Annotated in this window: 50 protein-coding genes and 2 pseudogenes (1 of these 52 cut by a window edge); 32 read left to right on the plus strand and 20 right to left on the minus strand. The window is 58.2% G+C overall.

What is annotated here, in order from left to right; genetic code table 11:
* From L9059_RS06010 to L9059_RS06025, 4 genes are all read right to left on the minus strand, one after another.
* Window positions 1–273, minus strand: the 5' portion of a protein-coding gene (locus L9059_RS06010; protein ID WP_247289228.1) for a hypothetical protein. Its footprint begins 201 nt before the window's first position; the window shows 273 of its 474 coding nt (coding positions 1–273); its start codon is at window positions 271–273; its stop codon lies off the left edge, out of view.
* Window position 274: 1 nt separating this feature from the next.
* Window positions 275–505, minus strand: coding sequence for a hypothetical protein (locus L9059_RS06015; RefSeq protein WP_247289230.1), 231 nt, complete (start codon window positions 503–505; stop codon window positions 275–277).
* A 145-nt stretch (window positions 506–650) separates the two neighbouring features.
* Window positions 651–2,024 carry a hypothetical protein gene (locus tag L9059_RS06020; protein ID WP_247289232.1) on the minus strand — a complete coding sequence of 458 codons (1,374 nt, stop codon included), beginning with the start codon at window positions 2,022–2,024 and terminating at the stop codon, window positions 651–653.
* 972 nt (window positions 2,025–2,996) lie between these two features.
* Window positions 2,997–4,514: a tyrosine-type recombinase/integrase gene (locus L9059_RS06025; RefSeq protein WP_247289234.1), complete on the minus strand. Its 1,518-nt coding sequence runs from the start codon at window positions 4,512–4,514 to the stop codon at window positions 2,997–2,999.
* Between the two features lie 364 nt (window positions 4,515–4,878).
* On the opposite strand from L9059_RS06025, the gene L9059_RS06030 reads away from it, so the two are divergent.
* The 3 genes from L9059_RS06030 to gltS are packed head-to-tail and all read left to right on the plus strand — an operon-like array spanning window position 4,879 to window position 7,829.
* Window positions 4,879–5,604: an IclR family transcriptional regulator gene (locus L9059_RS06030; RefSeq protein WP_247289236.1), complete on the plus strand. Its 726-nt coding sequence runs from the start codon at window positions 4,879–4,881 to the stop codon at window positions 5,602–5,604.
* A 20-nt stretch (window positions 5,605–5,624) separates the two neighbouring features.
* The gene (gene hutG, locus L9059_RS06035) at window positions 5,625–6,563 is read left to right on the plus strand and encodes a formimidoylglutamase (RefSeq protein WP_247289237.1); all 939 of its coding nucleotides are present in this window, start codon (window positions 5,625–5,627) and stop codon (window positions 6,561–6,563) included.
* 57 nt (window positions 6,564–6,620) lie between these two features.
* Window positions 6,621–7,829, plus strand: coding sequence for a sodium/glutamate symporter (gene gltS / locus L9059_RS06040; protein WP_247289238.1), 1,209 nt, complete (start codon window positions 6,621–6,623; stop codon window positions 7,827–7,829).
* Window positions 7,830–8,607: 778 nt separating this feature from the next.
* Here the strand turns inward: gltS and L9059_RS06045 are convergent.
* From L9059_RS06045 to L9059_RS06065, 5 genes are all read right to left on the minus strand, one after another.
* Entirely contained in the window at window positions 8,608–8,967 is a 360-nt protein-coding gene (locus tag L9059_RS06045) for a hypothetical protein (RefSeq protein ID WP_247289240.1), read from the minus strand.
* Window positions 8,964–9,938, minus strand: a complete 975-nt coding sequence (locus tag L9059_RS06050) for a hypothetical protein (RefSeq protein ID WP_247289242.1) — start codon at window positions 9,936–9,938, stop codon at window positions 8,964–8,966. Before L9059_RS06050 ends, L9059_RS06045 begins: the two co-directional genes overlap by 4 nt.
* 11 nt (window positions 9,939–9,949) lie before the next feature.
* Window positions 9,950–10,438 (minus strand): Hcp family type VI secretion system effector, encoded by a 489-nt coding sequence (locus tag L9059_RS06055; protein ID WP_247289244.1) that lies wholly within the window; start codon window positions 10,436–10,438, stop codon window positions 9,950–9,952.
* Window positions 10,439–10,640: 202 nt separating this feature from the next.
* Window positions 10,641–11,228, minus strand: a complete 588-nt coding sequence (locus tag L9059_RS06060) for a cupin domain-containing protein (protein ID WP_247289246.1) — start codon at window positions 11,226–11,228, stop codon at window positions 10,641–10,643.
* Window positions 11,229–11,277: 49 nt separating this feature from the next.
* A complete protein-coding gene (locus L9059_RS06065; RefSeq protein WP_247289249.1) occupies window positions 11,278–13,239 on the minus strand; it encodes an oxidoreductase in 1,962 nt (653 codons plus the stop codon).
* A 223-nt stretch (window positions 13,240–13,462) separates the two neighbouring features.
* Between L9059_RS06065 and L9059_RS06070 the strand changes: the two genes are divergently transcribed.
* The 16 genes and pseudogenes from L9059_RS06070 to L9059_RS31195 all read left to right on the plus strand — a co-directional run bounded on the left by L9059_RS06070 (window position 13,463) and on the right by L9059_RS31195 (window position 33,916).
* Window positions 13,463–14,110: a TetR family transcriptional regulator C-terminal domain-containing protein gene (locus tag L9059_RS06070; RefSeq protein ID WP_247289251.1), complete on the plus strand. Its 648-nt coding sequence runs from the start codon at window positions 13,463–13,465 to the stop codon at window positions 14,108–14,110.
* Between the two features lie 92 nt (window positions 14,111–14,202).
* Complete coding sequence (locus tag L9059_RS06075; RefSeq protein ID WP_247289253.1) at window positions 14,203–14,919, plus strand: response regulator; 717 nt, start codon at window positions 14,203–14,205, stop codon at window positions 14,917–14,919.
* Window positions 14,920–14,951: 32 nt separating this feature from the next.
* Window positions 14,952–15,698, plus strand: coding sequence for a substrate-binding periplasmic protein (locus L9059_RS06080; protein WP_247289256.1), 747 nt, complete (start codon window positions 14,952–14,954; stop codon window positions 15,696–15,698).
* The gene (locus tag L9059_RS06085) at window positions 15,695–17,953 is read left to right on the plus strand and encodes an ATP-binding protein (RefSeq protein ID WP_247289258.1); all 2,259 of its coding nucleotides are present in this window, start codon (window positions 15,695–15,697) and stop codon (window positions 17,951–17,953) included. The genes L9059_RS06080 and L9059_RS06085 overlap by 4 nt, the downstream gene beginning before the upstream one ends.
* A gap of 208 nt (window positions 17,954–18,161) precedes the next feature.
* A complete protein-coding gene (locus tag L9059_RS06090; RefSeq protein ID WP_247289260.1) occupies window positions 18,162–19,574 on the plus strand; it encodes an amino acid permease in 1,413 nt (470 codons plus the stop codon).
* Between the two features lie 280 nt (window positions 19,575–19,854).
* The gene (locus tag L9059_RS06095) at window positions 19,855–20,646 is read left to right on the plus strand and encodes an enoyl-CoA hydratase/isomerase family protein (RefSeq protein ID WP_247289262.1); all 792 of its coding nucleotides are present in this window, start codon (window positions 19,855–19,857) and stop codon (window positions 20,644–20,646) included.
* 44 nt (window positions 20,647–20,690) lie between these two features.
* Complete coding sequence (locus L9059_RS06100; protein ID WP_247289264.1) at window positions 20,691–21,851, plus strand: acyl-CoA dehydrogenase family protein; 1,161 nt, start codon at window positions 20,691–20,693, stop codon at window positions 21,849–21,851.
* Between the two features lie 18 nt (window positions 21,852–21,869).
* On the plus strand, window positions 21,870–23,969 hold the full coding sequence (locus L9059_RS06105; RefSeq protein ID WP_247289266.1) for an acetate--CoA ligase family protein: 2,100 nt from the start codon (window positions 21,870–21,872) through the stop codon (window positions 23,967–23,969).
* A 10-nt stretch (window positions 23,970–23,979) separates the two neighbouring features.
* Window positions 23,980–25,587, plus strand: a complete 1,608-nt coding sequence (locus tag L9059_RS06110) for a 5-guanidino-2-oxopentanoate decarboxylase (protein ID WP_247289268.1) — start codon at window positions 23,980–23,982, stop codon at window positions 25,585–25,587.
* A 36-nt stretch (window positions 25,588–25,623) separates the two neighbouring features.
* Window positions 25,624–26,814 carry a pyridoxal phosphate-dependent aminotransferase gene (locus L9059_RS06115; RefSeq protein WP_247289270.1) on the plus strand — a complete coding sequence of 397 codons (1,191 nt, stop codon included), beginning with the start codon at window positions 25,624–25,626 and terminating at the stop codon, window positions 26,812–26,814.
* Window positions 26,807–28,222: an aldehyde dehydrogenase family protein gene (locus L9059_RS06120; RefSeq protein WP_247289272.1), complete on the plus strand. Its 1,416-nt coding sequence runs from the start codon at window positions 26,807–26,809 to the stop codon at window positions 28,220–28,222. Before L9059_RS06115 ends, L9059_RS06120 begins: the two co-directional genes overlap by 8 nt.
* Before the next feature lie 33 nt (window positions 28,223–28,255).
* Entirely contained in the window at window positions 28,256–28,960 is a 705-nt protein-coding gene (locus L9059_RS06125) for an NAD(P)H-dependent oxidoreductase (RefSeq protein ID WP_247289274.1), read from the plus strand.
* Window positions 28,961–29,053: 93 nt separating this feature from the next.
* Complete coding sequence (locus L9059_RS06130; RefSeq protein WP_247289276.1) at window positions 29,054–29,980, plus strand: LysR substrate-binding domain-containing protein; 927 nt, start codon at window positions 29,054–29,056, stop codon at window positions 29,978–29,980.
* Between the two features lie 57 nt (window positions 29,981–30,037).
* Window positions 30,038–30,403 carry a 5-carboxymethyl-2-hydroxymuconate Delta-isomerase gene (locus L9059_RS06135; RefSeq protein ID WP_247289278.1) on the plus strand — a complete coding sequence of 122 codons (366 nt, stop codon included), beginning with the start codon at window positions 30,038–30,040 and terminating at the stop codon, window positions 30,401–30,403.
* Window positions 30,404–30,925: 522 nt separating this feature from the next.
* A pseudogene (locus L9059_RS06140) lies at window positions 30,926–32,883 on the plus strand (phospholipase D-like domain-containing protein).
* A gap of 2 nt (window positions 32,884–32,885) precedes the next feature.
* Window positions 32,886–33,916 (plus strand): annotated as a pseudogene (locus L9059_RS31195) (SEL1-like repeat protein).
* Between the two features lie 143 nt (window positions 33,917–34,059).
* Here the strand turns inward: L9059_RS31195 and L9059_RS06150 are convergent.
* Both L9059_RS06150 and L9059_RS06155 read right to left on the minus strand, forming a co-directional pair.
* Window positions 34,060–35,016 carry a LysR family transcriptional regulator gene (locus L9059_RS06150; RefSeq protein ID WP_247289280.1) on the minus strand — a complete coding sequence of 319 codons (957 nt, stop codon included), beginning with the start codon at window positions 35,014–35,016 and terminating at the stop codon, window positions 34,060–34,062.
* Between the two features lie 89 nt (window positions 35,017–35,105).
* A complete protein-coding gene (locus L9059_RS06155) occupies window positions 35,106–36,290 on the minus strand; it encodes a cyanate transporter (RefSeq protein WP_247289282.1) in 1,185 nt (394 codons plus the stop codon).
* A 382-nt stretch (window positions 36,291–36,672) separates the two neighbouring features.
* Here L9059_RS06155 and L9059_RS06160 point away from each other — a divergent pair, with 382 nt between their 5' ends.
* The 5 genes from L9059_RS06160 to L9059_RS06180 all read left to right on the plus strand — a co-directional run bounded on the left by L9059_RS06160 (window position 36,673) and on the right by L9059_RS06180 (window position 42,506).
* Entirely contained in the window at window positions 36,673–38,055 is a 1,383-nt protein-coding gene (locus L9059_RS06160; protein WP_247289284.1) for a glutamine synthetase family protein, read from the plus strand.
* Between the two features lie 178 nt (window positions 38,056–38,233).
* Complete coding sequence (locus L9059_RS06165; RefSeq protein ID WP_247289286.1) at window positions 38,234–39,883, plus strand: phosphoethanolamine transferase; 1,650 nt, start codon at window positions 38,234–38,236, stop codon at window positions 39,881–39,883.
* Window positions 39,884–40,035: 152 nt separating this feature from the next.
* Window positions 40,036–41,169: a ribonuclease D gene (rnd, locus tag L9059_RS06170; protein ID WP_247289288.1), complete on the plus strand. Its 1,134-nt coding sequence runs from the start codon at window positions 40,036–40,038 to the stop codon at window positions 41,167–41,169.
* Window positions 41,166–41,459 carry a YcgL domain-containing protein gene (locus L9059_RS06175; protein ID WP_247289290.1) on the plus strand — a complete coding sequence of 98 codons (294 nt, stop codon included), beginning with the start codon at window positions 41,166–41,168 and terminating at the stop codon, window positions 41,457–41,459. The genes rnd and L9059_RS06175 overlap by 4 nt, the downstream gene beginning before the upstream one ends.
* 114 nt (window positions 41,460–41,573) lie before the next feature.
* The gene (locus L9059_RS06180; RefSeq protein WP_247289292.1) at window positions 41,574–42,506 is read left to right on the plus strand and encodes a D-2-hydroxyacid dehydrogenase; all 933 of its coding nucleotides are present in this window, start codon (window positions 41,574–41,576) and stop codon (window positions 42,504–42,506) included.
* 87 nt (window positions 42,507–42,593) lie between these two features.
* Here L9059_RS06180 and L9059_RS06185 read toward each other — a convergent pair whose 3' ends face one another.
* A complete protein-coding gene (locus L9059_RS06185; RefSeq protein WP_247289294.1) occupies window positions 42,594–43,187 on the minus strand; it encodes a nitroreductase family protein in 594 nt (197 codons plus the stop codon).
* A gap of 162 nt (window positions 43,188–43,349) precedes the next feature.
* Here L9059_RS06185 and L9059_RS06190 point away from each other — a divergent pair, with 162 nt between their 5' ends.
* Window positions 43,350–43,799 (plus strand): YcgN family cysteine cluster protein, encoded by a 450-nt coding sequence (locus L9059_RS06190; protein ID WP_247289296.1) that lies wholly within the window; start codon window positions 43,350–43,352, stop codon window positions 43,797–43,799.
* A 26-nt stretch (window positions 43,800–43,825) separates the two neighbouring features.
* Entirely contained in the window at window positions 43,826–45,055 is a 1,230-nt protein-coding gene (locus tag L9059_RS06195; RefSeq protein ID WP_247289298.1) for a hypothetical protein, read from the plus strand.
* Between the two features lie 104 nt (window positions 45,056–45,159).
* On the opposite strand, the gene L9059_RS06200 is transcribed toward L9059_RS06195, so the two are convergent.
* The 4 genes from L9059_RS06200 to L9059_RS06215 form a co-directional block, all read right to left on the minus strand.
* Entirely contained in the window at window positions 45,160–45,537 is a 378-nt protein-coding gene (locus L9059_RS06200) for a YgaP family membrane protein (RefSeq protein ID WP_247289300.1), read from the minus strand.
* Window positions 45,538–45,629: 92 nt separating this feature from the next.
* A complete protein-coding gene (locus L9059_RS06205) occupies window positions 45,630–46,100 on the minus strand; it encodes an RNA methyltransferase (RefSeq protein ID WP_045058733.1) in 471 nt (156 codons plus the stop codon).
* A gap of 205 nt (window positions 46,101–46,305) precedes the next feature.
* On the minus strand, window positions 46,306–46,680 hold the full coding sequence (locus L9059_RS06210) for a YajD family HNH nuclease (protein ID WP_045058732.1): 375 nt from the start codon (window positions 46,678–46,680) through the stop codon (window positions 46,306–46,308).
* 50 nt (window positions 46,681–46,730) lie between these two features.
* Window positions 46,731–47,417 carry a spermidine synthase gene (locus L9059_RS06215; protein ID WP_247289302.1) on the minus strand — a complete coding sequence of 229 codons (687 nt, stop codon included), beginning with the start codon at window positions 47,415–47,417 and terminating at the stop codon, window positions 46,731–46,733.
* 106 nt (window positions 47,418–47,523) lie between these two features.
* On the opposite strand from L9059_RS06215, the gene L9059_RS06220 reads away from it, so the two are divergent.
* Window positions 47,524–47,814, plus strand: coding sequence for a hypothetical protein (locus L9059_RS06220; protein ID WP_247289303.1), 291 nt, complete (start codon window positions 47,524–47,526; stop codon window positions 47,812–47,814).
* 13 nt (window positions 47,815–47,827) lie between these two features.
* On the opposite strand, the gene L9059_RS06225 is transcribed toward L9059_RS06220, so the two are convergent.
* Window positions 47,828–49,882, minus strand: coding sequence for a S9 family peptidase (locus L9059_RS06225; RefSeq protein ID WP_247289305.1), 2,055 nt, complete (start codon window positions 49,880–49,882; stop codon window positions 47,828–47,830).
* A gap of 223 nt (window positions 49,883–50,105) precedes the next feature.
* On the opposite strand from L9059_RS06225, the gene L9059_RS06230 reads away from it, so the two are divergent.
* Genes L9059_RS06230 through L9059_RS06240 form a run of 3 tightly spaced genes read left to right on the plus strand, consistent with a single transcriptional unit; the run spans window position 50,106 to window position 51,966 of the window.
* The gene (locus L9059_RS06230; protein ID WP_247289308.1) at window positions 50,106–50,603 is read left to right on the plus strand and encodes an MFS transporter; all 498 of its coding nucleotides are present in this window, start codon (window positions 50,106–50,108) and stop codon (window positions 50,601–50,603) included.
* A gap of 32 nt (window positions 50,604–50,635) precedes the next feature.
* Entirely contained in the window at window positions 50,636–51,412 is a 777-nt protein-coding gene (locus tag L9059_RS06235; RefSeq protein WP_247289309.1) for a class II glutamine amidotransferase, read from the plus strand.
* A gap of 11 nt (window positions 51,413–51,423) precedes the next feature.
* Window positions 51,424–51,966, plus strand: coding sequence for a DUF2937 family protein (locus L9059_RS06240; protein WP_247289312.1), 543 nt, complete (start codon window positions 51,424–51,426; stop codon window positions 51,964–51,966).
* 124 nt (window positions 51,967–52,090) lie between these two features.
* Here the strand turns inward: L9059_RS06240 and L9059_RS06245 are convergent, their stop codons facing one another.
* The 3 genes from L9059_RS06245 to L9059_RS06255 form a co-directional block, all read right to left on the minus strand.
* Entirely contained in the window at window positions 52,091–53,269 is a 1,179-nt protein-coding gene (locus L9059_RS06245; RefSeq protein ID WP_247289314.1) for a vWA domain-containing protein, read from the minus strand.
* 32 nt (window positions 53,270–53,301) lie between these two features.
* Window positions 53,302–54,147: an AAA family ATPase gene (locus L9059_RS06250; protein WP_247289316.1), complete on the minus strand. Its 846-nt coding sequence runs from the start codon at window positions 54,145–54,147 to the stop codon at window positions 53,302–53,304.
* A gap of 147 nt (window positions 54,148–54,294) precedes the next feature.
* Window positions 54,295–55,371, minus strand: a complete 1,077-nt coding sequence (locus tag L9059_RS06255) for a DUF748 domain-containing protein (protein WP_247289318.1) — start codon at window positions 55,369–55,371, stop codon at window positions 54,295–54,297.
* Between the two features lie 127 nt (window positions 55,372–55,498).
* Between L9059_RS06255 and cysK the strand changes: the two genes are divergently transcribed.
* Window positions 55,499–56,473, plus strand: coding sequence for a cysteine synthase A (cysK, locus tag L9059_RS06260; protein WP_247289320.1), 975 nt, complete (start codon window positions 55,499–55,501; stop codon window positions 56,471–56,473).
* Between the two features lie 249 nt (window positions 56,474–56,722).
* The gene (locus tag L9059_RS06265; RefSeq protein WP_247289322.1) at window positions 56,723–57,661 is read left to right on the plus strand and encodes an aspartyl/asparaginyl beta-hydroxylase domain-containing protein; all 939 of its coding nucleotides are present in this window, start codon (window positions 56,723–56,725) and stop codon (window positions 57,659–57,661) included.
* The last annotated feature ends 10 nt before the right edge of the window (window positions 57,662–57,671 follow it).

A 57,671-nucleotide genomic window follows, 5' to 3' on the forward strand; every position in this document is an offset into this window, starting at 1 on the left:
TTGCGCCAGTTCAATATCCTGAATATGTTGTGGCTTGGTCATGTACGCCGAGTAATTAAGACTCTCCATCCGGATCGGTAATTTCTCGTCGAGTACATATCCGTCTCCACTCATTTTGATTACAGTCTGAAGGAAACGGAATGGAAGTTCGCCCCGCGCTATTTCTTTACATTCACGAGTGTTAAGGTACCAATGCTTATATGCTTGCTGGCGGCGCTCCAACTCATTTTGATCAAACGTTGGAATTGTACCTTTGATTTTGATGGTGGTCATTTTATATTACTCCTTTATGCTTGTTGATGTGAACAATGGCTCTCGCAATTATTGAAGCGCGATATTGTTCTTCACTTAGCTTGAAAGTGTTGAACTTGGATTTACTGGTGACTTGGTTATCACCATCTTTTTCTAATTGCACCTCACGCTCTAAGCGCTGTGTTGTTTTATTTATTTTAGAACGCGCTACCGCTCGTTCAAAGCTAGTGCGAAAGTGATCTATATTAGTCATTTACTTTATCCTCTTGTTTAATATTGAATTCTGTCTGCTGACAGAAGAATGTATTTGATGGAAATGTCTGTAAGCCACGTATAATCACGCTTACAGCTATATGCATGTATCATGTGTAGATACTACCTGCGGCGGTGTTGATGAGTTAGAAGTCGCAGAATATCTCTTCTGGAGTGATGCGCAGATATTGATTTGGTACGTAGTCGTCTTCTACTTGATAGTAGATGCTGGAATAGTCCAACAAACCTTCACACTGTTGCGATGGGAAACGGGCGAACATTTCTTCTTCATATGTGGCTTGTTCCGCTTTTACAATCTCTTCTGCCAACATTACTTTGTCAGGCAAGCCTAGACTGATGATCGCATTCTTAATAACAGGTACTTGCTGTAAAAACCGTGAGTAGTCATCAGCAAAGTGATCCTGAATGCTGCTGGTGGAGCCGCTGTAGTCCGGTGCGAGCGACGTTACCTCCAGATACTTGCTCAGGGTGCTGCGGATCATTTTGCGGTCTACAGGCTGTCCCTGAAGCGTGTGGAACGTCCGAAAACCAATGAAGTCACGCAGAGTTGAAGCATCCATACCTTCCCGTAGTTCTAGCGGGTTCCATGTCACACCGTATGGATTTTCAAGAATACTCGATAGTCCCTGTTGATCCGGTTGGCGACTAAGCCAAGCAATCGCCACATGAAGTACAGGAACCATGAATGTAATATCAGACTTATGTTGACCAGTTGGGAGTTGTTCCGACAGTCGCTGACATTCTTCCAGCATTACTATGAATGATCGTTTGGTTGCATAGTCAATTGTGAAGGCTGGTTTGTCTTCTATCTTTGTCCTGATTGCACGAAGATCATGCAGTGACATACGTTCGAGTTTGCTCAGTGGCAATGTATTGTCTGGATCATTCTGGAATACCCATTTTGCTGCACAGTATCGATTGCTCTTTGTCACTGGGTGTTCTTTCGCATAGTCGATTAGCACTTGGCCCAGGTAGTCAGTCACCAAATCCAAGACAACGCGATCATGGGTTGTGCTGGTTACTTTCCATTTTGCTTTCAGTTTGCTTCTTGGAATGCACAGTCCTCGGTCTTGGTAACTTTTGTTACCGTGCGTTTGGTTATGGAATGAACCACCAATAAACAGGTTGAGGTGATGCAATAGTCCGACAGTGCCGATACCTTTTGCTGGCTGGACGTGGCACAGGTGGAATTTAGAAGTTTTAGTTTCAGAGTTCCATCCAAAGGTTTTGAATCTGGCTTTATAAACTTCAAATAGAGCGACTAGATCCACACCTTGTAAGATTTCAACTGTGCCGGCTCGTTTGCATTCGCTTGCAATCCATAGCCATTCATCAGACTGTGAGAGTCGTAAGATTCGTTTCTCTTCTGTTGTCTGTCGTTTTTCTTTTTGATTCTTCTGTCTTGCCTTTGGTCGGCATGGCGGACAGTGCTTAGCCTTGATTTGGCTAGTGGTGAACGCGGTGTTACATATGGCGCAGGTTCTGGTTCTCTTGATCATGTTTATGTTTATCCTCGTATAGGGACTGATGGGAAAGCGACTTATGCATCATGGTGATCATCTGTTGAAGGGCGTGGGTTGGATTGGTTTCACCCAACATGCTCATAACTTTTTCTAACTGTAAGATGGAACGAGGGTTCAATCGGATTCGCATATCTGAGCTTCCTTAAGTTGCTGTAGGCCACGCAATACGTGGGTTATAGGTGTATGTGTGTATCAACTGTAGATACTACATGCTGCACTCTGCGTTGCCTTTGCAACCACAAGTGCATTGATCATCATGTCGAGGTCATTAGCTTCAGTTTTAAGCTGAATGTATTGGAGCTTACTCAACACCACTTTCAGCGAAACAGGGCCGGCATTTGAAAATCTCCACAATCTTGTACGGCATGAATTGCTACAGGTTTTAGTTTGTGGGCGGCGATTGTCGATTGATTTACTACACACGGCGCATTTCTTTATTTTTGACATGCATTTTCCCTCCAAAGGGTAATTGGTGATAAAACGTAATATTCTTGTGTCGGTTTCAGGCAATAAAAAGGCCACTGTCTAGGTGGCCTTCTTTATATGAGAGCGCAAGAGAACAGATGCTAATGAAGACCTAGAGGGAGGCTCAAAAGCGCGAAGTCACCGAAATGACCAAAAATGGCGACTATTACTCTTTCGGACTTTCTGTAAGAACTGCAATAATTACAGAAGTCTGAAGATTGTTCTCTTGCTAATAGACGAATTATAATACACGAAACCTTGCTTTGTCAATAGATGTCAACATTTAAATGACACTTCCGTCAATTATTTTATATTGTTGAAATATCGCCGGGTAGTTAAGCATGCGCTTATTGAGCACATCAAACCAAAACGATTGTTACTGCAAGAAAACACCACTCAAAAACACGTTCTCCTATCAGGGTATGCAGACGTACCGGGTAGAGAGTAGCGTTGTTTTTAGTGGTATTTTATCGATCAAACTAATTAATCTGTAGAAAAGTGGTAAGTAAGATGGTTGATCGCTTCTTGTTTCTGTTCAAAAGAACATCCGGCACTGTAAACGCTCAATGTAAATGACTTGTGTTCGTGTCCCACGATGTACGGTAGCACCTCCAGACCCACACCTGCTCTATGAAGCTCGGTCGTGGTTGTTTTTCGGATGCTGTGGAATACGTGAAGTTTGGAGAATTCGGCTTTCGTTTTAAAATGTCCAAACTGCTTGCTCAACCAGTCAAGCCGGTTTCCATATTTGTTGTTTCCACCTTTGAACAAATACCCATCGTTTGCTGAAGCTTGCGAACATAGATTTTTGTACAACGTTACAAGAGAAGGATGCAAGGGCATGTCTCGTACGCCAGCATCTGTCTTTGATTCGTTGATCTTGAAACCTATTGGTTCACCAGCGTGGTCGAAAATTGTATGTTCCGGTTTGATGCGCCCAATCTCTTCAAGTCTCGCACCGGTGAAAGCACCAAAGACTATCAGGTTGGCTAAATCATCTTTGCCACCTTCTTTTGCTTTCTTGTGAAGCTGTTCAACTTCTATACGAGTAAATGGAATGTACGATTTACCGACTGAATCCCCTGTCTTTGGTAGGTCATGACCATCGAATGGGCACGGTTGTCCGGTGAATTGCTCACGAAACTGAGGGTCGTACCTAGATGCCCATTTCCAAAAGTTTCGCCCCGACCAAACATAGTTAGCAAGTGTCTGACTGGCACCACCTTGTTTGTTTAAGAATTTGTGGATTGTGTCAAAGTTGAGTGGTGCGCCTTCGGTTGTCAGAAACTTGGATATTTTCTCAACACGAGCTTTGCAACTGTTGCGGGTTTTCTCTGATTTGATTTGAGTGGCGAGGTGTTTTGCCCAAGCCTCAATCATGGAAGGGCTGATTGGTGATCGTGGTTTGTAGATTGTCGGGTTTCGCGCAATCGATTGAGCTTCCGAATGTTCTTCGTCAGACAGATTGTATTCTTCTGCGGTGCACGCAGCTTCTAGATCTCCAATGATCATCAGAAATTCATGTTGAAGGTTTATGCCTTCACCAGCGTTGACACCATTCTCAAGTACGTCAACGTGTTTTCTTGCGAGGCTGGTCAAGCGGTCGGCAATTTCGTTCTGTCCTTCGTCCCGAAGCTCTCTCACCATTTCGGGAAGCATTTCGAACCATGAGATATCAGCCGGGGCGGCATCTGGATTCCGCGGGGTGTAGATCTTTGTGACGGCATTAGTTTGTCTCTGCTGCAAATCTAGCCCAACCGTGTGCTGGGCTAGCCGCCATTCATCCCCGGCACCGGCTTTGGCATGTCGTGCTGCTGCAATGTCGGCTTCCCACTGAGCCAGCCAGTACAAGCGCCGCTTCATCGCTTCAGACCGAAGACCCGTCTTCAAAGACTTCGTGAACGTGCTTCGATTCCCAAGCGCTCTACGCACATCCTTCGGTATCTGCTTTATGACGTACCACGTTTGCTCGTTTTTCTTCTGAATGAGGTTGTCAGGCATGCGAGCACCGAAGCGTGAGTGGTAGAGTGATTTCTACTACTATCTTCTACTACTCATAGTGGTAATGGTCAACAAACGCGGGGTTTGTTGGGGTTGAAGGTGGTAATCGGAGACTCCCTATCTCTCCGCCATTACATAGAAAAAGCCCTGTAGCTGAGAAGTTACGGGGCTTTTTCGTTTCTGATGGTTTTTGTTCTCCTGTCCCCTCCCGCTATGTTTTTCGCTCCCACGTTTTTATGGCTGCAAGATTGCGAATGAGCGGCCGCTGATCGTTATATGGCCGATTGTTCCCACTGAGTGGGAAACCTGTTTCAGTTAATGAGAAACATCGTGCCACCATGCAGGCAATAGCATGGGGCCAACAATGAGCTACAACACGCCAACCGATCGCTTGCTGCAAATCCTCGTAACCCTGGGGCAATCCGGCGAGGCGATCTCCGCCAAAGAACTGTCCGAGCAGCTGGCACAGCCGCTCAGCAGCATCTATCGCCATCTAAAAACCCTGCTGCGCTGGGGCCTGGCCGAAGAAAACGGTCACGGTCGTTATTTGCCGGGGCCTGCCTGTTTGCAACTGGCCAAGAAGTTCGACCGCGAAGCGGTGTTGGTGACGTTGGCCAAGCCCGAGCTCAAGCGCCTGGCCGAGCAAACCCAGGAAAGTGTGGCGTTGATGGTGCCCAGTAACGGTCAGGCCATTTGCATTGAGCTGATCGACAGCCCACAGCCGCTGCGCTGCTGCTACCAAAAGGGGTTGGCGCAACCGTTGCTGGTAGGCGCTTCGGCGCGGGTGTTGCTGGCGCACATGGATGAGGCGCAAAGCCTGTCGGCGCTGCTGGCCCAAGGCGTCGACAGCGGCGACGTTGCGATCTATCAGCGCAGTTTTGCCGAGATCCGGGCTGCCGGTTACGCCGTGAGTCAGAGTGAAATCGACGACGGCATCTGGGGGGTCAGTGCGCCTTTGATCGACAGCCGCGACCGCCTGCAAGGCGCTATCAGCCTCATGGCCCCTGCCTTCCGGGCTCAACAGCGCACTGAACGCCTGATCCGCTGGACCCGGGATGTGGCGCTGCGTCTGAGCGCCCGGCTCGACTGAATTTGACTGGAGTTTCAAACATGACCGTTGTTCCTGACATGGCATTGTGGACGGGGCGCATTGACGACGCCGAAGGGCAAGGCGCGCTGCGCTGGCACCAATGGATCAAACCCTTTGCGCAAAACCAGCCTGCGGGTGTCGCACTGGTTGGTTTAGCCTGTGATGAAGGGGTCAAACGCAACCAGGGCCGCACCGGTGCACGCCAAGGCCCGACAGCACTGCGCAAGGCTTTGGCCAACCTGGCGTGGCACGGCCACCGGCCGCTGTATGACGCGGGCGATGTGGGTTGTATCGACAGCAACCTCGAAGGCGCACAGCAGAGCTACGCCCACCACGTCAGCGAGTTGCTCGATCAGGGGCATTTACCGCTGGGGCTGGGTGGTGGCCATGAAATCGCTTTTGCAAGTTTTAGCGGTCTGGCCGATCACTTGCGCAAACGCACGACGACGCCCCGTATCGGTGTACTTAATTTCGACGCGCATTTTGACTTGCGCCATGCCGAACAAAGCAGTTCAGGCACCCCTTTTCGCCAGATCGCCGAGTATTGCCAGCGCGCTGAAATGCCCTTCACTTATGGCTGCCTGGGTGTTAGTCAGCTCAACAATACTCAGGCACTGTTCGAGCAGGCGCAGCGGCTGAATGTGCGTTTTCGCCTCGACCGTGAAATGCACAGCTGGGACGTCAGCGCTTGCGAAACATTCATCGATGATTTTTTGCAAGACGTCGATTACCTCTACATGACCATTTGCCTCGATGTGCTGCCCGCTAGCCAGGCGCCCGGCGTCAGTGCGCCGTCTGCCCATGGCGTGGACATGCAAATCGTTGAGCATCTGGCGCGCTATGCCAAGGCCAGCGGTAAATTGCGCATGGCCGACATCGCCGAACTCAACCCCGGCCTTGATATCGAAAACCGAACCGCCCGCATTGGCGCGCGTCTGCTCGCTAGCCTGATTGATTAAGTTTTCCGAAAATCCCTGAAACCGCTTGTTGAATCATAAGAAAAAGAGAAATTCGCCATGCTGACATTCGAACTGGATGCGCTGAGTACCCTCGCTCTCGCATTACTCCTGCTGGGCCTGGGAGCTCAACTGAAAAAACGCAGTTACTGGCTGCGCCAACTGTGTGTTCCCGCACCGGTGATTGGCGGCTTTGGTTTTGCCCTGCTGATCTGGCTGCTACGCAGCCAACAGTGGCTGAATCTGACCCTCGACACCAGCTTGCAAACCCCGTTGATGGTGGCGTTCTTTACCACTGTCGGTTTGGGCGGCAGCCTGGGCTTGCTGCGTAAAGGCGGCAAGTTGCTGTTTATCTACCTGGGGGCGTGCTGGGGCTTGGCGCTGGTGCAGAACGTAGTCGGTGTCAGCGTTGCCAAACTGTTGGGTATTGATCCGTTACTGGGGATCATGGCCGGTGCGGTGTCACTGGAAGGCGGTTTTGGTGCGGCGGCGGCTTTCGGCCCGATTGCTGAAAACCTCGGTGCCGTCGGCGCGACTACTGCGGCGCTGGCGGCCGCGACCTTTGGCATGGTGGCGGGCGGTTTATTGGGTAGCCCACTGGCGCGCTGGTTGATTGAGCGCAACAACCTCACGGTTAAAGCGGAAGCGGTGGGCAGCCTCAAGGCGTTTGAAGAGGTGGTCCACACCCCGCCTGCCGCGCTGGATGCACCGACCCTGTTGCGCTTGTTGACCTGCATCGTGGTGATCATGGTGCTGGGTTTCTGGCTGGGCGCCAGCTTGCAACAGCACTTGGGCATCGTGTTGCCGAGCTATGTGGGCGCGATGTTTGTGGCGATTATCTTGCGCAACCTCAATGACCGCAGCCAGGCGATCGAGATGCCGGACCATGCTGTCAGCACCATTGGGGACGTGTGTTTGGGCATGTTTCTGACCATGGCAATGATGAGCCTTAAGTTCTGGGAGCTGGAAAAGCTGGGATTGCCGCTGCTGGTGATCCTGGTGGTGCAAGTGCTGATCATGATTTTGCTGTGCGTGTTCGTTATGTTCCGCCTGTTTGGCCGTAACTACGACGCTGCCGTCCTGTGCGCCGGCTTCATGGGGCACGGGCTGGGCGCTACACCCAACGCTGTGGCCAACATGGGTGCCATCTGTGACCACTACAAAGTGTTCTCGTACAAAGCCTTCATCATCGTGCCGTTATGCGGCGCCGTGCTGATCGACATTGTGGCCATCCCGATGATCACTTGGTTTATCAACGCGTTCAGCTAGGGGGCGGTCTCATTTGGACCCTTGATATCCGTCACTTCGTCGAAGCGTTACTCTGGCTTGCTCGTACGGTCTCGCCATGGCTTGGTTTCCCGTAAACCTACGGTCAAGGCATAGAGTCCAAGTGCACTAAAGTTGCTGGGCCGGCAATGGCATTTGGGTGCAGATGATGTAAGCACTCGCTGCCGATGCAGATCTGGAGCACTTGATGGTGGATGGGAGCATCGTGCAGATTAATCAGCACGGTGCGACCAAAAACAGCCGAGGACATTTAAGTCACGGGCAAGTCCCGGAGGGTGACTGAGCACCAATCGACGGTCGATGAGGGTATTTCCACTTGGCCTATGCCGAATAACCTGAGCACTACATGGTGCATTGGGCGCGCCACTCGTAGCGGTGCTGAGGGTAAAGAAACATGATCGCTACAAAGCTTGATGAAGTGGAGTTACATCCGCACATGCAATCGCTCCTGCGCCTCCCGTGAGGATGCCGAAGACGGCAGTGTAACCAATTACTGCTGCAGTTCCGACTGCCGTTCTCCTCTTGGCTCCACCAGCCAAGCCGCCAACAATTTACTTCTCTCGACGCACTCCAATTTTTTACACAGGGCTTCGCATCCAGTGTCTGTGGATATGACGGAAAGTTGTGTAGGTCAGTTTGCGGTCTTCAATAATGTGTTGATTGTCATAATTAGTCATGCGATGTTTTCGGTTTCATACTTGCATTGGGTTCTAGGTGTCGAGAAATATGTTGGGGAAGGTGGTGTGCTTTACGCAAATGTTTACCAATAAGGGAACGAAAAAAAAGCGAAGGAAAATATCGTGCTGACGATCCACGGCATCATAAGCTTGGTTCTCAAGCCGGTCGGCATCATCGACAGCTCATGTGCATCTATCATTCCGCGTCTCTCAAAGAAATCAGGTGCTAGAAACATCAGAACAATCGAACCGTTTCTAGGGATTTTGCCAAATACTCCAAAGCTTCCAAGAGCTTTTAGATTGTTCTCTACAAATGTGCTTTTCTTTAAGTGACTTTCTGCAAGTTCAGTTAGTCTGTGGGCGGAGACGATGAGCCAGATTACTGACGATATTTGTACAACCATTATAAATATCGCAGCGATAACCAACGTTAAGCTGCTCATGGGGAGTACTCATATATAACATCACCGATAGACTCCCCAGCCCGGGAACCGTATTCGCCTCCTGCCCATCCTCCTAAACCTCCTCCGACCAACGTGCAGGCGAAAACGCTACCCCCAGCCGTGACTGGACTAAAAGCAACCGCGCATGCAGTAATAGCAACTGTAGCTCCGATTGAGCCACCAAATATTCCGCCAGCTATGCCGACCGCCAATTTACCACCCTCCGTGTATTTGGCCTTTCGGCACTCTTGTTCCCGACCGCTGGAGCACGCTGTGTAGATGGAGGTCCCAGCCGCTGCGACGTTTAACCCAACCCCCAAGTAGGTGCCTCTTCTTATCAGGCTCGAAGCCTTAGCCACACCGTTGATGGTGTCTGCGTAACCAGTGATGATCCCCTTATGTAAAAAACTCTTGGTCGAGATCCCAAGCACGTTCTTGATTGGACCTTGATTGCGCATGCCTGAACCATGGCCAGCAAAGCTTTTCAATTGGCTTTCAAGCTTGTTGAACAGCATTTTGCGCTTTGAGTAAAAGGCATCTCTGCTCTGGCTAGTGCCACTCCTCAAGTGTTCGTTATGCGCTGCTTCAATATCGAGCAGAGTGCTCTTGATGCCCTCAAGGTGTTTGCTCCAGGCATCACCCACTGAACCTATGCCGAGTGCGGTATAGCCGAGCATTTTTGTTAAAAACTCATGATTCTCGACCAGAAAGCCATCGCTTTGCATTCCGTTCGTCATCAACGCGATATGGACGTCAGAAGCTTTACGCATATAAAAGGCTTCTTCAGCCGTACAAGAGGGGGTCGAGTTATCCCCGACAATCACAAGCTCACCCGGCAATACCACGGTGTTAACGATGTGCGCGTTCAAAATGTCGAACTTTACGCGTGTATTTTTACCAAGCTGTAGATTCGATTTCAAATACGAATAGGGCTGTACTCTTGGATTAATGAAGCTGTATACCTCAGACATAAATATAAGCCTCAGGAATATTTTTTGTTGTTGATTCGGTCCCAGCCACCCGCGACGTTACCTCCGCCGGCGCCATCGGCCCGTTTTTGCTGAGTATAAGTTGTTTTGATACGCCCATAGTTCAAGCTGATCGTTTCGGTTGGCACGCCATCATTCGCAACTTGCGAGTAATTTGAAATAATCACTTCTTCTAGTGTGATCTCAAAATATTTTAATTTGTCTCCGCCCGCCCTGTGTAAGGACAAAACTACTTCTTTCAGGTGCTCGCCTGCACAGCTGGCTTCAATCAGCTTGCAGCTGGATTTGTCCAGAAGCTTGGTAATGGTTAAATCGGTGACAGTCGTTCGACCTGAGGAAGCTCCTCCTGCAGAGCTTGCGGTGGCCGAAGTGCTCTGATGGGTGCCAAAGCTGTAACCTGTCGTTTCTATCCAGTCCTTGTGCTGCTCATCCAGAGCTTCACCGGGAATCCCCTCTATCTTGAGGTACGCGTCGAATGCCATTTACTTTCGTCCTTGTTGTTATAGTTATTTCAAATTGAATCATTAAGATCTCGTAGGGTTCTCGCAGATCTTAAGCGTTAAATTACCGTCCGCCAGTAGCTCGAAAAAATCAGGAAGTGACTGTAGGAAAAATTCCCCGGCCTCCATTAAAAAAGCCCCAAAGCTAATCAAACTCCGAGGCCTCTTCATCTCAAACATCCCATCAAAACGTAGGCGGCGTAATCACCCAAATCACCACCGCATCCACCTCCCCAGGATTGCCATACCGATGTGGCTCCTGACTCGAAAAACTGAAACTATCCCCCTCACTCAGCTGGAAATACCGCTCCCCAACCCACAGCTCAAAACTCCCCGACAGCAAATACCCGGCTTCTTCCCCCTCATGGCTATAACTCTGCTGGCTATAAGTACCAGGCGGAAACCGTGAGTGCAGCATCTCCAATTGCCGATTCGGCTGCGGGGTCAGCAGTTGGTCGACGATTCCATCTTCGTAATGCACGCTCATCCGCGTGTTTTTGCGCACCACCACACCCTGGTCTTCCGGGGCGGTGTTGGCCTCGCTGGCGAAGAACCACTGGATGGTCACGCCCAGGCTGCGGGCGATGTTGAAGAGGGCGGGGATGGAAGGGTAGGCGAGGTTGCGTTCGAGCTGGCTGATGTAGCCGGCGGTGAGCTCGCTCATGCTTGCCAGTTCGGCCAGGGTCATGCCTCGGCGTTTGCGCAGGCCGCGGATTCGGGTGCCGAGGAAGTGCGGCTCTGCTGCGGCGCTGTCTTTACTGCCGTTGCTCATGCGTGCTCCAGGCCGGGGTTTGGGTGAAAACCCCGGAGTATAAACAGGCTCAAAGCGCCCAGGCGACTTTCAAGCCTTCGTAGATGGCCTCTTCGGCAGTGCGCGGCGCGAGGCAGTCGCCGATCCGGCGAAACTCCACCAGGCCTTGCAGTTCTGCGCCCAGGGTGTCGACCGGTTGATGGCCCTGGCACAGCACCAGCGTGTCGATATTTTCCAGCAGCATCGGTTCACCGCTGGCGGTGTGTTGCAGGTAGACGGTGTTGTCATCGCAGCCGTAGAGGCGGGCGTAGGGGGTGATGGGGATGCCCAGTTTGTGCAGTTCGCCGGCCAGTTGGTCGCGCACGTACAGCGGCAGGGTTTCCCCGCAATGGGTGCCGTTGACTGCCAGGTGCACCTGATGCCCGGCGCGCACCAGGCGCTCGGCAATGCCGGGGCCGATCCAGTCGCAGCGCCAGTCGACCACGACCACCGAACGACCGATCTGCACTTCCTCGCGCAGCACTTGCCAGGCATCCACCACCTGCAGTTCGCCGCCGCGCTCGAAGGTTGGCCAATAGGGTTCTGCCCCTGTGGCGACGATCACCAGGTCGGGGCGCTCGCGCTCCACCAGGGCGCGATCGACCCGGGTGTTGCGCACCACCCGCACACCCGCCAGTTCCATTTCCCGTTGCAGGTTGGTGCTGGCCCCACCGAATTCGCTGCGTCGCGGTAACAACTGCGCCAGCAGCACCTGGCCGCCGAGTTGCGCGGCGGCTTCATAGAGGGTGACCTCGTGCCCGCGCTGGGCGGCTACCGCAGCGGCTTTCATGCCGGCTGGGCCGCCGCCGGCGATCATGATGCGCTTGCGTTGGCCGGCGGGTTGGCGATGACTGAAGATCAGCTCGCGTCCGGTTTCCGGGTGCTGGATGCAAGAGATCGGCAAGCCTTTGTGGAAGTGGCCGATGCACGCCTGGTTGCAGGCGATGCAGGCGCGCACGTCTTCGACGTGGCCGGTGTCGGTCTTGTTGGGCATTTGCGGATCGCAGATCAGCGCGCGGGTCATGCCGCAGACATCGGCTTGACCACGTGCCAGTATCAGCTCGGCTTCCTGGGGCTGGTTGATACGCCCGGTGACGAACAGCGGGATCGACAGCCCGGCCTTGAAGGTTCCAGCTTCCTTGGCCAGGTAGGCCGCTTCGATCGCCATGGGCGGCACGATGTGCACGGCACCGCCCAGGGATGCAGAAGTACCGGCCACGATGTGCACGTAATCCAGGCTGGCTTGCAATGCCTGCACGGCGAGCAGCGATTCGCCCTCGGTGAGTCCTTGCGGGTCGCGCTCGTCAGCGGAAATGCGCAGGCCGATGATGAAGTTGTCATCGGTGCTCGCCCGCACGGCCGCGATGATTTCCCGCAGGAAACGCAGGCGCTCCTCGAGCTCGCCGTTATAGCCATCAGTTCGGCGGTTGACTCGCGGATTGATGAACTGCGCGGGCAGATAACCGTGACTGGCGACCACCTCCACGCCATCGATCCCGGCTTGAAACAGGCGCTGGGCCGCTGCCGCGTAACCGGCGACAATCTCGTCGATCATGCCTTGATCCAGCGCCCGAGGCATCACCCGAAACCGCTCGTTGGGCACCGCCGAAGCTGAATAGGCGACCGCCAACAGCCCGTCGCTGGACTCCATGATTTCCCGCCCCGGATGGAAAATCTGCGACAGCACCACCGTGCCGTGTGCATGGCAGGTTTGTGCGAGCTTGCGATAGCCCTCGATGCAGGCGTCGTCGGTGGCCATCAATACGTGAGAGGTGTAACGCGCACTGTCGTGCACGCCCGCTACCTGCAACACGATTAACCCGGCACCACCTGCCGCACGCGCCTGGTGATAGGCGATCAATTGATCGTTGACCAGATTGTCGGTGGGCATCGAGGTGTCGTGGCCGCTGGACATGATACGGTTTTTCAGGCGTTTGCCGCGTAGCTGCAAGGGTTCGAACAGGTGCGCGAAAGCGTGGTGCGAGGTGCTCATGGTGGGGCTACTCCAAGCAGGCTGAAGCCGTTTTTGGCTTTATTATTTATCCATAAGAATTTACCATCAGTAAAAAATCAACACATTTATTTACTTGCCCCTGACTATGGCGCCGGTAGAAGCCGCGCGACATCTGGAGTCGGCGAGGGTAGTTGCTGTACAGTCGTTCAGCTCTTTAATCGCTCGTACAGGGCTTAACCCTCGCCTCCAGGAAGGTCGTGCAATGACTCAGGAAGTCCGATTCTCCAGAATGGCGCCGGAACTGCGCAAAACCAATCTCATCGAGGCCACGCTCGTGTGCCTGCAGCGCCATGGCTTCCAGGGTGCCTCGATCCGCAAGATTTCCGCTGAGGCCGGTGTGTCGGTCGGGCTGATCAGCCACCACTACTCCGGCAAGGACGAGTTGGTCGCCGAAGCCTATCTGGCGGTGACTGGCCGCGTCATGTCGCTGTTGCGTGCAGCCATGGAACAGGCGGCGCCTAATGCACGTGAACGCTTGTCGGCTTTTTTTCGCGGCTCGTTTTCCGCCGAGTTGCTCGATCCGCAACTGCTCGATGCCTGGCTGGCGTTCTGGGGCGCGGTCAAGACGGCAGAGGCGATCAACCTCGCCCACGAACAGTCCTACGGCGAGTACCGCGCCATCCTGCGCAAGGTGCTCAACGAGTTGGCGGAGGAAGAGGGCTGGCAACATTTCGACTCCGACCTGGCCGCTATCAGCCTCAGCGCCTTGCTCGATGGCTTGTGGCTGGAATCGGGCCTCAACCCGGGTACCTTCACCCCGGAGCAGGGTATGCAGATCTGCGAAGCCTGGGTCGACGGTTTGCAGGCCGGCGGTCGGCAGCGCTTCACTGTGCAGACGACGGGCTGTTGATCGATCGTTCAGTAGTGGCTACTCTCTGCCGTCAGTGGTCAACAAAACTCTAATAAGAAACACGCCTTCGGGCATACGCGGGACACCTAGCGATGACTCCTCGGGTATTGATCGTCGATGACGATCCGCTGATTCGCGAACTGCTGCAGGCCTACCTGTCCCAGGACGGTTACGAAGTGCATTGCGCCGCCACGGCAGAGCTGGCCGAAACCTTCCTGGCGACCCAGAGCGTCGACCTGGTGATGCTCGATATCCGCCTGCCGGGCAAGGATGGCCTGACCCTGACCCGGGAGTTGCGGGTCCGTTCGGAGGTCGGGATCATCCTGATCACTGGGCGCAACGATGAGATCGATCGCATCGTTGGCCTGGAGTGCGGTGCCGATGACTATGTGATCAAGCCCCTCAATCCGCGGGAACTGGTGTCCCGGGCGAAGAACCTGATTCGCCGGGTTCGTCACGCACACACGCCACAGCCAGTCGCCCCCGTCGCCCGCCCGGTCAAGCAATTCGCTGCCTGGGCCTTGGACACTGACCGCCGACGGCTGATTGACCACAGCGGCAGTGAAACCCTGCTGACCCATGGCGAATACCAGTTGCTCAGTGTGTTCCTGCGTAACAGCGGGCATACCTTGAGCCGGGATCAGTTGATGGACCAGATCCGCAACCGCGAATGGGTGCCAAGCGATCGCTCCATTGATGTGCTGGTGGGACGCTTGCGACGCAAGTTACATGACGACCCGGCCGAGCCGGAGCTGATCATCACCATCCATGGTGCTGGGTATCTGTTTACCGCCAGTGTGGCGGCCTGAGCAGCGTGTGGCGCGGGTTCTGGTTGTTGTTGATGCTGGCATCCACCGGGGTGACTGCTGCGCAAAAAATTCGCTATTGCGACTACCCGGTCTACCCGCCGATCTCCTGGAGCGATGGCAAGCAGGTGCGGGGCCTTGCGCCCAGCGTGGTGAAAAAGCTGTTCGGGCAATTGGGTTATGAGGTCGAGATAGTCGAGTTGGATAACTGGAATCGCTGCGTGCTCGACGCCGTGGAGGGGCTGGTAGACGTAGTGCTGGCTTACCGCACCGCAGAGCGTGAGCAGGACCTGGTTTTTTCGACGGTGCCGGTCTTGCGCGAGGAGGTCGCGGTGTTCATCAATCGCCGGCACCCGGTAAAAATCGATCACCTGGAAGACCTGGCGCACTACCGCGGTGGTTTCCTGTTCGGGGAAAGCTACGGCGAGACGTTCGACCGCTTTGTCGACCAGCACCAGAACATCGAACGGGTCTCTGATAGCCAGCAGAACTTTGGCAAGCTGATCCGCGGGCGCATCGACTTTGTCGTCTCCGAGCGGCGCACCGGGCAAATGCGCGTCGATACCCTGCCGGGCACCCAGGACATCGTAGCGCTGGCCGAATCCTTTGGTGTGGATTACCTGCGAGCGGCCGTGTCGCGGCGTTCGCCCCTGGCCAGGCGCATGGCGGATATCGATGCGCAGTTGCAGCACATGGTCGATTCGGGCGAGGTCGAGCGCCTGCTCCACGAGAGTGAAGTCACCTACCGCGACATGCTCGCCCAGCCGGCGGATCGACCATGATCCGGGCTCGACCTGGGGGCCTGTTGCGGCGCCTGCTGCTGTTTATCCTGTTCTTCAGCCTGTGTTTTACGGTGCTGGCGAGCAGCGTGCAGCTGTACTTTGAGTATCGACGCGAGATGCGCGACATCGACTCGCGCATGGAGCTGATTCGCGCAGGCTACCTGGCGAGCCTGGAGCGCAGCCTGTGGGACCTGAACCAGGATCAGCTCAACGTGCAGTTGCGCGGCCTGGTGGACTTTTCCGACGTGGCGCGAGTGCGCCTGATCAGCCCCGATTTCGATCTGCTGCAAGGCACTGCCGAGCCGGTCGGACCGTTGCGCATCGAGCGTTTTGCCCTGGACTACCAGCCACCGTCTGGCGTGTTGCGGCACCTGGGTCAGCTGGAAGTCACCACTGACCTGGGGGCGGTGCACGAGCGCCTGTTCACGACCGGGCTGACCAGCCTGCTATGGATGAGTGTGTTCCTTTGCGGTTTGGCGGTGGTGCTGTCGGGGTTGTTTTATCGTTTGGTCACACGCCACCTGCAAGTCATGGCCGAGTTTGCCCGGCGCATCGCGGCGGGCGATTCCCACGAGCCGTTGCGCCTGGATAAACGACGCCGTCCGCACGAAGACGAGGACGAAATCGATACCGTGGCCCATGCACTGGACGACATGCGCCGGGCCATTCTCAGTGACATCGACCGCCGCGAAAGCGATCGCCTGGCGTTGCAGGATAACCGTGACGAACTGCTGCGCATGGTCGAGCGCCGCACCGCCAGCCTGATGCGCGCCAAGGATGAAGCGGAGGCGGCAAACCTCGCCAAATCGCGTTTCCTTGCCACCATGAGCCACGAGTTGCGCACACCGCTCAACGGCATCCTCGGCATGGCGCAATTGCTGCGTGATGCACCGCTGGACGAGCTCGGCGGCAAGCGTCTGGATGCGCTGTACAAAGCCGGGGAAGGGTTGCTGTCGATCCTCAATGAAGTGCTGTATTTCGCCCGTCTGGAAGAGGGCGTGAGTCATCCGGAAATGGTGGATTTCTCCCTGCGGCAATTGCTTGATGAGGTGTTGACACTGCTTGAGCCCCGCGCACTGATCAACGATACGATCCTGCAGTGTCACGTCGATCCGCTGGTCTCGGAGCGGCATCATGGCGCCGAACAATTCCTGCGCCAGGTGCTGAGCAATCTGCTGGCCAACGCGATCAAATTCTCCGAGGGCGGGCGGGTCAAGGTTGAGGTTGCGCTGTTGCCTGGCGTCCCTGGGCAGCGGCTGCGCGTCAGCGTCACCGACAATGGCATCGGCATTGCGCCGGCGATGCAGCAGAAGATTTTTGAGCGCTTCACCCAGGCCAGCGAAGAGGTGGCGCAGCGCTTCGGCGGCACCGGCTTGGGGCTGGCGATCAGCAAGCATCTGGTGGAGCAGTTGGGTGGGCGCATCGGCGTGGACAGTGAAGTCGGGCGCGGCAGTTGTTTCTGGTTCGAGCTGGTGCTGGCACCGGCGACCGGCGTGGCAGCGGTCGCTGCGAACAGTGTGGCAGGGCAGGCTTTGCGCATTCTGGTGGTCGAGGACGTGGCGCTGAACCGCGAGGTGGTCGAGGGACTGCTGCTGCGCGACGGGCACCAAGTGTGGTTGGCCGAAGACGCCGAGCAGGCGCTGATTGAATGTGCCGCGCAAGCCTTCGATTTGATCCTGCTCGACGTGCACCTGCCCGGCATCAGCGGAGTCGAACTGTGCAAACAACTGCGCGGCACTCCGGGGCCGAATCGCCACAGCCGTCTCTTCGCCCTGACCGCCAGTGTGCAGCCGGCCCTGGTTCGCGGTTACCTGGATGCCGGCATGGACGGTATCCTTGGCAAGCCCCTGAAACTCGACACTCTGCGCCAGGCGCTGGCTGACCAGGCCCCCGTACGCACTTCGCCACTCGATGACGCGGCCATGGATTGGCCGCTGCTGGAGACTCACCGTACTTTGCTCGGTGAACAGAAACTCCAGGGCTTGTTGAAGGTGTTGCGCGACTCGCTCGAACAGCACAGCCAGGCACTGGCCGAGGCCATCGCTGCCGATGATTGCACCGAGGTCGCGCACCTGGCCCATCGTCTGGCCGGCAGCAGCGACTCCTTGGGCTTTCGCGCCCTGGCTAACGTCCTGCGAGCGCTGGAGGAAGCCGCGATGATCCACGACGAAGCTGCGTTGCGCGCGATGGCGTCGCAGGTGCACGAGCAACTGCGCTGTTCGCGCCAGACGCTGGCCGAGCTGCTGCAGGCCTGACGTACAAGTTTGTTACGACTTTTTACATCTTTGATCCTCAGGTTCAACTCGAACTTACATGCCTTTCCAATAATCGACGCAACCGCCGCAGCGCGGTCTTCGAAGCTTATTGGAGATAATAATAATGAACCGCCGCAAAGCTGACCCTTCCTCGCGCCATGACGTCCTGTCAGCCGCCGCGCACCGCGCCGACTACTGAGGTGCCGACATGAGCGAATCAATCGACCGCCAAGGCATCCAACTGACCCGTGCCCTGAAAAGCCGCCACATCTTCATGTTGTCCCTGGGAGGCGTAATCGGCACCGGACTGTTCATGGGCTCCGGCGTAACCATCAACCAGGGTGGTCCGGTAGGGGCGATTCTGGCTTACCTGGTCGCCGGGTTTCTGATGTACCTGGTGATGGTTTGCCTGGGCGAACTGTCCGTGCAAATGCCGGTGTCCGGCTCGTTTCAGACTCACGCCACTAAATTCATCGGGCCGGCCACCGGGTTCATGATCGGCTGGGTCTATTGGATGAGCTGGGCCACCACCGTGGGGCTGGAGTTCACCGCAGCGGGTATGTTGATGGAGCGCTGGTTCCCGACAGTGCCGATCTGGTACTGGTCAGCCTTGTTCGTCGCGGTACTGTTCGGCCTGAACGCCTTGGCGACCCGCGCGTTTGGCGAGGCGGAATACTGGTTTTCCGGGATCAAGGTCGCGGCGATTCTGGGGTTCATCGTGGTCGGCGTGCTGGTGATCTTCGGTGCGATTCCGCTGACCAGTGGCGAGCCGGCGCCGATGATGACCAACCTGATCGGCGACTCGCTGTTCCCCAATGGCTTGTCGGCTGTGTTTGCGGTGATGATGACCGTGGTCTACGCGTTCCAGGGCTGTGAAATCATGGGCGTGGCAGCGGGCGAAACTGATCAGCCGGAGAAGAGCATTCCCCGTGCGGTGCGCAACGTGGTGTTTCGCGTGTTGATTTTCTACGTGCTGGCGATCGTGGTGCTCTCGGCCATCGTTCCTTGGCAGCAGGCCGGGCTGATGGAGAGTCCGTTCGTGCAGGTGTTCGATATGGTCGGTATTCCCTACGCTGCCGACCTGATGAACTTCGTGATCCTGACTGCGATCCTGTCGGTTGGCAACTCCGGCCTGTATGCCTCGACACGTATTTTGTGGGCTATGTCCAAGACTGGCATGGCCCCGAAAAGCCTCTCGCCATTGAGTAAGCGCGGGGTACCGTTGCGGGCGCTGAGTATCACCCTGTGCTTTGCACTGGTGTCGCTGATGACCAGCTTCGTCGCGGCCGATACTTTGTTCATGGTGCTGATGGCGGTGAGCGGCATGTCGGGCACTGTGACCTGGATTGTCATTGCCCTGGCGCAATACAAATTCCGCAAGGCTTACCTGCGTGATGGAGGCAAACTGAGCGACCTGAAATACAAGGCGCCCTGGTTCCCGCTGATTCCACTGACGTGCATTGTGTTGTGCTGTTCGTTGTTTGTATTCCTGGCGCTGGACGAGACGCAACGTCCTTCGCTGTATTGGGGCGGTGGTTTTATTGCGTTGTGTTATAGCGCTTACTTCCTGACTTATCGCAAGCGTCAGGGAGTGTTGGCGCCGAGTTTGCCTTCTGCTTGATAGTTTGAGGTGGACAAAAAACGCGACGGGTGACCGTCGCGTTTTTTTCCGCTCCTACAGTGGATCGTGTTTATCCAGACGGCACCCTGTACCCAGTTGTTCAAAATTGTAACAAAGCCAGCTTCAAACCCCTCTAAACAAAGAATAAATTCATAAAAAACAACAAGATGCGATGAAATTACTTCGTTAGGCTGCCCAATTGCTGTCTTACTGAACACTCGTTTAGTATAGCCTCAATTCGTATCACCTCATTCCAATCAAAATAATCCGAGGCCCCGCAATGACTACTCAACCTTCACTGCTCAGCCAGGTCGAAGCAGGCGTTGCCTGGATTACCCTCAACCGCACGGCCCAGCGCAACGCCCTCGACATTCCAACCCTAAAAAACCTGCACGCGCTGCTCGACCAGTTCAACACCGACCCCGCCGTTCGCGTCGTCGTGCTGACCGGCAGCGGCCGCAGCTTCTGCGCCGGGGCTGACCTCGCGGAGTGGGCCGAAGCCGAAGCCCGTGGTGATCTGGAAACCTACGGCTGGACCGAAACCGCCCACGCTTTGATGAGCCGTCTGTATAGCCTGGAAAAGCCCACCATCGCCGCCATCAATGGCACCGCTGTGGGCGCCGGCATGGACCTGACCCTGTGCTGCGACCTGCGTCTCGCTGCGCAATCGGCACGGTTCAAGGCCGGCTACACCAGCATGGCGTACTCCCCGGACGCGGGCGCCAGCTGGCACCTGCCGAGGTTGATCGGCACCGAACAAGCCAAGCGTCTGCTGTTCCTCGATGAGCTGTGGGGCGCCGACCGGGCCCTGGCCACCGGCCTGGTGGGCGAGGTGTGCGCCGATGAGCAACTGCTCGACGCCGCCGCTGAGTTGGCCACGCGCCTGGCCAACGGCCCGACCTTCGCGTTCGCCCAAACCAAGAAACTCATGCGCGAAGGCGCCCAGCGCGATCTGCCGCAGCAACTGCAAGCCGAGTTGGCTGCCGGCCTGCTGTGTGGTCGCAGCGAAGACGGCGCAGAAGCCTTGCGCGCCTCTGTGGAAAAACGCCCGGCGGGCTTCGTCGGTAGATAAGCCCGCCCCGCCCCATAACCCGTGAACGAACAACAGGTAGCACCATGAATTTCCAACTGACCCAAGAACAAGAAATGTTGGTGGACGCGGTACGCAGCTTTGTCGCCAAGGAACTGCTGCCCCACGAGGAAGCGGTCGACCGTGCGGACGAAGTCTCACCGGAGCTTGCAGCAGAGATTCGCGGCAAAGCCATCGCCGCTGGTTTTTACGCCTTCAACATGCCCGAAGAGGTCGGTGGTGGCGGACTCGACTACCTATCCCAGGCGCTGATCGAGCGTGAGCTGTCGAAGGTTTCATGGGCGCTGCACGTTTTCGTCGCCCGGCCGTCGAAGATCCTCATGGCCTGCACTGGCAGCCAGATCGGCGACTACCTGTTGCCTTGTATCCAAGGCGAGAAAATTGATTGCTTCGCGCTCACCGAACCCGGTGCCGGTTCCGATGCCAATGCGATCAAGACCCGCGCCGTGCGCGACGGTGACGACTTCGTTCTGAACGGCAGCAAGCACTTCATCAGTCACGCCGGGCACGCCGATTTCGCCATCGTCTTCGCGGTCACCGACACCTACGAACACAACGGTCGCAAGCGTAACGCCGTGACCTCGTTCCTGGTGGATCGCGACACCCCGGGCATGACCATTCGCCGCGGTCCCAAGTGCGTGAGCAACCGCGGTTACCACACCTTCGAAATGTTTTTCGACGACTGCCGGGTGCCGGCCAACAAAGTGCTCGGCGAAGTCGGTAAGGGTTGGGAAGTGGCCAACGTCTGGCTGACGGCTGGCCGGGTCATGGTCGCCGCCAACTGCGTTGGTCAGGCCCAGCGCGCCCTCGATTTATCGCTGCAATGGGCGGCGGATCGCAAGCAGTTCGGCCAGCCGATCGGCACCTATCAGGGCGTCTCGTTCAAGCTTGCCGACATGGCCACGCAGATCCGCGCGGCTGAGCTGTTGACTTTGCACGCCGCCTGGAAAATGGACCAGGGCACTATGACCGATGGCGAGGCCGGCATGGCGAAACTGTTCGCCAGCGAAGTGCTCGGACGCACAGCCGATGAGGCCGTGCAGATATTCGGCGGCATGGGCCTGATGGACGAAGGACCGGTGGAACGCATCTGGCGCAACGCACGGATCGAGCGAATCTGGGAAGGTACCTCGGAAATCCAGCGGCACATTATTTCCCGTGAACTGCTGCGGCCGCTGCTGCGCTGATCGCCCTGGAGAATTCCCATGTCGCAAACTATTCGTGACAACCTCAAGCGCCTGCTCGCCCCGCGCCACCTGGCATTTGTCGGCGGTCGCAGCATGGCCCGTGCGCTCAAGCGCTGTGCCGAAGGCGGTTACCAGGGGCAGATGTGGCTGGTGAATCCGCAACATGAAAGCCTCGAAGGTGTGCCTTGTGTGCGCAGCATTGCCGAGTTGCCCTGCGGCCCGGATGCGGTGTTCGTCGCCACCAATCGTGAGCTGACCCTGACCGCCGTGGCGGAGCTGGCAGCGCAGGATGCCGGAGGGGTGATCTGCTACGCCTCCGGGTTCGCCGAGACTGGCGCAGAGGGTCAGGCCTTGCAGCAACAGCTGCTCCAAGCTGCCGGTCAGATGGCCTTGCTTGGTCCCAATTGCTACGGTCTGCTCGACTACTTGCACAGCTCGGCCTTGTGGCCGGTGGCTCATGGTGGCAAGCCAGTGGAGAAGGGCGTCGCCGTGCTGACCCAGAGCGGCAACTTCGCCTACAACCTGTCCATGAGCGATCGCTCGCTACCGGTGGCCTATATGGCATCGGTGGGAAACCAGGCGCAGTTGGGCGTCGCCGAATTGATGGACGTGTTGCTCGACGAACCGCGCGTCACTGCCATCGGCCTGCACCTTGAGGGGTTGAAGAACGTGCCGGGTTTCGCCCGCGCCGCGCACAAGGCGCTGGAGAAGGGTATTCCGATCATCGCCTTGAAAACCGGTGTGTCGCAAATCGGTGCTGAACTTGCTCTGAGCCACACCAGTTCGCTGTCCGGTTCCGATGCGCTGTACGACAGCCTTTTCGCTCGCCTTGGCGTGATCCGCGTCAGTGGTCCGGTGAGCTTTGTCGAAACGCTCAAGGCCGCTGCGTGCGGAAAATTACCCTCGGGCAATAGCCTGATCGCACTGGCCTGTTCCGGTGGTGACGCCGGCCTGATTGCCGATTACGCCGAACGCAACGAACTGACATTGCCCAAGCTCGACGAAACCCAGCGTGAAGAACTCGCACAGGTGCTGCCGAGTTACGCCAACCTGGTCAATCCGCTGGACTTCACCACGGCGATCTGGGGCGATGGCGAGGCGTTGAATCGCATGCTCGACAGCGCCCTGCGCACCCCAGCTGATGCGGCCATGCTGGTGCTCGATTACCCGTCGGAAGCCACCGGCGAGCGCAAGGAATGTGACCTGCTACTGGAGCTTTATTGCGCGGCGCTGGTGCGCCACGGCAAGACTGGTTTTGTCACCTCGGCGTTCCCCGAACTGCTGCCGGCCAGCGCCCGCGAGTGCCTGCACGCCCAGGGCGTCGCTGCACTGCAAGGAGTGGAGGATGGCCTGGCCGCCTGGGGTCGCATTGCCGGCTATCAGCGCAATCGCCAAACGTTGCTGGCGCTTGGCGAGTCAGCACTGGTACCACTTTGCCCTCAAGCGTTGGTGGGCGAAGGTCGTCTGCTTAACGAGTGGGATTCGAAACAGGCGTTGCGCGCTTTCGGCCTGCCGACGCCCAACGGAGTATTGAGCTCGCCGCCAAACGCGGCAGATGCCGCCGACTCGTTGGGCTATCCGTTGGTGCTCAAAGCGCTCAGTGCACAACTGCCGCACAAGACCGAAGCCGGTGCCGTGGCGTTGAATCTTCGAGACCGCGCGGCAGTGAATACAGCCCTGGAAAAGATGCGCAAGAGCATTGCCGACTATGCACCGCAAGTGCCATTCGATCAGGTGCTGCTGGAGCCGATGGCCACGCCGCCCCTGGCTGAACTGATCGTCGGCATCAAGCGCGAAAACGACTTCGGCCTGGCCTTGGTCATCGGCGCTGGCGGCATTCTGGTGGAGCTGCTCAAGGACAGTCGCAGCCTGCTTCTGCCGACCACGGACGGTGCCATTCGCGCCGCCTTGCTGAGCCTGCGCAGCGCCGCGTTGCTGCAAGGTTTTCGCGGTCGTGAAGCGGCGGACCTGGATGCGCTGGTGGCGGCGATCCGCGCGGTGGCCGACTACGCCTGCGAAAACGCCGACGCCCTGCTGGAGCTCGATGTGAACCCATTGTTGGTCGGTGCCCACGGCACGACTGCGGTCGACGCGTTGATTCGCCTTGGCCACGAGTGAGGATATGAACATGCAAACCAAGACATTAACTGGCGGCCAGGCCCTGGTACGTCTGTTGGCCAACTACGGCGTCGACACCGTGTTCGGCATTCCCGGCGTGCACACACTGGAGTTGTATCGCGGCCTGCCGGGCAGCGGCATTCGCCACGTCCTGACCCGCCATGAACAGGGCGCCAGTTTCATGGCCGACGGTTATGCCCGGGTCAGCGGCAAACCGGGTGTGTGCTTCATTATTACCGGGCCGGGCGTGACCAACGCCGCGACTGGTATCGGTCAGGCGTACGCCGACTCGATTCCGATGCTGGTGATCTCCAGCGTCAACCACACCGCCAGCCTCGGCAAGGGGTGGGGCTGCCTGCATGAAACCCAGGATCAACGCGCCATGACTGCGCCGATCACGGCGTTTTCGGCGGTGGCGTTAAGCGCCGAGGATTTGCCCGAACTGATCGCCCGTGCCTACGCCGTGTTCGACAGCGAACGCCCGCGCCCTGTGCACATTTCGGTGCCCCTGGATGTGCTGTCGGCGCCAGTGACCCGCGACTGGAGTAATGACGTAGTGCGCCGTCCGGGACGCGGGCCAGCCTCGACAACCGCCCTGGACGAAGCCGTAGCCAAGCTGCAAAACGCGAAGCGACCGATGATCATTGCCGGAGGCGGCGCACTGCACGCGGCGCAGGAACTGCAAACCATCAGCAACCGCCTGGCCGCGCCTCTGTTCACCAGCGTCGCCGGCAAAGGCCTGTTGCCACCAGACGCGCCGCTCAACGCCGGTTCAAGCCTGTGCATTGAACCCGGTTGGAACCTGATCGCCGAAGCCGACGTGGTGTTGGCGGTCGGCACCGAAATGGCTGACACCGATTTCTGGCGCGAGCGCTTGCCCTTGAACGCCGAACTGCTGCGGGTGGACATCGACCCGCGCAAGTTCAACGATTTTTACCCTTGTGCTGTGGCCCTGCAAGGCGACTCGCAACAGACGCTCGCCGGCCTGCTGGAACGCCTGCCCGCCACCGACCGCGATGCCAACGGGGCAATCGCCAGCGTCGCGAAACTGCGTGATGCACTGAAAAACAGCCACGGTCCGCTGCAGTCGATTCATCAGGCGATTCTCGAGCGCATCGCCGCCGAGCTGCCGGACAACGCGTTCATCAGCACCGACATGACCCAGTTGGCCTACACCGGCAACTACGCCTTCAACAGCCGCGCCCCGCGCAGCTGGCTGCACCCGACCGGCTACGGCACGTTGGGATACGGCTTGCCGGCAGGCATCGGCGCCAAGTTCGGCGCACCCAATCGGCCGGGCCTGGTGCTGGTCGGCGACGGTGGTTTCCTCTACACCGCGCAGGAACTGGCGACGGCTGTCGAGGAGCTGGACAGCCCGCTGGTGGTGTTGCTGTGGAACAACGATGCCTTGGGACAGATCCGCGACGACATGCTGGGCCTGGATATCGAACCGATCGGCGTGTTGCCGCGCAATCCGGATTTCGCCGCCCTGGGGCGCGCGTTCGGTTGCACCGTCACCCAGCCGCAAAGCCTGGCCGAGTTGCAGACCGATCTGCGCCATGGCTTCAAGCGTAATGGCGTGACCCTGATCGAACTCAAGCATGCCTGTGCGCATTGATTTTAATTATTCGGAGTTTTTTAAAAGGAGCAGGCCATGCGTTTTTCCGATCTGACTCAACGAATCGCCGGTGACGGCGCCGCCGCCTGGGACATTCATTACCGCGCGCTGGAGCTGCAGGAACAGGGCGAAGACATACTGCTGCTGTCCGTGGGCGATCCGGATTTCGACACTCCAGTGCCAATTGTCCAGGCGGCCATCGACAGCCTGCTCAATGGCAACACTCACTACGCCGACGTGCGTGGCAAGCGAGCCCTGCGTGAAGCCATTGCCAGGCGTCACCAGCAACGCAGCGGCCAGGTAGTGTCGGCCGACCAGGTTACCGTGCTCGCCGGGGCACAGTGCGCGCTGTTTTGCGTGGCCCAATGTGTGCTCAACCCAGGTGATGAAGTGATTGTCGCCGAGCCGATGTACGTGACCTACGAAGCGGTGTTCGGGGCCTGCGGTGCGGTGGTGATCCCGGTACCGGTGCGGCCTGAGAATGGCTTCCGGGTGTTGCCCGAGGACGTTGCGGCGCGCATCACTGCACGTACTCGTGCCCTGGCGCTGAACAGTCCGCACAATCCTTCCGGTGCCAGCCTGCCGCGCACCACTTGGCAGGCGCTGGCCGGCCTGTGCATCGAGCATGACCTGTGGCTGATTTCCGATGAGGTCTACAGCGAATTGCTGTTCGACGGTGAACACGTCAGCCCGGCCAGTTTACCGGGCATGGCCGAACGCACCGCGACCCTCAACAGCCTGTCCAAGTCCCACGCCATGACCGGCTGGCGAGTCGGTTGGACGGTGGCGCCGCCGGCCTTGGCGGTACACTTGGAAAACCTCGCACTGTGCATGTTGTACGGCTCCCCGGAGTTCATACAGGACGCCGCTGTCGTCGCCCTGGAAAGCCACTTGCCGGAACTGCAGGCCATGCGCGAAGCCTATCGTCAGCGCCGTGACCTGGTGTGCGCAAGCCTTGCGGACTGCCCTGGTCTGCGCGCCTTGAAGCCTGATGGCGGGATGTTCGTGATGGTCGATATTCGCGAAACCGGGCTCAGCGCCCAGGCATTCGCCGACCGTCTGCTGGACCGGCATGGCGTCTCGGTACTGGCCGGTGAAGCCTTCGGCCCCAGTGCCGCCGGACATATCCGCCTGGGCCTGGTGGTGGGGGCTGAACACCTGCGCGACGCCTGCCAACGCATCGCCCGGTGTGCCAGTGAACTGATGGAGACTCCACACTATGCATGACTACAAGACGTTGTTTATCGATGGTCGCTGGCAGGCCCCGTCAGGGCAGGGCATCGCCGAGGTGATCAACCCGGCGACCGAGACCGCCGCCGGTTCCGTGCCGCTGGGTGATGAACGGGATGTCGACAAAGCGGTAGCCGCTGCACGGCGTGCCTTCGGCGCATGGTCGCGCACCCCTTCAAGCGTACGCGCCGGCTATATCCGTGCTCTCGCCGGGCAACTGCGCGAGCGGGCAGACGAGATGGCTGCGTTGATCACCGCCGAGCTGGGCATGCCGGTGCAGTGGTGCCGCGCGGTCCAGGTCGACGGACCCATCGAGGGGCTGGAGCAATACATCGAACTGGCAGGCCTGATGGACGAAGTGCGCGAGGTCGGCAACTCAATGGTGGTGCGCGAGGCGGTGGGCGTTTGCGCGTTCATCAATCCGTGGAACTACCCGTTGCACCAGTTGATCGGCAAGCTGGCGCCGGCGCTTGCCGCCGGGTGCACCGTGGTGGTCAAGCCGAGTCAGGAAACACCACTGCATGCGTTCTTACTGGCGCAGATGATCGAGGCGATCGGCTTGCCCGCAGGGGTGTTCAACTTGGTCAGCGGGCCGGGTGCGAAAGTCGGTGAAGCACTGGCCAGGCATCCGGACGTGGACATGGTGTCGTTCACTGGCTCCACCGGCGCAGGCGTGCGCGTGGCGCAGGCGGCCGCACCGTCGGTCAAGCGCGTTTGCCTGGAGCTGGGCGGTAAGTCGCCGCTGCTGATCGCCGAGGATGCCGACCTGGCCGCGGCAGTGCGCTATGGCGTACAGGACGTGATGATCAACTCCGGTCAGACCTGCACCGCACTGACCCGCATGCTGCTGCCGGCGAGTCGTTACGCCGAGGCCGTGGAGATCGCCATCGCCGAGGCCCAAGGTTTGCGCATCGGCGATCCCCTGGACCCGCAAAGCTTCCTTGGACCGATGTGCTCTGCGGCCCAGCGGCGTACCGTGCGCGACTACATTCAGGTCGGCCGGAAGGAGGGGGCGCGGCTGGTGCACGGCGGCGAGGCGCCCCAAGAATTCGAGCGTGGGTTCTACGTCAGTCCGACGCTGTTTGCCGACGTCGACAATCGCATGCGCATTGCCCAGGAAGAAATCTTCGGCCCGGTGCTGTGCCTGATTCCGTACGCCGATGAAGCACAGGCGATCCAGATCGCCAATGACTCGCCTTTCGGCCTGTCCAGCGGCGTCTGGACCGGCACCCCGGAACGGGCCCTGAGTCTGGCGCGGCAGCTGCGTGCCGGTCAGTGTTTTCTCAATGGTGCAGCGTTCAACTATCAGGCGCCGTTCGGTGGCTACAAACAGTCAGGCAATGGCCGTGAATGGGGGGAGGAAGGACTCAACGAATTCGTCGAAGTGAAGGCGATCCAGTTTTGAATCCCCCAGCTTGCCAGCCTCTAAGGAATATTCATGAAAGTATTGATCGTTCACGCCCATCCCGAACCCAACTCCTTCACCGCAGCCCTGCGTGACCAGGCTGTCGCGACACTTCAGGCCCAAGGGCACGAGGTCAAGGTCAGCGACCTGTACGCGATGAACTGGAATCCGGTGGCCAGCGCCGATGATTTTTCCTCGCGGGAGAATCCCGAGTACCTGGTGTATGCCCTGGAGCAACGCCTGGGCGTCAAGAGCCAGTCCCTGGCGCCGGATATCCAGCAGGAACTCGACAAACTGCTGTGGGCTGACCTGCTGATTCTCAACTTCCCGATTTTCTGGTTCTCCACCCCAGCCATACTCAAGGGCTGGATCGATCGGGTGCTGGTCTCCGGCATTTGTTATGGCGGCAAGCGCTTCTACGACCAGGGCGGCCTGAGCGGCAAGAAGGCGCTGGTCACCGTCACCCTGGGCGGGCGCGAGCACATGTTCGGCGATGGCGCCATTCACGGCCCGCTGGAAGACATGCTGCGCCCCATCTTGCGTGGCACCCTGGCCTACGTCGGCTTCGACGTGCTGCAACCCTTTGTCGCCTGGCACGTGCCGTACATCAGCGACGAGGCCCGCAAGGGCTTTTTGCGAGATTACCAGCAGCGCCTGGAGCACCTGGGCGACGAGCAGCCGCTGACATTTCCGCGCCTGGCCCAGTTCGATGAGGCGCTTTACCCGCTGCCCGTGTGAGTGCAAGTCACCCCGCTGGCGTTCATGCTGATGGACGCCAGGCCCCCGGTCTTTCTACACTGCCCGCAGTCCAGGGGGACCAGGGGGCAATGGATGAATCGCAATGAGCTACGCAAGGCCGACATCAACCTGATGGTGGTGTTCGAGACATTGATGCTTGAACGCAACGTCACACGGGTGGCCGAGAAGCTGTTTCTCGGCCAGCCGACCATCAGCTCGGCGCTCAACCGCCTGCGCACGATGTTCAACGACCCATTATTCATTCGGGTCGGCCATCGCATGGAACCCACGGCGCGGGCCGAAGAGTTGATCCAGTATCTTTCGCCGGCCCTGGATTCGCTGTCCATCGCCCTGAGCCTGACCCACGATTTTGATCCCGCCGTCAGCACCATGACCTTTCGTATCGGCCTGTCGGATGACGTCGAATTCGGCCTGCTGCCGCCGCTGTTGCGGGCCCTGCGCCAGGAAGCGCCGAAAGTGGTGTTCGTGGTCCAGCATGTCGACTACTGGCGCATCCCCGACCTGCTGGCCTCCGGCGACATCACCGTCGGCATCAGCCAGACCCGCGGCCTGCCGGCTAACGCCAAGCGCAAACTGCTGCGGCACATCCAGCCCAGTATCCTGCGCGCTGATGCGTCCGATACTCCGCTAACCCTCGACGAATACTGCGCACGTCCCCACGTGCTGGTGTCCCACACCGCCAATGTCAGTGGCTACGCCGATGAATGGCTGGCAGAGATCGGCCGCACCCGGCAGGTCGTGCTGTCCGTGCCGCAATACAGTTCGTTGCCGGCGCTGCTCGCCGGCACTGACCTGATCGCCAGCCTGCCGGACTACACCGCCGAAGCCATGGCTGCGTCCGGTGCGCTGTTCAAAGAGCCATTCCCGTTCAAGACTCCGACCCTTGACCTGTCCATGGTCTGGCTCAGTCACGTCGACACCGACCCTGCCGAACGCTGGCTGCGCAAACGCCTGGAAACCTTCATGAGCGCGACCGATCTTATGCCCACAGCGCCGTGAGCCCGCAAACTCTGTGCTATACGTACGACCCTTCCGCCACTTCAAAGAGCATTCGACATGCCCCACCTGCACATGGAATACACCGCCAACCTGCCAGGCCTGAACGCCGACGTCGCCTTGATCCGGCTGAACAATACCTTGGTGGGGTCTGGCCAGTTCGCTGCCGAATTCGACATCAAAAGCCGCGCGATCAAGGTCGAGACCTTCAAGGTCGGCACCGCCATGGCCGAGCGTGGGTTTGTGCATGTGAAACTGGCGCTGCTCAGCGGGAGATCACCGCAGATCAAGAAGCAACTGTCGGAGAGCCTGTTGGCAGTGGTGCAGGATTTATGTGAATGGCCGGCGGGGGTGGACGTGCAGTTGTGTGTGGAGATTCTGGATATTGATCGGGAGTCTTATGCGAAGACGGCGGTGGCGCTTTAATAAGTCGTTTGCTCGGTAGTTGCTCTGCCCTTTAATGGGAGGGCAACATCGATCACGGTTAATTAGTATTGTTCCAGTCTGGGCAATAATCCTGCTGTATATCCTGGTGTACGCCTGTCCTCCACTCTATCATTTCGTTTAACAGTATTATTAGCGTCGATGCTCTAAGCCCGCCCCGTACAGGGTCCTAGGAAACGGACTACAAAGCCTAGGACCAATCCCACAAGTTTTTCAGAATAGTCCGACTTGCCTTATTTGCTAGCGATCACTACGGTGAGTTTTGTTTGCTGTTTGTTTTCGAATTAACTCCTATCCATGTTGCGCGGCTTTACGTTTACCCCCGTCAAGCTTGCAACAACTTACCCTCTTCGGTGTGAACAGACTCGCGCCGCTTTTAACACGGACGTCTTCTATGCGACTGAACATCGACATCCTGGATACGACTCTCTGCAGCGTCGGGGCACCTCTAAAATCATCTCCCGCCGTGTTCACTGGCCTGCTCGAAAAATCGGAGGCTTGAACATGTCCGGACGCGTTATCACGGTCCCCATCGCCACAAGCAAAACCACCTCCTGCGTTCTCACCCTGCCATGGTTCGTGGAGTACACCGAGTACTCGCCGGTGCCTGCGACCTTCGAACCGCTGGTAAACGGTCAGCGAGCTTTCGGTGCCGTCTATGACGCCATCATGGCGGCCCGGAGCAGCGTGGAAATCATCTGCTGGGGGTTTCAACCTTCGATGTATTTCAAGCGTGGCGACACCCACTCGCTGTGCATCGGCCAACTGCTTGGAATGAAAGCGGCGCAGGGCGTCAAGGTGCGTGTTTTGTGCTGGTCCGACAGTGCGCACCTGACCGCGGCATTTGCCGAAAACATGACGCCGGGTCGCAACCTGGCATCGTTCATGGCCGACGGGCGCAACGACAGGCAGCGTGAGTTCGATTGGGAGTGGTATCGCCGCGCGAGCAAGACCGACGTCAAGCAGCGCTCGTGGTTCGAGAATCACACGCCCCTGGGCGGGCTCTCCCGGGCGAGCGGCGATTGGTTGAGAACTGCCTTCAGCTTCGGCAAGGAAGCGTTCGACAACATCGAATTCGTCACGCGGGATCTGGGCCTCAAGGACCGGGTGGAAATTGCCTGGCAAGTGGCCTGGAACAGCGCTGACAGTAAACGTTCCGTGTTCAACAAGGCTGCCACGGCCGGGGCGATGGCCGCGATCCCGACCCACCACCAGAAAATGGTATTGGTCGATTATGAAATGCCTGACCTCGCCGTCGGTTTGTCATGGGGCATAACATGCTCGATGCCTACTGGGACACGGACGACCATAGTGCGATCAGGATGCACGCACAGTTCGGCCGCAACGGCGCCACCCCGCGCCAGGATATCTCCAGCCGCCTGACCGGCCCGGTCTTGGAGTACCTCAACCACAACTTCACCGAAGCCTGGCTGCGCGAAACCGGGATCAACCTGCTGCCCGCGAGAATGGTCGTCGCCCCCGCGCTCAAACCACGGGCCGGGTTCGGTCCGGCGATGATGGCCCAAGTCCACAGAACCCAGTTTCAGGAGGGCAAGCAGGACATCAAGGCGGGCTATCTGAACGCCACCAATAACCTGCTGCGCTACCTGTACATCGAAAACCAGTATTTTCGCTGGACACCGCTGGCGGAAAAGATCACCAGCGTTGCCCAGGTGCTGATCGATAACGGCCGAGACCCTTCGGTCTATGGCCCGCTCCATGTGTTTGTGGTCACCAACTCCACCGACGAAGGCATGGGTGATGGCACCGTCAACACCTACCGGATGCTCAAGGAACTGGGGCGCCCGGACATCATCCCCAACGTCGCCCGGTTGGAGCGCCGTGAGGAACTCAAGGCCGAGATCGCCCAGGCCAAGGAAAATCTGGTGAACGCCTATCGTGAGTCAAACGCGTTTAACAACGCTTACGGCAAAGAGCATGGCGAATGGGTGAGTCGGGCCTACGAACCGGTAGGCGCCAAGATCAAGGCCGCGCAGGAAAAACTCGATGAGCTGACGGCCAAACTGCCCGAGGAGGACGCCAAGCCGGTAGTGCCTCAGGACATTCCGGGTTTGAAGGTGCTGGTGTGTACCCTGGTTGCTCCGGACTCACAGCCCGATAACTGGATCGATGTGTATATCCACAGCAAGTTACTGATCATTGACGATGTGTATGCCTCGTTAGGGTCGGCGAATGTCAATACGCGGAGCATGGAAGTTGATAGCGAGTTGAATATTTGTGTGGAGGATCCGGCGGTGGTGAAGCCGTTGAGGAAGCAGTTGTGGGGGATGCATACGGGGGGGAAGGGGGCTGGTGATGATATCCAGGAGGCGTTTTATAAATGGTCGTATGACGCAGATGTAAACGCCACTCGTCGGGCTGATCCTGAAACCTCCAAGGTCCCTATCAGCTCTCTTACAGAATTTAGAAGAGATAGTGCGAATCGTACCTATAAGGACTAAGTATGAAACTGCGTAAATTATCTCTAGTTTTTTTGATAGTCGCTTTGTGTGCATGCAAACAGGAGGATGATGTGGATCTATCAGCTGGTCATCTGACCGAGACAATGGAAAAATTGCAATTTACCTGCTCTAAAGAGTCGGATCACCTGCCAGTTATAAGTGACAGAGCTCAGCGAATGTATGCGTATGCGCTATTCCTGAATTCTGCATTGCGCGATAAGGACTATGGGCGGATAGGTCGGTTCTACCGGCTGGCCTACGCGGCAGGTAGCTACAAAGCCGCTGCGAATTTGCATACATTGATATCGCAGGGTCTGGTCGAAAGCAGTAATGCCGATAAAGAAGTCTTAGATATCGTAGAGGGCCTCATTAAGGCAGGTGTTCCCGGTGGTTATTATGACATGGGGCATTATCTGGAGCTTGGATATGGAGTAAAGCAAGATACCAGTAAGGCGAATACCTATTTTCGACGTGCAGCAGATCTGGGGAACCCCGATGCGCAATTTTACGTTTCAAGGCTACTAGAAACAGTCAAAGGCGCAGGTAAGGTTGTCGCCGCAATGCGGCGATGCGCGATGAATCAAGGGCATGCCAAAAGTGGATACCGCTACGGAATTTTGTTCAAAGTCCGAGATATGTACCCCGAGGCTGTAGAAGGTTTCCAGGCTGGAACTCGTAACGGCGACGGTAATAGCGCGGCAGTTCTAAGTGAAGGGTTCTCAACGTCTGACCCTACGAACGGTTTGTATTATTTTGGGCTGGCTGAGGATCCGGAGCGAGCCAGCCGATATAAACAGATCGCCACCTTCTTAAGTAAATTCGAGCACTTGGGGCCAAAATTCCGGATATCGACAACATAGTCCCTCTACCGCCCGCCAAACTTCCGGATTGGGACGGTACATTCGAATGGAAGCGAAAACGCGACTTCACCCCACCACCAGAAAAACCCTCCGAAGAATTGATTCTGGAAATTGCCAGGGAAAACAACCTTGATCCAGAAACAGGCTTGAGTTTGCCGAGCGGTACTCAGTAACCCGAAGGCAGTTACATCCCGAATCCGCATCGGTTGGAACCAACTGATACGCGGCACGGGCCAACTCGCCTGATTTCCCGTCACACACTTTAAAAGAAATAGCCAACATGCTGGGCGATGGCACCGTCAACACCTATGGATGCTTAAGCAACTGGGGCCTCCAGGCATCCTCCCTCCTGTTGCGTGCAAGCCTGGATAATCTGCGCACGCAGCCAGCGGTTGGCGTTGCCTTGATCAACGCTCTGATGCCACTGCATATCCAGGCAAAATCCCGGTAACCCCACCGGCGCTTCGCAACACCCAAACCCGCCATCGCCAGCAAGCGCCTGTTGAATACTCTTCGGCAACATCACCACGAACTCCGTCCCCTTGATCATCTTCAACGCCGCGCCATAACTGTTGGCCCGCGCTACGATCTGGCGGCTGCGCCCCTGTTGTGCCAGCCAGCCGTCGACCATGTTACTGCTGGAAGTCCACGGGGTTGGGAACACGTGGCGGCGTTCGACGAGCTGATCCAGGCTCAAGCGGTGCTCGCCGGGAGCCGCGGGTTTGTCGAAGACGCAGACCAGTTGATCTTCCAGCAGCGTCGCCGACTTGATGTCGCCGTGGCTGCGATGGAAGTTCGGACCGAAGCAGATCACCAGGTCGAGGCTGCCGTCGCGCAGGGCTTGGGCCGGGATGTCGGTTTCGAGTTTGTGCACGTTGACGGTCACCGGCCAGTCGGCAAACGCGAAGTGCTTGAGCAGGCGTGGCAGGATCAGTTGTTCGAAATATTCCGGGGCGCACAGGTTGAAGGTGGTCGGCTGCAGGGCAGGGTCGAAGGTCGTTGCGCCGGCGTGGCACAGGTTAATGTGTTCGAGGACTTTCAACACGTGCGGGTACATGCGGTCGGCTTTGTGAGTGGGCTGCATGCCGGAACGACTGTAAAGGAACAACTCATCGGCAAAAGCCGCGCGTAGTTTCTTCAGGCAGTAACTCACCGTCGACTGGCTGACGCACAGGGCTTCGGACACGGCGGTGACGTTGTGTTGCTGGTACACGGCAACGAACACCATGAGGTCCTGCATGTCGAGCTTTCTAAGTACGTTGCTGTTGAGCATCCATTGCGTCTCGCAGTCCTTGTTGCGCAGGTGGGCGCAACGGTCTGCGAAGGATCCTAACGGATCGACGGATTCAGGAGAATCGTCCTTCAGTGAATGTGTCGAGCGTAGTGCCGGGGATCGAAGCGCAGGACCATCAGGATCATCAGCGCCACGACGGCAGTCAGGCCCCACCAGGCCCACTCGAAGCTGCCCAGATGATCGCGAATCATACCCGCGAGCAGTGGCGAGACACCGGCGATCAGGTAGCCGATGCCCTGCACGAACGCGGTCAGGCTTCCCGCACGTTGCGGGTGGTCCAAGTGGTCCATGGACACGATCAGGCTCATTGGAAACAGCCCGCCAATGCCCAGCCCCAGCAGGCATGGCCACATCAGGCTCAAGTACTGCGGGCCGAGGATCAGGCCGCAGAAGCCGGCCATGATCAGTCCCAGCAACACCACCAGCACCAGGCGGCGGTCACGGCTGCGGTTGGCGATGGCCGGGGTGGCCAGGCCGGACAGCACTTCCATGGCTGTCAGGAAACCCAGAAGCAAGCCGGCGTCCTGTTCGCTCCAGCCTTTTTCCACATAGTACGGCGCCAACCAGGCCAGCACGCAAGTGTAGGACGCGGTGCCCAGGCCGAAGAAGATGGCGAGCAGCCAGGCGCGGGAATTGTTGAAAAAAGACTGCCTGGTGGCCGACTTTGATTCGATCAGCGATTGCTGCGCGGGCTGTGCCATCCAGAAAATCAGGGCGACTACCGCGAGCGCGGCCCAGACTGCCAGGCCGACTCGCCAGCTACCGGTGCGAATCATCACCAGCGGGGCAAAGGCGGCGGCGATGGCCGCGCCGCCCATGATCGAGGTGACATAGAGGCCCATGCACAGAGCGACGTTGTCCCTGAAACGCGACTTGATCAGGGCTGGCATCAACGCCTGAATCAGGGCAATGCCCACGCCTGCCAGCACGGCGCTGAGAATCAGTTCGGCTGCGGAGTCGAGGAACAGTCGTGATGCGGTAGCCACACCGATGATCAGCAGGGACAGGACCACGGTCCGATGTTCGCCCAGGCGCTGGCTGACGCGGATGCCGAAGAACATGGCCACACCCATCGCCATCACCGGGAGCATGGTCAGCAGCGACGCCAGGCTGAAACTCAGTTCAATGTCCCCGCGAATCGCCGACAGCAACGGGCCGATGGCGGCCATGGAGGGGCGCAGGTTGAGCGCAACCAGGACGATGGCAAACATTAGTAGAAGGGCGGGGCGGGCGGTGGTGCGGACGGTTTCCATGGATCGGACCTTGAATGAGCAGGTGCCGATTAAGCCGGCGCGAGTTGGCGGGCGGCAAATCAGAAAGTCGTCTTTGGTATTTGGAAACTAAATAGTGCTGATTGTTTAGCCAACCCACACCCAAGGTTCTTCAAATGCCGATTTAATACCCCAACCACCCGTGTGACGCTGCTGTCATCTGTTTTGCACGGTTTGTCCTATGGACGGTTGCCCCGTCACACTTCCTTCCGAACTGGCCTTCTGGGCGCTGTGGCACTGCCGTCACGCGCGCCCGCCGGATTTCTGCGTTCTGCGTTGATTATCAATAAACGGTCCCGGCTCGTTTCGGGATCAATCGGGCAGCGCGTGCGCGCTTGCCTGACACGCAAACAAGAGAAATCCCATGAGCAGTGCCACGACCGCCTTCGCCACACAGCAGGAAGCCCTTACCTTTCTGGAACAGAATCCGGACATCGAGATGTTCGAGCTGTTTATCCTCGACAACAACGGCGTGCCCCGGGGCAAGTTGTTGCATCGCGATGAGCTGCTGGCGGTGTATGCCACCGGCCGTCCCCTGCCGAGCACTATCCTGGGCCTGACCATCAATGGCGACGACGTGGAAAACTCCGGGCTGGTGTGGGACGTGGGTGACATCGATTGTCGGGCCTATCCGGTCAGCGGCAGCCTGACGCGCATGCCGTGGCGCTTGATTCCTACGGCGGCGGTGCAGGTCAGCATGCATCCCTCCGAGGGAATGCCGGCGACCATTGCCGACCCGCGGCATCTGCTGGCCAAGGTGATTGAAGGCTTGCAGGCAGATGGTTATTACCCGGTGATGGCGGCGGAGCTGGAGTTCTACCTGCTGGATCAGCAGCGCGATGGCAATGGCCGACCACAGCCAGCTCGGGACGTCGACGGTGGTCGTCCGCGTGGTACTCAAGTCTATGGTTTGCGGGAGCTGGAGCAGATCGAGCCGTTCCTGGCCGATCTCTACAGTGCGTGCAAACTCCAGGGCATTCCGGCGCGCACGGCGATTTCCGAATACGCCCCGGGGCAGGTGGAAATCACCCTCGAACACCGTACCGATGCGTTGCAGGCCATGGACGAAGCGGTGCGTTACAAGCGGCTGGTCAAGGGCGTGGCGCATAAGCACGGGATGACGGCGTGCTTCATGGCCAAACCTTTTGATGACCTGGCGGGCACTGGCATGCACATGCACGTCAGCCTGGCGGACTGCGAGGGTAACAACCTGTTTGCCGGCGAAGCGGCGGATGGCACGCCGCTGCTCAGGCATGCGGTCGGCGGCATGCTCAGCACCCTGCTGGATTCATTGCTGCTGTTTTGCCCCAACGCCAACTCCTATCGCCGCTTCCAGACCAACAGCTACGCGCCGCTGGCGGCCACCTGGGGCGTGGACAATCGTACGGTCAGCTTGCGCGTGCCTGGCGGCCCGGCGTTTTCACGGCATATCGAGCACCGCATCTGTGGCGCCGATGCCAACCCGTACCTGGCCGCTGCGGCGATCCTGGCCGGCATTCATCGAGGCATCCGGGAACAACTCGACCCTGGGGCGCCGGTGGAAGGCAATGGCTATGCCCAGGCCAAGGAACTACTCCCCACCGATTGGCTGACCACCTTGCGCGCGCTGGATGCGTCGAGCTGGGCGCGAGAGGCATTTGGCGCTGAATTTCTCGGGGTTTACCTGGCGGTGAAACGGGCTGAGTATCGGCAGTTCATGGGCGAGGTCGGCGAACAGGATTGGCGCTGGTACTTGCATCAAGCCTGAATAAAAGCTGAATCATTCTCAACTGAGCTGTCAGTTTGATCAATGTGCCATTAGCCAACTAATCGTTGGCTAAATTTTCACAAAAAATTGATGGTTGGATGCCTAGAGTTATCGTGGCCGGGACAAATGAAATTTTCACATTTGTCCCAGGCACCTCTCTCCAGGATCAGCCGTTATTATGTTGAAGTTAAAAGCCGTTCGCCCCGAGTGGGTGACATTAGCTGCCAGTGCCTTTTTATTAACATGTTTTAATTTCGTATTGTGGCAGCACCTGTCCGAAATCACCGCCAGCGACGGCCAAGGCCTGGTCATGCGGGCCGCGTTCGGGGTGATGATCCTGGCGGCCTTCAATATCGTGCTGACCTTGTTCGCGTTTCGGCCTGTCTTGAAGCCCGTCCTCACGCTGATCTTCATGTGCAGCGCCGGTGTGGCTTACTTCATGAATCAATATGGCGTGCTCATAGACATTGGCATGCTGCGCAATTTTGCCCAAACCAACGCAACGGAAGTTCGTGATTTACTGTCGCTGAAGATGCTGGCCTATATATTTTTGTTAGGCGTTTTGCCGTCTTGGTTGTTGTGGAAGCTTCCTGTCAGTTATCGACGTTGGCACCGTGAATTGATGAGCAAGGGGGTGGTGAGTGTGGCGTCGGCTGCGGTCATTGGCGCGATTGCGCTCATCAATTATCAAGGCCTGTCCTCATTGTTTCGCAACCACCATGAACTGCGCCTGATGGTTGTGCCGAGTAACTACATCGGGGCCTCATTTGGTTTTCTGCGTGAGCAGGTGGTCTCGGCACAGCGACCCTTCGTGAAGATTGGCGAAGACGCCCAGCGAAAACCCGACTGGCAAACCCACGACCGTAAATCCCTGACGGTGCTGGTGGTTGGCGAAAGTGCCCGGGCGGAAAACTTCGGCATTCTTGGATACGGTCGCGATACCACGCCCGAACTCAAGAAGGAGGCCGGCCTGATCGCGTTCACTGATGTGCATTCTTGTGGCACAGAAACGGCAGTCTCGGTGCCGTGCATGTTTTCCAACATGGGCCGTAAGGCTTACAACGCAAGCCAGGCGAAGAGCGAAGAGGGCCTGCTGGATGTGCTCAAGCGAGCAGGACTGGACGTAATCTGGCGTGACAATCAGTCGGGATGCAAAGGAACCTGCGACCGCGTCACCTTCGAAGACGTCAGCAATTTGAAGACGCCGGGGTTATGTGCAAGCAGTGAATGCCGCGATGAAATTCTCCTGCAGGGCCTGCAGCATTTCATTGACTCCCTGGACAAGGACACCGTACTGGTCCTGCACCAGATGGGCAGCCATGGCCCGGAATACTTCAAGCGTTACCCCAAAGAATACGAGCACTTCACCCCCGTTTGCGAAAGTAATGCGCTGAACAATTGCAGCCGCGAAAGTATCATCAATGGTTACGACAACACCCTGGTGTATACCGACCATGTACTGTCTTCGCTGATCGATGTGTTGCGCAGCAATCAGGACAAAGTCGATACGGCGATGCTCTATCTGTCGGATCACGGCGAATCACTGGGCGAGTACAACCTGTTCCTGCATGGAACGCCTTACATGCTCGCACCGGACCAGCAAAAGCATGTCGCGATGCTGGCCTGGTTCTCCGACAGTTATCAAAAGTCCTTTTCGGTGGACACCCATTGCCTGCAGTTAAGTCGTGACAAACCCCTGAGCCAGGACAACTTGTTCCACTCGATGCTGGGACTGCTGGAGGTCAACAGTCAGGTCTACAACCAGGACCTGGATATGTTTGCCGGTTGTCGTGGCGCGGTGAGCGACGGTGTGCTGGCTAAACAATAGGCTTATCGAGGCGGCCTGCAGCCTTTAAAACTCGGTCTGTCAGACATTTCTTACTGTCATGCAGGTCTTTTCGCTAAAGCTCTTGTTCAGTGGAGGCGCGGAAATCGCCGGGGGCGATATATACTGCGCGCCATTCTTCAAGGGAGAGCCGTGTGGCCATCGATATTCACTGGATTCGCGACAACGATAGCCTCGGCCGCTTTTGCGCCGAATGGCAGCAGCTGCCCTACGTTGCCCTCGACACCGAATTCATGCGGGTCGACACCTTTTATCCGATTGCAGGTCTGCTGCAGATCGGCGATGGCGTACGTGCTTACCTGATTGATCCGTTGACCATCGACAACTGGCAGCCGCTTGCCGCGTTGCTGGAAAACCCCGCGGTGGTCAAGGTGGTGCATGCATGCAGCGAAGACCTCGAGGTGTTGCTGCGCCTGACCGGTAGCCTGCCGACGCCACTATTCGACACGCAACTGGCGGCCGCGTACCTGAACCTGGGTTTCTCCATGGGCTATTCGCGGCTTGTGCAGGAAGTGCTGGGTATCGACCTGCCCAAGGGCGAGACTCGTTCGGACTGGCTGCAACGTCCGCTTTCCGACACTCAGATCAGCTACGCTGCGGAAGATGCCCTGCACTTGGCGGAAGTTTTCGTACGCCTGCGTCCGAAGCTGTCTGACGACAAGTACAACTGGGTCCTGGAAGATGGCGCGGAACTGGTCGCCAACTTACGTCGGGAAATCGATCCGTACGAGGTCTACCGCGAAGCCAAGTTGGCCTGGAAGCTGTCCCGTGCCCAACTGGCCGTGTTGCGTGAACTGTGCGCCTGGCGCGAGCGCGAAGCCCGCGCCCGCGACCTGCCGCGCAACCGCATCGTGCGCGAACACTCCCTGTGGCCGCTGGCGCGCACCCAGCCGGACAGCCTTGGCGCGCTGGGGAAGATCGAGGACATGCATCCACGTACCGTGCGTCAGGACGGCGAGTTTCTGCTTGATCTGATTAAGCGCTCAGGCAATGTGTCGCCTGATCAATGGCCGCCCGTCGTGCCTGAACCTTTGCCGGTGGATGCCGCCGCGCTGATTAAACAGCTGCGGACGATCGGCCAGGCCGAAGCCGAGCGCCTGAACATCGCGCCGGAATTGATGCTGCGCAAGAAAACCCTGGAAGCCTTGCTCAAGAGCGGCTTCCCCAATGGTCCCTACCAATTGCCTGATTCGCTGCGTGGCTGGCGCCGCGAATTGATGGGCCAGGCGCTGCTCGATAGCCTGGCCACCGCCGGAGAACAGCCTTGAAACGTATTTGCTCCATTTATCGAAGCCTGAAAAAGAACGAGATGTACCTCTACGTGCTCAAGAGCGATGCCCTGGAGCGCGTTCCGGAAAGCCTGATGACGGCTTTCGGCAAGCCGCACCACGCCTTTGACCTGGTGCTCACACCCGAGCGCAAGCTGTCGCGCGAGGACATCGCGGTAGTCCTGGAAAACCTCGACAAACAGGGTTACCACCTGCAAATGCCGCCCGCTGAAGACGAATACATCGAGCATCTTCCGGAAGAGTTGCTGCGACGCAACGACCCAATGTAGTCGGCCAAGGCTGCGAGCTTCCTTGAAACACTGGAATTGATATCTGGCGATGACCGCGCGGTGGAGAGTGACTCCAGCGGCGGTTGTCCGCACTGTTTTCGAAAGGTTTGAACCATGCGCGTTCTGATTGCTGAACACGACCATCCTGTGTACGCCCAACTGTTGCGTCAGGCTGCGCCTGAGCTGGAAGTGCTGACCAGTGGTGACTCCGCCGAACTTGCCAGTCAGGCCGCCGACTGTCCGATCTGGCTGGGTCAGCCGGACCTGCTGGCGAACCTGCTGCGTCAGGGCCATGAGCCGCAATGGCTGCAGTCGACTTGGGCGGGTATCACGCCGCTGCTCGCCGACAGCTTGCCACGGCACTACCGGCTGACCCGTGCGGTCGGGATTTTTGGCCAGGTCATGGCCGAGTACGTGCTCACCTATTTGCTGGGGCATGAGCGCGAGGTGCTGCCGCGCCTGGTCAGTCAGGTCGAGCGTAAGTGGGACAGTCGCCAGGGCCAGAGCCTGGCGGGTCGCAAGGTGTTGATCGTCGGCACTGGCGACATCGGCCAGACCGTTGCCAGGTTTCTGCAGCCCTTTGGTCTCGAGTTGTACGGCATTGCCAGCGATGCCCGCGAGCAGGCGCCGTTTGTGGAGATAGGCACACTGGCGGACCTGCCACGGCTGGTGGGTGAAGTGGACTACGTGATCAATCTGTTGCCGAACACGCCTCATACCCACGACCTCTACGATGCTGCGCTGTTCAAGCAGTTCAAGCCCACGGGGTTGTTCCTTAACGCAGGGCGCGGTGTCGCGGTAGTCGATGCCGATCTGGTGGAAGCCTTGAAGGAAGGGCATCTGGCAGGCGCGGTCATCGACGTTTGCCGCCAGGAGCCACTGCCGCAGCGGCATCCGTTCTGGACGGCGTGGGGCTTGCTGCTGACCGGTCACAGCTCGGCACCGACCTCACCTGCGATGATGGTGCAGCTGTTTGTCGAGAATCTGCGGGCGTATCAGGCGGGCGAGGCGTTGCGCGGGGAAGTGGATTTCAATCGCGGGTATTGAGTCGTCTCCAAAAAGATCGCAGCCTGCGGCAGCTCCTACAGGGCTATGTGTACACCTGTTGCTGCCGCAGGCTGCAATTTTTTGTTCTTAGAGGGTGAAATCACCCTCAGCCGCCAACTCAGCCAACGGCCGGCGCGGGCTTGGCAATTCACGTGACTGCAGATATTGCGCCAAAGTCGCCTTGTCCCCCAACTTGCCCACAGCTACCGCCGCGTGCAGGGCATATCCCTCGGGGATGTTCAGCTCCTTGCGGGTCAGCGCCTGGTCAAACCCGGCCATCCCGTGAGTGTGCCAGCCGCTGATGCTCGCTTGCAGGGCCAGATGCCCCCAAGCCGAACCGGTGTCGAACGTGTGCCATAGCGCCGGTGTTTCTTCACTAGCGCCCGGGGCGGTAAAGCTAGTCTTTGAGATCACGATGATCAGTGCCGAGGCGTGTTGCGCCCAGCTGCGGTTAAATTCGTTGAGCAGGCCAAGGTAACGCTCCCAGTTCGGCGTATCGCGACGCGCATACAAGAATCGCCAGGGCTGCGAGTTGTAGGCCGACGGAGCCCAGCGTGCAGCTTCGAAGAAGCTCAGCAGGGTTTCCTCGGGAATTGCTTCGCCAGTGAATGCGCGAGGTGACCAGCGATCGGTGAACTGCGGGTGGATTGCGTAATCGGCAACACGCGGGTTGGCACTCATCGACAGATACCTTGTTCGGTTTGAAAGTGGGCGACGCAAAACCCTACGTGGCGGCGTCAAAACTGACAAGTGCGTTCTACCGGCAGTCGCCAATGCTTGGCCCTCAGAGCTTGGGGCACTAGACTGGCGGCCTTTTCACCACCTGATGTTGATGCTCGAACCATGGCCGCCAAAGTCGAACCGTTCTGGATACGCAAAACCCTCGATCAACTCGATCAAGAGGAATGGGAATCTCTGTGCGACGGCTGCGGCCTGTGCTGCCTGCAAAAGCTCGAAGATGAAGACGACAACAGCGTCTATTACACGCGAATCGCCTGCAAATTGCTGGACTTGAAGACCTGTCAGTGCACTGATTATCCCAATCGTCGCGAGTCGGTGCCAGACTGTATCCAGCTCACGCCGGGAAAAGCCGACGAATTTAAATGGTTGCCGCCGACCTGCGGTTACCGCCTGGTCAGTGAGGGCAAGGATCTGCCGCTCTGGCACCATCTGGTCTGCGGTGACCGCGATGCGGTTCACCATGAACGCATTTCACAATCAGGACGCATGCTGGCTGAAGGCAGCGTGGCCGAAGACGATTGGGAAGACCATCTGATTTTCCGCGCGGGTTGATTGTCCGCTCGCCACAAGGAGTGTGTATGGCTGTGGGAGTGCGCCAAGTGCTGGTGGTAGGGCTGCTGGCCCTGAGTTCATCGGTGTGGGCGGCGAAGAAAGTCGATCTGGATTACCACGTGCGCCTGTTGCCGCAGAGCGACCAGGCCGTGGTGCGGCTGACGCTCGCCCAGGGTTCGGCAGTGCGTAGCCTGGATTTCGACCTGGGCGATGGCAGCCATTACAGCGACTTCAAGGCCGACGGCCAGTGGCAACTCGTGCCGGGCAAGCAGGCGCGCGGCATCTGGCGTCCAGCTGCCGACAAGTCCAGCCTGAGCTATCGTGTACGGATCAGCCACGGTCGCAAGAGCGGTAGCTTCGAGACGCGCATGACGCCCACCTGGGCGCTGATGCGCGGCGATGACCTGGTGCCCGCCGCCAGACTCGATCAACAGGACGGCATCGAGTTGGTGTCGCGCCTTGAGTTCGAGTTGCCGGCGGGCTGGAAGAGCGTGGAAACAGCCTGGCCGCGGATCGGCCGGAACAAATTCCGCGTTGATAACGTCTCCCGGCTGTTCGACCGACCCACAGGGTGGATGCTCGCCGGTCGCCTGGGTACTCGTCGCACGCGGCTAGGGGAAACTGAGGTCACGGTGGCGTCCCCCCTGGGACAGGGCATGCGGCGCATGGATGTGCTGACGCTGCTGACATTCATCTGGCCGCAGGTCCAGGCGGTATTCCCACGCCATCCGACCAAGCTGCTGATCGTCGGTGCCAATGACCCGATGTGGCGCGGGAGCCTGGCGGCACGTGAATCCATTTATCTCAACTCACGGTTGCCGCTGGTGAGCGAAAGCGGCAGCAGTGCACTGGTGCGCGAATTGGCCCAGTTGTTTGCACGCATCAACGACGAGCATCGCAGCGACTGGATCAGTGAGGGATTTGCCGAGTATTACGCCATCGAGCTGGTGCGTCGCGCGGGTGGCATGAGCGATGAGCGGTATGCCAGTTTGCACACGAAATTGGCGCGAGATGGCGGGAAGGTCACGACTTTGCGTGGCGAGCAGATCGGTTCGGCGCAGATTGGCCGGGCGGTCCTGCTGCTGGGGGAACTGGATCAGGAGATACGCATCAAAACCCGTAACAAGCGGTCGCTGGATGATGTGCTGCGCGGGGCGATGCGGGTGGAGGGCATCGATACTAAGGAATTTGTGCAGCTTGCCGAGAGTGTCATTGGCGAGCCTTCCAAGGTTCTGAATACCGGGCTGCTCCAGTAAGTCAAAAGATCGCCGCCTTCGGCAGCTACAGGTACCCAGTCGTACGCAACATCTGTGAACGATCCGATACCTGTAGAGCTGCCGAAGGCTGCGATCTTTTACTCTTAAGCCCCGGTCTTCGGCGAAACCAGCGAATCATTGCCAGTCACCGTAGCCGTGCTGGTTGCCGCCTCGGCATTCTTCTTCAGCCGACTCAACTCTTCCCCGGCGCGCTCGATCTTCGCCCGCACGTTGTTCATGTCCTGACGACTTTTTTCCAGCAGGCTCTTGGCCGAACTGTGTCCCGTAATGCCCCGGGCGAGTGCCACGCCGCCGATCGCTACCTGGATCAAACCAAAAATCCCACCGCGCCGCAGGCCCTTACCCATCATCACCACACCACCGGCGAGTGAGCCAATGCGTTCCCAACCGTGAACGTTCTGCTCGGGATAAGTCTGGAAGGGGGTGGATTCGATGCGCTGTACGCGTTTGAGTTCGCTCATGATCTGTCTCCTGGCGGGATGGACTGCTTCAAGAATAGATAATTAAGCTGACTACCATCGCGGGTGGCTTGTTCCATTGGATGTGCGGCGATTCAGCGGAATTTCGCTCCGGAGCGGGTGTTCAAGCCTTTGGCCATACGGTCGTAGAGCACGACGTTTACGGTTGCTGCGAGGTTCATGCAGCCGGTTGTCGGGATGTAGACCACGTCTTCACACCAGTCACGAATCTCCTTGTCCAGCGAGCCGTCTTCCGGGCCGAAGATGTAGAGGGCGCGATCAGGATGAGTGTATTCAGGCAGCGCGCGGGCACCTTCGACCAGTTCGACAGCGACCGGGACGCAACCCAGGGGCAGGATTTTTTTCAGGTCATCGATGCCGATCAGCGGGATATCGTAGTGGACTCGCTTGGTGTCGGTAACGAAATCGGCGGCGCGTTCATAACGCTTGCCGGTGTAGAACACGGAGGCCACTCCATAGCAGCCAGCGGCGCGCATGACCGAACCGACGTTTTCCGGTGACTTGGGGTTATACAAACCAATGCAGCTGTACCGTTTGTCTGCCACGAGCGGGGTGCCTTCGGGAAAAAACGGGGATTATACGGGGATTGGGGGAGGGGTGTTGGTTTGGAGAACTGTGGTGGCTGGGCGGGCCTCTTCGCGAGCAAGCCCGCTCTCACAGGGATCTTCAGTGATCGAAAGTCCCAGGTCCACCCGGATCCCCTGTGTGCGGGCTTGCTCGCGAAAGGGCCCGCCCGGTCGCTGAATTTCTTCAGTCTTCCTTCTTCATCAACCCGGCCAGCGCTGCAAACGGGTTATGCGTCGCCTTGGCGATTTTCGGCGAGCTCAACGAACCCTCGCTAAAGTACTGCTGGTCGGTGTACCGCGAGTGCTCATTGTCATGGCAGTACAGGCACAGCAACTCCCAGTTCGAGCCGTCCTGGGGATTGTTGTCGTGGTTATGGTCACGGTGGTGCACGGTCAATTCGCTCAGGCGCTTGCCGGAAAATTCACGGGTGCAGCGGCCGCACACGTGCGGGTACATCTTCAGGGCCTTGTCGCGGTAACCCATTTCCTTGTCGCGCTGGTTATCGGCGAGGATGCGGTCCAGCTTCGAGGTGTTGGTCGGGGTTGTTGACGAACTCATGGGTTCACCTTTGTAAAAAAGACTAATGACGGTTATGAACAGAGTTTAGCTCAGCCCTTGAGTTTCTCGGCAATCCAGATGGTGTGGCGGGTGCCCTTGTTGCCGTGGGCAAAGACCTGAACTTCCTCAGCCTTGAAACCGGCCTTTTTCAGTTTGTCGGAAAACTGCCGGTCGGCACTCGCCGACCACACCGCCAGTACGCCTTTAGGCCGCAGAGCTTTAGCGCATGCGCTCAAGCCGCCGGCAGAATACAGCCAGCTATTGGCCTTCTGGGTCAGGCCTTCGGGGCCGTTATCGACGTCGAGCATGATCGCATCGAATCCCTGGGGTTCGGCCTGCAGCACCTTGGCGACATCTTCCATGCGGATCACCGTGCGCGGGTCGAGCAGCGGGTTGCCGGCTTTTTCGCCTAGCGGTCCGCGGTTCCACTCGACAACGCCGGGCACCAATTCTGCGACCACCACTTCAGCATTCTTGCCCAGGTGCTGGAGCGCCGAGGCGAGGGTAAAGCCCATGCCCAGGCCGCCGATCAATACCCGCGAATTCGGCCGCCCGGCAACCTTGCGGCAGGGGATTTCGGCCAGCGCATCCTCGGAACCGTGCATGCGGGTGTTCATCAACTGCCCACCGTCACCACCCTGGATCTTGATGACGAAGTCTTCGCCGTACTCGAACAGGCACAGGGCACCGCCATTTTCAGGGATGGGGGTGGTGTCGAGCAGAACGAAACGTTTCATGGGGCTCTCTTGAGAAAAGTTGGCTTGAGTAGATTGGGCATAGGGGAGGGCAAACACGCGCAGTTGGGAGTAGCCTGAGCAAACAACAAGGCTAACGGAGCCATTGATGAAGCGCACCATTCTAACGGTCATTGCCTTGGCCGCGCTCTCGATAACTGCAGTGCAGGCCCAGGAACTGCAAACCATTCCTACCAGCCCGGCGCCAATGCTCGGGTCGCCGGGTACCGCGACACCGACACCTTACCCACAAATTACTCCGACCAGCGTGTCCACGGCGGGCGCCGGCAGTGGCGGCGCCCCTTTGCTACCGCCGATCGAAATGCCCAATCCGCCCAAGGACCAGACATTGCCGGGCCTTGAGCAGAACAGCACGAAGATCAAATCTCCCGGCGGTTAAATTTGGCGTGGTGTCAGGCGATGCCCAGCACCTTGAACACAAATGCGTATTCCAGCGCCACGTCACGCAAGCCCTGATAACGTCCGCTCATCCCGCCATGCCCGGCACCCAGTTCGGTCTTGAGCAGCAGTGGGTTGGTGTCAGTCTTGGTTGCGCGCAATTTAGCCACCCACTTCGCAGCCTCCCAATACTGCACGCGGCTGTCGTTGTAGCCGGCAATCACCAAGGTTGCCGGATAAGCCTGGGCAGTCACGTTTTCGTAAGGTGCATACGCCTTGATGCGCTCGTACACCCCGGGTTCTTCAGGGTTGCCCCACTCGTCGTACTCGGTGACGGTCAACGGCAGGTCCGGATCGAGCATGGTGTTGAGCACGTCGACGAACGGCACTTCGGCAATGGCCACGCCGAACAACTCGGGCCGCTGGTTGAGCACCGCACCGATCAACAGGCCGCCGGCACTGCCGCCGCTGATCGCCAACTGCGGGGCGGTGGTGTAGCCGTTGGCGGTCAGGTGCTCGGCGCAAGCGATGAAGTCGCTGAAGGTGTTGTGTTTGTGCTCCTGCTTGCCAGCACGGTACCAGGCTTCGCCGAGTTCGCCGCCGCCACGCACGTGGGCAATGGCGAACGCGACTCCGCGATCCAGCAGGCTCAGGCGTGCGTGGGAAAACCATGGGTCGAGGCTTTCGCCATACGCGCCGTAGCCGTACAGATACAACGGAGTCGGTTGGCCCAGGGCCTCGCGCTTGACCACCAGGCTGATCGGCACCTGCGTCCCGTCGGGGGCCGTTGCCCACAGGCGCTGGCTGACGTACGCATCGGCATCGAACGGGCCGAGCACCGGGGTTTGCTTGAGTACCTTTTGTTCGCCGGTGGCGAGGTCCAACTGGCGGATCTGCGCCGGCCGGTTCAACGCTTCGTACCGCAGGCGGATCCGCTGGCTGGCGAACTCCAGGCTGTTCTGCACGTGAAGGCTGTAAGCCGCGTCGGGCAACTGCACGCGGTAGCTGGGCAGATCCTGCGGATGCACTTCAATCACCGGCAGCCCACCGACCCGCAGGCTCAGGGTCATGGCCCCGGCATTGAGGCTCATGCCATCGATCATTGTGAGGTGGCTGTGGGGAATCAGGTTCTGCCACTGTTCCTCGGTCGGGGCCATGCCCGTATCGTCAGCGTGGTACAGGGCGAAATTGATGCCGTCGCGGTTAGTTCGGATAAACCAGCTCCACTGGCCATCGAGCGCGCCGTGGTCGACGTCGTATTCATGGCCTTCCCGGCGCGGAGCAACGCAGGTGAACCCTTGATGTGGCTGCTCAGCGTCGAGTATCCAGACTTCGCTGGTGGTCTTGCTGCCCAGCGCGAGGAGCAGTTGTAGCTCGGAACTGGAGCGGTAGCAATGCAGGAAGAATCGCCCGTCCGGTTCATGAAACACCTCCTCGGCCGCCGTGCCGTCGAGGCGGTAGCGGTACAGCTTGTGCGGGCGATGGGTGTCGTCGAGCTCTGCGAAGAACAGCGTCAGGCTGTCGTTGGCCCAGGTCATGCTGCCGTCGCAGTCCTCGAACTCCAGTTCACTGACGCGGCCGTTGGACAATTCCTTCACGAATAGCGTGTAGATCTCGTCGCCCGTGGAGTCGATGCTGTAGGCCAGGCGCTGATGGTCCGGGCTGATGCTGAATGCCCCCAGGGAAAAGAAGCCGCCCTTGGCCAGCTCGTTCGGGTCCAGCAGCAGCTGTTCCTGGCTTTCGTCGAGTTGCAGGCTGTCATCGGCCGGGCGCGGGCAGCGGTAGTGACGCGCGTACTCGTCACCGGCGGTGGTACGGGTGTAATAAAGGTACGGGCCCCAAGGCGAGGGGAGGGACAGGTCGGTCTCGAGGATCCGCCCCTTGATCTCCTCGAACAGGCTTTCACGCAGGCCGGCCTGATCGGCGGTCTGAGTTTCCTGATAATGGTTTTCAGCCTTCAGATAGTCGAGCACCGGGTCGGTGTCGCGTTCCTGCAGCCAGGCATACGGGTCTGGACCTTCAGCCTTGTGGGCAATGGGTGCGTCGTAAATATTGGCGGATGGAGGCATGAAGAAGTCTCGGACAATGTACAAAAAATAGGATTTGCTCTGCAGACCTTGTAGGAGCGAGCTTGCTCGCGATGGGGCCGGAACATTCAACATCCGTGTTGACGGGTCTCCAGTCATCGCGAGCAAGCTCGCTCCTACAGAGGCTGTGTCTTGTCCTGAGGTATTGGGACAAGCCTGACGTGCGAAAAGTCGTTACTATAAGCGTCTCTTTGCCTGCCTTGCCATGGACACCATGACCGAGAACGACTATCTGATCGCCTGGGGCTTCTACGCCTTTGCCGCTTTGGGCTGCCTGCTGGTATGGATGCGCCTGACCCGCTGGATGTGGCGTTGGCTGCGCGAGCCGCTGCGACTGCTGGTGGCCGTGTTGCTGTTCAGCCCGACCGTGATCGATCCGGTGAAGGCCAAAGTCGCCCCGGCTGTCGCCATCACCGCCCTGGACTTGATGTTCAAAGTGGGCAACAACGCCTGGCGAGCCATTGGCGACCTGTTGCTGTACGGGATGATCGTGTTCGGCATCTATTTGGTCTACGTGGCGATCCGCTTCCCCCTGGAACGCGCAGCCAACGCCCGCAAGGCCCAGACCGCTGCTGTCCAGGCCGCCGCCCGGGCCGACGAGCCTGAAGACGAGCATCTGTTCGGCGGTGCCGGCGATGATCGCTATGGCCGTCCCCCGGTACCCAGCAACCCTCAACGTTTGCGGGTCGAACCCCGTCTGTAACCTTGCCCCAGCCTTTCATCGAGAGTCCGAGCATGTGTGAGTTATTGGGCATGAGCGCCAATGTCCCGACCGATATCGTGTTCAGCTTTACCGGGCTGATGCAGCGCGGCGGGCGTACCGGCCCGCACCGTGACGGTTGGGGCATCGCCTTCTATGAAGGTCGTGGATTGCGGCTATTCCAGGACCCGGCCGCGAGCTGCGAGTCCGAGGTCGCAAACCTGGTGCAGCGCTATCCGATCAAGAGCGAAGTGGTGATCGGGCACATCCGTCAGGCCAACGTCGGCAAGGTCTGCCTGTCCAACACTCATCCGTTCGTCCGCGAATTGTGGGGGCGCAACTGGTGTTTCGCGCACAACGGCCAGCTTGCCGATTTCCAGCCAATCACCAGTTTCTACCGCCCTGTGGGCGATACTGACAGTGAGGCGGCATTCTGCGACCTGCTCAACCGGGTGCGCGCAGCATTTCCCGAGCCGGTTGAAGTCGAAGAGTTGTTACCCGATCTGGTCGCCGCCTGCGCCGAGTACCGTAGCAAGGGCGTATTCAACTGTCTGCTCAGTGATGGCGACTGGCTGTTCTGCTATTGCTCGACCAAACTGGCCCAGATCACCCGTCGAGCCCCGTTCGGCCCGGCGCGGTTGAAGGACGTCGACGTGATCGTCGACTTCCAGGCGGAAACCACGCCCAATGACGTGGTGACGGTGATCGCCACCGAACCGCTGACCGAAAACGAAACCTGGACCCGCTACGAACCGGGCCAGTGGAGCCTGTGGCGACGTGGTGAATGCGTCAGCCAGGGCAAGACCGCATAAGGATCTTCCCGATGTTGCTCAGTTATCTACGGCTAGTGTTGTTTGCGGCGGGCCTGTTGATCGGGGTGCAGGTGCCGGGTTTCATCAATGATTATGCCAAGCGGGTCGAGGCGCACCTGATAGAGGCGCAGACCAGCCTGAGTGGTTTTCAGGGCACGGCCAATCAGTTCTTCAAGGGCGACATGCAAGCGCTGGTGAACCACTACCGCGTCAGCGAAGACCCGATTTTCCGCAGCGATGCCGACAGCCTGAGCATTCTGCTCACGCGGCAACTGGCCCTCGATAAACAATTCCAGGCCATGCAAGGCCCGTGGTACATCCGCGTGCTGCAAGTCGCCTTGGCCGCTGATCCGGACATCCGCAAGGAAACCTGGAACGGCTACAGCTATCAGATTCTGCTGACGCCGGAAGCGATGATCTGGGGCATGAGCGGCGCCTTGCTGCTGTCGTTCGGCATTGAGTGCCTGTTCCGGCTGATCGATTGGGTGGTGCTGGGTGGCAAGCGTCTGCGCCAGAGCCGGCCGATTGAGGACAGGGATGTGCGTGGGCTCTGAGATCAAAGGATCGTGCCGGCAAAAAGCATCGCGAGCTAGCCCACTCCCACAGTAGATTTTTGCTACACCGCAGATCGACTGTGGGAGTGGGCTAGCTCGCGAAAGCGTTCGACCAGACAACAAACTACTTGGACAAATACCGCATCCCTTCCTCCAGCCCGCGCAACGTCAACGGGTACATCTGGTCATCGATCAAGTCCCGCACAATATTGGTCGAGGACGTATAACCCCAGGTGTCCTTCGGATACGGATTGATCCAGATGACCTTCTTGTACTTCTCCATGAAGCGCTGCATCCACACATAACCGGCTTCTTCGTTCCAGTGTTCGACGCTGCCCCCAGCCTGGGTGATTTCGTAGGGGGCCATCGCGGCATCCCCGATAAAGATCACTTTGTAGTCGGCGCCATACTTGTGCAGCAGGTCCTGGGTCGAAGTGCGCTCGGACGTGCGACGCATGTTGTTCTTCCACACCGATTCATAAATGAAGTTGTGGAAATAGAAGTACTCCAGGTGTTTGAACTCGGTTTTGCAGGCCGAGAACAGTTCCTCGCAGATCTTCACGTGGGCGTCCATCGAGCCGCCGATGTCGAACAGTAGCAACAGTTTGACCGTGTTGCGTCGTTCCGGACGCATCTGGATATTCAGCAGCCCGGCATCGCGCGCGGTGTGGTCGATGGTGCCGTCGATGTCCAGTTCTTCGGCCGCACCCTGGCGGGCAAATTTACGCAGTCGGCGCAGCGCGACCTTGATGTTGCGTGTGCCCAGCTCCACCGAATCGTCGAGGTTCTTGTATTCGCGCTGGTCCCAGACCTTGACCGCCTTGCCTTGGCGCTTACCCGCATCACCGACACGAATCCCTTCCGGATTGAAGCCGCCGGAACCGAACGGGCTGGTGCCGCCAGTACCGATCCACTTGTTGCCGCCGGCATGACGTTCCTTCTGTTCCTCGAGGCGTTTCTTGAACTCCTCGATGAGCTTGTCCAGGCCGCCGAGGGACTGGATCGCCGCGCGCTCTTCGTCCGTCAGGGACCGTTCGAACTCCTTGCGCAGCCATTCTTCAGGGATTAACGCCTGCAGGTGGTCATCGAGTTTTTCCAGGCCGTTGAAGTACGCTCCGAAGGCGCGGTCAAACTTGTCGAAATGCTTTTCGTCCTTCACCAGAATCGCCCGGGACAAATAGTAGAACTCGTCCATATCGGCAAAGGTTACGCGCTGTTTCAGTGCGTTGATCAGGTCCAGCAGCTCACGCACCGAGACCGGCACCTTGGCGGCGCGCATTTCATTGAACAGGTTGAGCAGCATGGCTATCGCCCTCTATCTTGTTAAAAGAGGGATCAGCGCGAACCGCGACGGCTCATGAACGCCAGGCGCTCCAGCAACTGCACGTCCTGTTCGTTCTTCACCAGGGCGCCAGCCAAGGGTGGAATGGCCTTGGTTGGATCGCGTTCGCGCAGCACGGCCTCGCCAATATTGTCGGCCATCAGCAGCTTCAGCCAGTCGACCAGTTCCGAAGTCGAAGGCTTCTTCTTCAGGCCCGGCACTTTTCGCACATCGAAAAACACGTCCAGCGCTTCGCTGACCAGGTCTTTTTTGATGTCCGGGTAGTGCACGTCGACGATCTTCTGCAGCGTGGTGCGATCCGGGAAGGCGATGTAATGGAAGAAGCAGCGGCGCAGGAAAGCGTCCGGCAGCTCTTTTTCATTGTTGGACGTAATGATGATGATTGGACGCTTCTTGGCCTTGATGGTCTCGTCGATTTCGTAGACGTAGAACTCCATCTTGTCGAGTTCCTGCAGCAGGTCGTTGGGGAACTCGATGTCGGCCTTGTCGATCTCGTCGATCAGCAGGATCACTCGCTCCTCGGACTCGAACGCCTCCCACAGCTTGCCCTTTTTCAAGTAATTGCGGACGTCGTGAACCTTGTCGGTGCCCAGTTGCGAATCACGCAGGCGACTGACCGCGTCATATTCGTACAAACCCTGATGGGCCTTGGTGGTGGACTTGATGTGCCAGGTGATCAGCTTGGCGCCAAAGGATTCGGCCAGTTGCTCGGCGAGCATGGTCTTGCCGGTGCCTGGCTCTCCTTTGACCAGCAGCGGCCGCTCCAGGGTGATGGCGGCGTTGACCGCCAGCTTCAGGTCATCGGTGGCGACGTAGGCCTGGGTGCCTTCGAACTTCATCTGCTAATCCTCGAACGGTGACGCCGACCTGAGCGAAGCAGGGCGGGACGGGCGAATTAAATGTAATGCCCGACTATAACGCGCAGGCCGGTCGACTGTGAACGCAGACGGATTATTCAGTCTCTGAATGGAGCGTCACTTAGTGACTCAACCCGCATCCGGCTTCGGCCGCTCGTACCGGGCATTAAACGCCTGAACGAATCCGTTGCGCAAAATCTGCAAAAACGCCTGGAATGCGTCGATATCTTGCCGGTGCACATTGCCGCTCAGCTCGACACGGGTGGCAAACTGGTTCTTGCCCTGGTTCTTCAGCACCGTCTCCGAACCGCCGACGATGGCCTCCCAGATGGAGCGGAATACGCCTTTGTCTTTGTTTTCCACGTCTTGCTGCCAATTGAAGACATCGACGTCCTTGAGCAACGGCTTGATGTAACCCTTGAGCTGACCCTTGTTGGCTTCGGCTTCGATGACCACATCGCCATGTCCTGCGTTGAAGTCGAACTTGCCATAGGCAGAAGCGAAATCATTCATGCGCTTGAGTTCGATGTCCCGTGCCCGCAGGCGGAAGTCGAAGTCCTCGAAGTTGCTCAGCGGGTCGAAGGTCGCCGTGGTTTCCAGCGGTGCATGGCCAAGCAAAAGGGCCTTGCCCTCGAAGCGGGCGTCACGCCGGCCTTCGGTATCCACCACGTTGGTCAGGTTATAGATGCTGGCGTTGACCTTGGTGGCGTTCATGTTTACAGGTGGTTTGGAGTTAAAGTTGCGAAAGCTGATCTTGCCATCGTTGATACGGACTTCGTTCAAGGTGATCGGTGCCAGTTTGCTCAACTGGGCGCGCCAGTCGGTGCCTTGGCCGGTCTGGGAGTTCTGCTTGTTGGCGCCACCGTCTACGAAGTTGACCTCGGGATTGAGGAACTGCACCTCGGCCACGACAGCGTGGTCGTACCACAGCGAGTGCCAGCTGACGGACAGGTCGATCAACGGCGCGTTGACGAACGGCACTGGGACCTTACCGTCGATCTTGACGATTTTCAGCCCGTTGATCTTGTAGGCACCACGCCATAGCGCGAGGTCGACGTCAGTGATCTGGCCGCGGTAGTCACCCATGTCGGCCAGTTTCTCGTTCAAGTAGTCGCGCACCATGTAGGGCAGGGCGATGTGCAGCGCAACCAGAAGTACGACGACCCCGGCAATGATCCATAGCGGCCAACTGTAGCGACGTTTCATGATGACAATTCTCCAGCGATGTAAAGCCATTGACTGTTGTTGTAACAGGACGTTCGACCTGACTGGACGACCACGAGCAACAGGCTTACCTTGGAGCGCTATTTCAATGCTGTATAAGGACCCAGCCATGAGCCGTATTTTCGCTGACAACGCCCATTCCATCGGCAATACGCCCTTGGTGCAGATCAACCGGATCGCACCGCGCGGCGTGACTATCCTGGCCAAGATCGAAGGACGTAACCCCGGTTATTCGGTCAAGTGCCGGATTGGCGCCAACATGATCTGGGACGCCGAAAGCTCCGGAAAACTCAAGCCTGGCATGACCATCGTCGAACCCACTTCGGGCAACACCGGTATCGGCCTGGCGTTCGTTGCCGCTGCCCGGGGATACAAACTGTTGCTGACGATGCCGGCCTCCATGAGCATTGAGCGCCGCAAGGTACTCAAGGCCCTGGGCGCTGAGCTGGTCTTGACTGAACCTGCCAAGGGCATGAAAGGCGCTATCGAAAAGGCCGCTGAAATCGTCGCCAGCAATCCCTCCACTCACTTCATGCCTGCGCAGTTTGAAAACCCGGCCAACCCGGCGATTCACGAAAAAACAACCGGTCCGGAAATCTGGAACGACACCGACGGTGCGGTCGATGTGCTGGTAGCGGGTGTAGGAACCGGCGGAACTATTACCGGGATCTCGCGGTATATCAAGAATACCCAGGGCAAACCGATTCTCTCTGTGGCCGTGGAGCCGGTGGTATCGCCAGTGATTACCCAAGCGCTGGCCGGCGAGGAGATCAAGCCAAGCCCGCATAAAATCCAGGGAATCGGCGCCGGTTTTGTCCCGAAGAACCTCGATCTGTCGATGGTCGACCGGGTCGAGTTGGTGACCGATGACGAATCCAAGGCCATGGCCTTGCGCTTGATGCAGGAAGAAGGAATTTTGTGCGGCATCTCCTGCGGAGCGGCGATGGCCGCAGCGGTGAGACTGGCCGAGACTCCGGAGATGCAGGGCAAGACCATTGTGGTTATCCTGCCGGACTCCGGTGAGCGTTATCTGTCGAGCATGTTGTTCAGTGATCTGTTCACCGACCAGGAGAACCAGGCGTAACGAGGCGTCCCCCTGCAGGAGCTGCCGGAGTCTGCGATCTTTGATCTTGTTTTTACAGTTCATGAGCGGGGCCTGACCCAAGTCAGCCCCCGTTCCGCAATCCCGTGCTAATAATTATTTTTACTGAATCCTTAACGCTGAATATTAAATTTCATGGGTATTTCCCGATGCCGGTAGTGATTATCATGGCCGGCTGCCACGTCGGGTAGATGGCGTTGTGCAGAGTTGCCTATTATCAAGGAGTTGTTGATGACCTTTTCCTTTGCCGCGAAGGCATCTTTGTTACTGTTGTTCCTGGGCAGCACTCTCTATGTGCATTTGCGTGGCAAGGCGCGACTGCCGGTCCTGCGCCAGTTCGTCAACCATTCGGCTTTGTTCGCCCCTTACAACGCCTTGATGTACCTGTTCTCGGGAGTGCCTTCCAAGCCTTACCTGGACCGCAGCAAGTTTCCGGAACTGGACGTACTCAAGGATAACTGGCAGGTGATTCGCGACGAGGCGATGCACCTGTTTGACGAGGGCTACATTCGCGCAGCCGAGAAGAATAACGATGCGGGTTTCGGCTCATTCTTCAAGAAGGGCTGGAAGCGTTTCTATCTCAAGTGGTACGACAAACCACTGCCTTCAGCCGAGACGTTGTGCCCTAGAACCGTGGCTCTGGTTAGCAGCATTCCCAACGTCAAAGGAGCCATGTTCGCTTTGCTGCCTGGCGGCAGCCACCTGAATCCGCACCGTGATCCGTTTGCCGGTTCGTTGCGTTATCACCTGGGATTGTCGACGCCCAATTCCGACGCGTGCCGGATCTTCGTCGACGGCCAGGAGTACGCTTGGCGCGATGGTGAAGATGTGATGTTCGATGAGACCTATGTGCACTGGGTCAAGAACGAAACCGACATGACCCGGGTGATCCTGTTCTGTGACATCGAACGACCGCTGAGCAACCGCTTCATGACCCGGGTCAACCGCTGGATCAGTGGCTTGCTGGGCCGAGCAACCGCGCCTCAGAACCTGGATGACGAACGGGTAGGCGGAATCAACCAGGCCTATGCCTGGAGCAAGAATTCCAGTGATAAATTCAGCGGTGTGATCAAGCAGTGGAAGCGGCGCAATCCCAAGGCCTACCGTGTGCTGCGGCCCGTATTGGCGGCGGTGGTGTTGGCTTTGTTGGGGTATTGGTTGTTTGGCTGACGCCGGCCCC

Source organism: Pseudomonas violetae (assembly GCF_023072615.1).
In the GTDB taxonomy this organism is placed as follows: Bacteria; Pseudomonadota; Gammaproteobacteria; order Pseudomonadales; family Pseudomonadaceae; genus Aquipseudomonas; species Aquipseudomonas violetae.

Excerpts from the sequence above, each read along its gene's own strand:
- L9059_RS06015 (WP_247289230.1), bottom strand. The coding sequence starts at position 505 with ATGACTAATATAGATCACTTTCGCACTAGCTTTGAACGAGCGGTAGCG.
- L9059_RS06020 (WP_247289232.1), bottom strand. The coding sequence starts at position 2,024 with ATGATCAAGAGAACCAGAACCTGCGCCATATGTAACACCGCGTTCACC.
- L9059_RS06025 (WP_247289234.1), bottom strand. The coding sequence starts at position 4,514 with ATGCCTGACAACCTCATTCAGAAGAAAAACGAGCAAACGTGGTACGTC.
- L9059_RS06030 (WP_247289236.1), top strand. The coding sequence starts at position 4,879 with ATGAGCTACAACACGCCAACCGATCGCTTGCTGCAAATCCTCGTAACC.
- hutG (WP_247289237.1), top strand. The coding sequence starts at position 5,625 with ATGACCGTTGTTCCTGACATGGCATTGTGGACGGGGCGCATTGACGAC.
- gltS (WP_247289238.1), top strand. The coding sequence starts at position 6,621 with ATGCTGACATTCGAACTGGATGCGCTGAGTACCCTCGCTCTCGCATTA.
- L9059_RS06045 (WP_247289240.1), bottom strand. The coding sequence starts at position 8,967 with ATGAGCAGCTTAACGTTGGTTATCGCTGCGATATTTATAATGGTTGTA.
- L9059_RS06050 (WP_247289242.1), bottom strand. The coding sequence starts at position 9,938 with ATGTCTGAGGTATACAGCTTCATTAATCCAAGAGTACAGCCCTATTCG.
- L9059_RS06055 (WP_247289244.1), bottom strand. The coding sequence starts at position 10,438 with ATGGCATTCGACGCGTACCTCAAGATAGAGGGGATTCCCGGTGAAGCT.
- L9059_RS06060 (WP_247289246.1), bottom strand. The coding sequence starts at position 11,228 with ATGAGCAACGGCAGTAAAGACAGCGCCGCAGCAGAGCCGCACTTCCTC.
- L9059_RS06065 (WP_247289249.1), bottom strand. The coding sequence starts at position 13,239 with ATGAGCACCTCGCACCACGCTTTCGCGCACCTGTTCGAACCCTTGCAG.
- L9059_RS06070 (WP_247289251.1), top strand. The coding sequence starts at position 13,463 with ATGACTCAGGAAGTCCGATTCTCCAGAATGGCGCCGGAACTGCGCAAA.
- L9059_RS06075 (WP_247289253.1), top strand. The coding sequence starts at position 14,203 with ATGACTCCTCGGGTATTGATCGTCGATGACGATCCGCTGATTCGCGAA.
- L9059_RS06080 (WP_247289256.1), top strand. The coding sequence starts at position 14,952 with ATGCTGGCATCCACCGGGGTGACTGCTGCGCAAAAAATTCGCTATTGC.
- L9059_RS06085 (WP_247289258.1), top strand. The coding sequence starts at position 15,695 with ATGATCCGGGCTCGACCTGGGGGCCTGTTGCGGCGCCTGCTGCTGTTT.
- L9059_RS06090 (WP_247289260.1), top strand. The coding sequence starts at position 18,162 with ATGAGCGAATCAATCGACCGCCAAGGCATCCAACTGACCCGTGCCCTG.
- L9059_RS06095 (WP_247289262.1), top strand. The coding sequence starts at position 19,855 with ATGACTACTCAACCTTCACTGCTCAGCCAGGTCGAAGCAGGCGTTGCC.
- L9059_RS06100 (WP_247289264.1), top strand. The coding sequence starts at position 20,691 with ATGAATTTCCAACTGACCCAAGAACAAGAAATGTTGGTGGACGCGGTA.
- L9059_RS06105 (WP_247289266.1), top strand. The coding sequence starts at position 21,870 with ATGTCGCAAACTATTCGTGACAACCTCAAGCGCCTGCTCGCCCCGCGC.
- L9059_RS06110 (WP_247289268.1), top strand. The coding sequence starts at position 23,980 with ATGCAAACCAAGACATTAACTGGCGGCCAGGCCCTGGTACGTCTGTTG.
- L9059_RS06115 (WP_247289270.1), top strand. The coding sequence starts at position 25,624 with ATGCGTTTTTCCGATCTGACTCAACGAATCGCCGGTGACGGCGCCGCC.
- L9059_RS06120 (WP_247289272.1), top strand. The coding sequence starts at position 26,807 with ATGCATGACTACAAGACGTTGTTTATCGATGGTCGCTGGCAGGCCCCG.
- L9059_RS06125 (WP_247289274.1), top strand. The coding sequence starts at position 28,256 with ATGAAAGTATTGATCGTTCACGCCCATCCCGAACCCAACTCCTTCACC.
- L9059_RS06130 (WP_247289276.1), top strand. The coding sequence starts at position 29,054 with ATGAATCGCAATGAGCTACGCAAGGCCGACATCAACCTGATGGTGGTG.
- L9059_RS06135 (WP_247289278.1), top strand. The coding sequence starts at position 30,038 with ATGCCCCACCTGCACATGGAATACACCGCCAACCTGCCAGGCCTGAAC.
- L9059_RS06150 (WP_247289280.1), bottom strand. The coding sequence starts at position 35,016 with ATGCTCAACAGCAACGTACTTAGAAAGCTCGACATGCAGGACCTCATG.
- L9059_RS06155 (WP_247289282.1), bottom strand. The coding sequence starts at position 36,290 with ATGGAAACCGTCCGCACCACCGCCCGCCCCGCCCTTCTACTAATGTTT.
- L9059_RS06160 (WP_247289284.1), top strand. The coding sequence starts at position 36,673 with ATGAGCAGTGCCACGACCGCCTTCGCCACACAGCAGGAAGCCCTTACC.
- L9059_RS06165 (WP_247289286.1), top strand. The coding sequence starts at position 38,234 with ATGTTGAAGTTAAAAGCCGTTCGCCCCGAGTGGGTGACATTAGCTGCC.
- L9059_RS06180 (WP_247289292.1), top strand. The coding sequence starts at position 41,574 with ATGCGCGTTCTGATTGCTGAACACGACCATCCTGTGTACGCCCAACTG.
- L9059_RS06185 (WP_247289294.1), bottom strand. The coding sequence starts at position 43,187 with ATGAGTGCCAACCCGCGTGTTGCCGATTACGCAATCCACCCGCAGTTC.
- L9059_RS06190 (WP_247289296.1), top strand. The coding sequence starts at position 43,350 with ATGGCCGCCAAAGTCGAACCGTTCTGGATACGCAAAACCCTCGATCAA.
- L9059_RS06195 (WP_247289298.1), top strand. The coding sequence starts at position 43,826 with ATGGCTGTGGGAGTGCGCCAAGTGCTGGTGGTAGGGCTGCTGGCCCTG.
- L9059_RS06200 (WP_247289300.1), bottom strand. The coding sequence starts at position 45,537 with ATGAGCGAACTCAAACGCGTACAGCGCATCGAATCCACCCCCTTCCAG.
- L9059_RS06210 (WP_045058732.1), bottom strand. The coding sequence starts at position 46,680 with ATGAGTTCGTCAACAACCCCGACCAACACCTCGAAGCTGGACCGCATC.
- L9059_RS06215 (WP_247289302.1), bottom strand. The coding sequence starts at position 47,417 with ATGAAACGTTTCGTTCTGCTCGACACCACCCCCATCCCTGAAAATGGC.
- L9059_RS06220 (WP_247289303.1), top strand. The coding sequence starts at position 47,524 with ATGAAGCGCACCATTCTAACGGTCATTGCCTTGGCCGCGCTCTCGATA.
- L9059_RS06225 (WP_247289305.1), bottom strand. The coding sequence starts at position 49,882 with ATGCCTCCATCCGCCAATATTTACGACGCACCCATTGCCCACAAGGCT.
- L9059_RS06230 (WP_247289308.1), top strand. The coding sequence starts at position 50,106 with ATGGACACCATGACCGAGAACGACTATCTGATCGCCTGGGGCTTCTAC.
- L9059_RS06235 (WP_247289309.1), top strand. The coding sequence starts at position 50,636 with ATGTGTGAGTTATTGGGCATGAGCGCCAATGTCCCGACCGATATCGTG.
- L9059_RS06240 (WP_247289312.1), top strand. The coding sequence starts at position 51,424 with ATGTTGCTCAGTTATCTACGGCTAGTGTTGTTTGCGGCGGGCCTGTTG.
- L9059_RS06245 (WP_247289314.1), bottom strand. The coding sequence starts at position 53,269 with ATGCTGCTCAACCTGTTCAATGAAATGCGCGCCGCCAAGGTGCCGGTC.
- L9059_RS06250 (WP_247289316.1), bottom strand. The coding sequence starts at position 54,147 with ATGAAGTTCGAAGGCACCCAGGCCTACGTCGCCACCGATGACCTGAAG.
- L9059_RS06255 (WP_247289318.1), bottom strand. The coding sequence starts at position 55,371 with ATGAAACGTCGCTACAGTTGGCCGCTATGGATCATTGCCGGGGTCGTC.
- cysK (WP_247289320.1), top strand. The coding sequence starts at position 55,499 with ATGAGCCGTATTTTCGCTGACAACGCCCATTCCATCGGCAATACGCCC.
- L9059_RS06265 (WP_247289322.1), top strand. The coding sequence starts at position 56,723 with ATGACCTTTTCCTTTGCCGCGAAGGCATCTTTGTTACTGTTGTTCCTG.